The 57,032-nt window shown below is 61.6% G+C and carries 51 protein-coding genes and 1 tRNA gene (1 of these 52 running past the window's edge); 37 read left to right on the top strand and 15 right to left on the bottom strand.

What is annotated here, in order from left to right; all coding sequences use genetic code 11:
* The 5 genes from AAAX59_RS05590 to trxA all read right to left on the bottom strand — a co-directional run.
* Positions 1-128: the 5' end (the start) of a HypC/HybG/HupF family hydrogenase formation chaperone gene (locus AAAX59_RS05590; protein WP_089573632.1), read on the bottom strand. It extends 133 nt beyond the left edge of the window; only the first 128 of its 261 coding nucleotides appear in the window; it begins with the start codon at positions 126-128; the stop codon falls past the left edge of the window.
* 131 nt (positions 129-259) lie between these two features.
* A complete protein-coding gene (hypF, locus tag AAAX59_RS05585) occupies positions 260-2,716 on the bottom strand; it encodes a carbamoyltransferase HypF (RefSeq protein ID WP_349071047.1) in 2,457 nt (818 codons plus the stop codon).
* A gap of 42 nt (positions 2,717-2,758) precedes the next feature.
* The gene (nikR, locus tag AAAX59_RS05580; protein WP_118205863.1) at positions 2,759-3,271 is read right to left on the bottom strand and encodes a nickel-responsive transcriptional regulator NikR; all 513 of its coding nucleotides are present in this window, start codon (positions 3,269-3,271) and stop codon (positions 2,759-2,761) included.
* 1 nt (position 3,272) lies between these two features.
* A complete protein-coding gene (locus tag AAAX59_RS05575) occupies positions 3,273-3,521 on the bottom strand; it encodes a hypothetical protein (protein ID WP_006235225.1) in 249 nt (82 codons plus the stop codon).
* Between the two features lie 221 nt (positions 3,522-3,742).
* Positions 3,743-4,063, bottom strand: a complete 321-nt coding sequence (gene trxA / locus AAAX59_RS05570) for a thioredoxin (protein ID WP_349071046.1) — start codon at positions 4,061-4,063, stop codon at positions 3,743-3,745.
* A 136-nt stretch (positions 4,064-4,199) separates the two neighbouring features.
* Between trxA and AAAX59_RS05565 the strand changes: the two genes are divergently transcribed.
* On the top strand, positions 4,200-4,775 hold the full coding sequence (locus AAAX59_RS05565) for a hypothetical protein (RefSeq protein WP_349071045.1): 576 nt from the start codon (positions 4,200-4,202) through the stop codon (positions 4,773-4,775).
* A 64-nt stretch (positions 4,776-4,839) separates the two neighbouring features.
* Here the strand turns inward: AAAX59_RS05565 and AAAX59_RS05560 are convergent, their stop codons facing one another.
* Both AAAX59_RS05560 and AAAX59_RS05555 read right to left on the bottom strand, forming a co-directional pair.
* A complete protein-coding gene (locus tag AAAX59_RS05560) occupies positions 4,840-6,117 on the bottom strand; it encodes a GHKL domain-containing protein (protein ID WP_349071044.1) in 1,278 nt (425 codons plus the stop codon).
* Positions 6,117-6,839, bottom strand: coding sequence for a LytTR family DNA-binding domain-containing protein (locus AAAX59_RS05555; protein WP_349071043.1), 723 nt, complete (start codon positions 6,837-6,839; stop codon positions 6,117-6,119). The genes AAAX59_RS05560 and AAAX59_RS05555 overlap by 1 nt, the downstream gene beginning before the upstream one ends.
* 291 nt (positions 6,840-7,130) lie before the next feature.
* Between AAAX59_RS05555 and nadA the strand changes: the two genes are divergently transcribed.
* Genes nadA through AAAX59_RS05535 form a run of 4 tightly spaced genes read left to right on the top strand, consistent with a single transcriptional unit; the run spans position 7,131 to position 10,997 of the window.
* On the top strand, positions 7,131-8,156 hold the full coding sequence (gene nadA, locus AAAX59_RS05550; RefSeq protein ID WP_349071042.1) for a quinolinate synthase NadA: 1,026 nt from the start codon (positions 7,131-7,133) through the stop codon (positions 8,154-8,156).
* Positions 8,157-8,211: 55 nt separating this feature from the next.
* A complete protein-coding gene (locus tag AAAX59_RS05545; protein ID WP_349071041.1) occupies positions 8,212-9,588 on the top strand; it encodes an FAD-binding protein in 1,377 nt (458 codons plus the stop codon).
* Between the two features lie 3 nt (positions 9,589-9,591).
* The gene (gene nadC / locus AAAX59_RS05540) at positions 9,592-10,452 is read left to right on the top strand and encodes a carboxylating nicotinate-nucleotide diphosphorylase (RefSeq protein WP_349071040.1); all 861 of its coding nucleotides are present in this window, start codon (positions 9,592-9,594) and stop codon (positions 10,450-10,452) included.
* Positions 10,452-10,997, top strand: a complete 546-nt coding sequence (locus AAAX59_RS05535; RefSeq protein WP_161156909.1) for a transcription repressor NadR — start codon at positions 10,452-10,454, stop codon at positions 10,995-10,997. The genes nadC and AAAX59_RS05535 overlap by 1 nt, the downstream gene beginning before the upstream one ends.
* Positions 10,998-11,234: 237 nt before the next feature.
* On the opposite strand, the gene AAAX59_RS05530 is transcribed toward AAAX59_RS05535, so the two are convergent.
* Positions 11,235-11,420 carry a 4Fe-4S binding protein gene (locus AAAX59_RS05530; protein WP_006235216.1) on the bottom strand — a complete coding sequence of 62 codons (186 nt, stop codon included), beginning with the start codon at positions 11,418-11,420 and terminating at the stop codon, positions 11,235-11,237.
* 658 nt (positions 11,421-12,078) lie between these two features.
* On the opposite strand from AAAX59_RS05530, the gene dnaK reads away from it, so the two are divergent.
* The 6 genes from dnaK to AAAX59_RS05500 all read left to right on the top strand — a co-directional run bounded on the left by dnaK (position 12,079) and on the right by AAAX59_RS05500 (position 19,994).
* Positions 12,079-13,971, top strand: a complete 1,893-nt coding sequence (gene dnaK, locus AAAX59_RS05525; RefSeq protein ID WP_349071039.1) for a molecular chaperone DnaK — start codon at positions 12,079-12,081, stop codon at positions 13,969-13,971.
* A gap of 2 nt (positions 13,972-13,973) precedes the next feature.
* A complete protein-coding gene (locus AAAX59_RS05520) occupies positions 13,974-14,816 on the top strand; it encodes a nucleotide exchange factor GrpE (RefSeq protein ID WP_195544026.1) in 843 nt (280 codons plus the stop codon).
* Positions 14,817-14,923: 107 nt separating this feature from the next.
* On the top strand, positions 14,924-15,889 hold the full coding sequence (locus tag AAAX59_RS05515) for a DnaJ C-terminal domain-containing protein (protein ID WP_343006475.1): 966 nt from the start codon (positions 14,924-14,926) through the stop codon (positions 15,887-15,889).
* Between the two features lie 72 nt (positions 15,890-15,961).
* On the top strand, positions 15,962-16,378 hold the full coding sequence (locus tag AAAX59_RS05510; RefSeq protein ID WP_006235210.1) for a helix-turn-helix transcriptional regulator: 417 nt from the start codon (positions 15,962-15,964) through the stop codon (positions 16,376-16,378).
* 375 nt (positions 16,379-16,753) lie between these two features.
* On the top strand, positions 16,754-19,054 hold the full coding sequence (locus AAAX59_RS05505; protein ID WP_349071038.1) for a hydratase: 2,301 nt from the start codon (positions 16,754-16,756) through the stop codon (positions 19,052-19,054).
* A gap of 250 nt (positions 19,055-19,304) precedes the next feature.
* A complete protein-coding gene (locus tag AAAX59_RS05500; protein WP_195502996.1) occupies positions 19,305-19,994 on the top strand; it encodes a hypothetical protein in 690 nt (229 codons plus the stop codon).
* A gap of 375 nt (positions 19,995-20,369) precedes the next feature.
* Here the strand turns inward: AAAX59_RS05500 and AAAX59_RS05495 are convergent, their stop codons facing one another.
* A complete protein-coding gene (locus tag AAAX59_RS05495; RefSeq protein ID WP_349071037.1) occupies positions 20,370-20,675 on the bottom strand; it encodes a hypothetical protein in 306 nt (101 codons plus the stop codon).
* A 91-nt stretch (positions 20,676-20,766) separates the two neighbouring features.
* The gene (locus tag AAAX59_RS05490; protein WP_349071036.1) at positions 20,767-21,039 is read right to left on the bottom strand and encodes a hypothetical protein; all 273 of its coding nucleotides are present in this window, start codon (positions 21,037-21,039) and stop codon (positions 20,767-20,769) included.
* Positions 21,040-21,273: 234 nt separating this feature from the next.
* Here AAAX59_RS05490 and AAAX59_RS05485 point away from each other — a divergent pair, with 234 nt between their 5' ends.
* The 15 genes from AAAX59_RS05485 (at position 21,274) to AAAX59_RS05415 (ending at position 39,752) form a co-directional block, all read left to right on the top strand.
* The gene (locus AAAX59_RS05485) at positions 21,274-21,945 is read left to right on the top strand and encodes a hypothetical protein (protein ID WP_138375309.1); all 672 of its coding nucleotides are present in this window, start codon (positions 21,274-21,276) and stop codon (positions 21,943-21,945) included.
* Positions 21,946-22,387: 442 nt separating this feature from the next.
* The gene (gene clpB, locus AAAX59_RS05480) at positions 22,388-25,015 is read left to right on the top strand and encodes an ATP-dependent chaperone ClpB (RefSeq protein ID WP_349071035.1); all 2,628 of its coding nucleotides are present in this window, start codon (positions 22,388-22,390) and stop codon (positions 25,013-25,015) included.
* 399 nt (positions 25,016-25,414) lie between these two features.
* Entirely contained in the window at positions 25,415-26,083 is a 669-nt protein-coding gene (locus tag AAAX59_RS05475; RefSeq protein ID WP_349071034.1) for a Crp/Fnr family transcriptional regulator, read from the top strand.
* Between the two features lie 158 nt (positions 26,084-26,241).
* On the top strand, positions 26,242-26,820 hold the full coding sequence (locus tag AAAX59_RS05470; RefSeq protein ID WP_349071033.1) for a twin-arginine translocation signal domain-containing protein: 579 nt from the start codon (positions 26,242-26,244) through the stop codon (positions 26,818-26,820).
* 88 nt (positions 26,821-26,908) lie between these two features.
* On the top strand, positions 26,909-28,129 hold the full coding sequence (locus tag AAAX59_RS05465) for a hypothetical protein (protein WP_349071032.1): 1,221 nt from the start codon (positions 26,909-26,911) through the stop codon (positions 28,127-28,129).
* Entirely contained in the window at positions 28,120-30,843 is a 2,724-nt protein-coding gene (locus AAAX59_RS05460) for an MBG domain-containing protein (RefSeq protein WP_349071031.1), read from the top strand. Before AAAX59_RS05465 ends, AAAX59_RS05460 begins: the two co-directional genes overlap by 10 nt.
* Positions 30,844-30,922: 79 nt before the next feature.
* On the top strand, positions 30,923-32,110 hold the full coding sequence (locus AAAX59_RS05455) for an ABC transporter substrate-binding protein (RefSeq protein WP_347492065.1): 1,188 nt from the start codon (positions 30,923-30,925) through the stop codon (positions 32,108-32,110).
* Positions 32,111-32,145: 35 nt separating this feature from the next.
* Complete coding sequence (locus tag AAAX59_RS05450) at positions 32,146-33,345, top strand: ABC transporter permease (RefSeq protein ID WP_349071030.1); 1,200 nt, start codon at positions 32,146-32,148, stop codon at positions 33,343-33,345.
* A 10-nt stretch (positions 33,346-33,355) separates the two neighbouring features.
* Complete coding sequence (locus AAAX59_RS05445) at positions 33,356-33,946, top strand: ATP-binding cassette domain-containing protein (protein WP_349071029.1); 591 nt, start codon at positions 33,356-33,358, stop codon at positions 33,944-33,946.
* Between the two features lie 72 nt (positions 33,947-34,018).
* On the top strand, positions 34,019-34,222 hold the full coding sequence (locus AAAX59_RS05440; RefSeq protein WP_349071027.1) for a hypothetical protein: 204 nt from the start codon (positions 34,019-34,021) through the stop codon (positions 34,220-34,222).
* A gap of 48 nt (positions 34,223-34,270) precedes the next feature.
* On the top strand, positions 34,271-38,065 hold the full coding sequence (locus AAAX59_RS05435; protein ID WP_349071026.1) for an acyl-CoA dehydratase activase: 3,795 nt from the start codon (positions 34,271-34,273) through the stop codon (positions 38,063-38,065).
* A complete protein-coding gene (locus AAAX59_RS05430; protein WP_349071025.1) occupies positions 37,951-38,646 on the top strand; it encodes a hypothetical protein in 696 nt (231 codons plus the stop codon). Before AAAX59_RS05435 ends, AAAX59_RS05430 begins: the two co-directional genes overlap by 115 nt.
* A 24-nt stretch (positions 38,647-38,670) precedes the next feature.
* Positions 38,671-39,009 carry a cupin domain-containing protein gene (locus AAAX59_RS05425; RefSeq protein WP_152074178.1) on the top strand — a complete coding sequence of 113 codons (339 nt, stop codon included), beginning with the start codon at positions 38,671-38,673 and terminating at the stop codon, positions 39,007-39,009.
* 43 nt (positions 39,010-39,052) lie between these two features.
* Complete coding sequence (locus AAAX59_RS05420) at positions 39,053-39,391, top strand: cupin domain-containing protein (RefSeq protein WP_152074177.1); 339 nt, start codon at positions 39,053-39,055, stop codon at positions 39,389-39,391.
* Between the two features lie 166 nt (positions 39,392-39,557).
* Positions 39,558-39,752 carry a hypothetical protein gene (locus tag AAAX59_RS05415; protein ID WP_226798361.1) on the top strand — a complete coding sequence of 65 codons (195 nt, stop codon included), beginning with the start codon at positions 39,558-39,560 and terminating at the stop codon, positions 39,750-39,752.
* A 401-nt stretch (positions 39,753-40,153) separates the two neighbouring features.
* Here AAAX59_RS05415 and AAAX59_RS05410 read toward each other — a convergent pair whose 3' ends face one another.
* Positions 40,154-40,324, bottom strand: coding sequence for a hypothetical protein (locus AAAX59_RS05410; protein ID WP_222837963.1), 171 nt, complete (start codon positions 40,322-40,324; stop codon positions 40,154-40,156).
* 21 nt (positions 40,325-40,345) lie between these two features.
* Between AAAX59_RS05410 and AAAX59_RS05405 the strand changes: the two genes are divergently transcribed.
* From AAAX59_RS05405 to AAAX59_RS05395, 3 genes are all read left to right on the top strand, one after another.
* Positions 40,346-40,933 (top strand): transposase, encoded by a 588-nt coding sequence (locus AAAX59_RS05405; RefSeq protein ID WP_349071024.1) that lies wholly within the window; start codon positions 40,346-40,348, stop codon positions 40,931-40,933.
* Between the two features lie 567 nt (positions 40,934-41,500).
* Positions 41,501-42,196, top strand: a complete 696-nt coding sequence (locus AAAX59_RS05400) for a hypothetical protein (RefSeq protein WP_152074175.1) — start codon at positions 41,501-41,503, stop codon at positions 42,194-42,196.
* Positions 42,197-42,407: 211 nt separating this feature from the next.
* Positions 42,408-43,424 carry a hypothetical protein gene (locus tag AAAX59_RS05395; protein WP_349071023.1) on the top strand — a complete coding sequence of 339 codons (1,017 nt, stop codon included), beginning with the start codon at positions 42,408-42,410 and terminating at the stop codon, positions 43,422-43,424.
* Positions 43,425-43,645: 221 nt separating this feature from the next.
* Here the strand turns inward: AAAX59_RS05395 and AAAX59_RS05390 are convergent, their stop codons facing one another.
* On the bottom strand, positions 43,646-44,089 hold the full coding sequence (locus AAAX59_RS05390; protein WP_349071022.1) for a hypothetical protein: 444 nt from the start codon (positions 44,087-44,089) through the stop codon (positions 43,646-43,648).
* A 374-nt stretch (positions 44,090-44,463) separates the two neighbouring features.
* Between AAAX59_RS05390 and AAAX59_RS05385 the strand changes: the two genes are divergently transcribed.
* Entirely contained in the window at positions 44,464-45,816 is a 1,353-nt protein-coding gene (locus AAAX59_RS05385) for an ATP-binding protein (protein ID WP_349071021.1), read from the top strand.
* 73 nt (positions 45,817-45,889) lie between these two features.
* Here AAAX59_RS05385 and AAAX59_RS05380 read toward each other — a convergent pair whose 3' ends face one another.
* From AAAX59_RS05380 to AAAX59_RS05370, 3 genes are all read right to left on the bottom strand, one after another.
* Complete coding sequence (locus tag AAAX59_RS05380) at positions 45,890-47,392, bottom strand: hypothetical protein (RefSeq protein WP_349071020.1); 1,503 nt, start codon at positions 47,390-47,392, stop codon at positions 45,890-45,892.
* A gap of 233 nt (positions 47,393-47,625) precedes the next feature.
* A complete protein-coding gene (locus tag AAAX59_RS05375) occupies positions 47,626-48,633 on the bottom strand; it encodes a DUF5692 family protein (protein WP_349071019.1) in 1,008 nt (335 codons plus the stop codon).
* A gap of 63 nt (positions 48,634-48,696) precedes the next feature.
* Positions 48,697-49,359, bottom strand: coding sequence for a TetR/AcrR family transcriptional regulator (locus AAAX59_RS05370; protein ID WP_349071017.1), 663 nt, complete (start codon positions 49,357-49,359; stop codon positions 48,697-48,699).
* A gap of 189 nt (positions 49,360-49,548) precedes the next feature.
* Here AAAX59_RS05370 and AAAX59_RS05365 point away from each other — a divergent pair, with 189 nt between their 5' ends.
* From AAAX59_RS05365 to AAAX59_RS05335, 7 genes are all read left to right on the top strand, one after another.
* A complete protein-coding gene (locus AAAX59_RS05365; protein WP_349071016.1) occupies positions 49,549-52,326 on the top strand; it encodes an FAD-dependent oxidoreductase in 2,778 nt (925 codons plus the stop codon).
* 96 nt (positions 52,327-52,422) lie between these two features.
* Positions 52,423-52,851 (top strand): hydrogenase maturation nickel metallochaperone HypA, encoded by a 429-nt coding sequence (locus tag AAAX59_RS05360; protein WP_349071015.1) that lies wholly within the window; start codon positions 52,423-52,425, stop codon positions 52,849-52,851.
* A gap of 376 nt (positions 52,852-53,227) precedes the next feature.
* Positions 53,228-54,217 (top strand): PTS sugar transporter subunit IIB, encoded by a 990-nt coding sequence (locus AAAX59_RS05355; RefSeq protein WP_148332486.1) that lies wholly within the window; start codon positions 53,228-53,230, stop codon positions 54,215-54,217.
* 18 nt (positions 54,218-54,235) lie between these two features.
* Positions 54,236-55,054 (top strand): PTS mannose/fructose/sorbose transporter subunit IIC, encoded by an 819-nt coding sequence (locus AAAX59_RS05350; RefSeq protein WP_271739911.1) that lies wholly within the window; start codon positions 54,236-54,238, stop codon positions 55,052-55,054.
* Positions 55,055-55,070: 16 nt separating this feature from the next.
* A complete protein-coding gene (locus AAAX59_RS05345) occupies positions 55,071-55,991 on the top strand; it encodes a PTS system mannose/fructose/sorbose family transporter subunit IID (RefSeq protein ID WP_343006488.1) in 921 nt (306 codons plus the stop codon).
* A gap of 120 nt (positions 55,992-56,111) precedes the next feature.
* Positions 56,112-56,510, top strand: a complete 399-nt coding sequence (locus tag AAAX59_RS05340; RefSeq protein WP_349071014.1) for a DUF956 family protein — start codon at positions 56,112-56,114, stop codon at positions 56,508-56,510.
* A 135-nt stretch (positions 56,511-56,645) separates the two neighbouring features.
* Positions 56,646-56,721, top strand: a tRNA-Arg gene (locus AAAX59_RS05335).
* Positions 56,722-57,032: the final 311 nt, after the last annotated feature.

Below are 57,032 nucleotides of genomic sequence, written 5' to 3'. Positions count from 1 at the left end.
ATATAGTCGCCTACCTGTGCCGTCGGCACGAGGCGCAGCGAAACGGGGCGCTCGATGCCCATCATGTCGACGGTCGCCTTAAGGTCGTCGTCGCGTTTGACCACTTTACCGGGAACGGCAAGGCACATAATGTTCCCCTTTTATACGTTTTGCGCTGGATAGGCGCCTAATTACCCATCAGTTGATGGTAGCGCTCGCGGGAGTCACGAGCAAACGCGTTACACCTGTGAGACGGCGGCGCGCAGGCTGGCAAAACAGCCTATCGCGATGCTGTCTGCGCGAGGTGAGCGCGAGCGATGGCGGCCTGACCGTAGGCGATGCAGCCGTCGTTGACGGGCACGGCGTGGGGGACCAAGACGGCAAGACCGGCGTCTTTGAGTTCGTGGGTAAGGAGCTGAAGCAAAAGCCGGTTCATGAACACACCGCCCGAAAGCGCGACGGTATCGAGGCCTTCGCGCTCACAGATCTCGCACGCGACGTGGGTCGTAGCGTGCGTAATGGCGATGTGAAACCCGAGGGCGAGCCTGTCGGCCGGCGCGCCTGCCTCGATTCCATTCAGAAGAGCTTCGATGAGCGGTTGGGGGTCCAAGGTGGGGGAGTCGTCGGCAGACGTGAATACGCCTGTATGATTGCCGTCGAGACGAACGGGCTTACCGCCGAGCGCGCACCAGGCGGCGGCTTCGAGTTCTATGGCGGGTTCGCCCTCGTAGGTTGCCTGGCCGCAAATGCCCAGGATCGCGGCTGAGGCATCAAACAAGCGACCCATGCTGCTGGTACGCGGGCTGTTGATGCCGCGCTCGATCATGGTGGCTGTCACGCTGCGCGTTTGCTCGTCGAGGCTGTCCAAAAGCCGAGCGGCGCCTGGGTGCTCGAGTAGGCCGAGCTCACTGAGCAGGGCAAAGGCGTTGCGGCGGGCGTCGCGCACGGAGGCCGCCCCGCCGGGGAGCGCCCAGGTGCGCAAATGCGCGGCGCGCTCAAAGCCGCCAAGGCTGGCAACAAGAAACTCGCCGCCCCAAATGGTCCCATCGGTACCGGCGCCGGTGCCGTCAAAGGCGATGCCAAGGACGCGCGCGTCGGTTGTAAGCTGGTCCGCGGCGATAGCCTCGGCCATTACGCTCGCGATATGCGCATGATGGTGCTGCACCTCGACGAGCGGCAGATTGCATTTTCGCGCCTGCTCGCGCGCCCACTGGCTCGATAGATAGCTGGGATGTACATCGCAGGCTAAGGCGGCGGGCACCAAGTCAAAGAGATCTTCCAAGCGCGTGCACGCGGCGTTCCAGGCATCGAAGGTCCCGCCGTTTTCAACATCGCCGATATGCTGCGACACAAAACAGGTTGCCTCGCCGTTCGCCCCTTCACGCGTGAGCGCAATCGTGGCCTTTTGTTGTGGCCCACAGGCGAGCACGCAGGACGGAGCGCCGTCGAGCGCCGGCAACGGCAGCGGCTGGGGTGCATATCCGCGAGCGCGGCGCACGGGCATAACGGCGCCGTCGACCACGCGCACTACAGAGTCGTCGTAGCGCGAGAGGATCGCGCGGTCGTTGCCGAGCAACGCATCGGCGATGCCGGCGGCAACGAGGTGTTCCCAGGCAAGGTCGTCGTCGCTCTCGATGGGCTCTTCGCTCAGGTTTCCGCTGGTCATGACGAGCGCGTGCATACCGCAGGCTTCTGCCGCGGCAAGCAACAGATGCTGAAGCGGGGTGTAGGGGAGCATAACACCGAGCTCGGGCAGGTCGTGCGCGACGGACGGCGCGAGCGCGAGGGCGTCGGGGGAATCGCCGCTCTCGCAAACAGCACGTCGGCGCAGCAGCACAATGGGGCGAATGCTGCCGGCCAGCAAGCCGCGCTCAACGTCGCTGATATGGCACAGGCGTTCAACGTCGGCAAGGCTGCGCACCATAACGGCAAGTGGCTTGTTGCTGCGGCGTTTACGGCGGCGAAGCTCGGCTACCGCCTGCTCGTTGGAGGCGTCGCATGCCAAGTGAAATCCGCCCAGTCCCTTGATAGCGACGATACCGCCGTTGGCCAGCAGCTCAACACAGCGGTCGATAATGGCGTCGCTGGTCTCGCGCGTGGTGCCGACGGCCAGCGGCGCGGCGGCTTCGCCCGGCTCATCGCCCACGCTCGCTTCGCGCCACATGATATGCGGCCCGCAATCAAAGCAGGCATCGGGCTGCGCGTGAAAACGCCGGTCGAGTGGGTCGGCATACTCCGCGGCACACTCAGGACACATGGGAAAACAATTCATCGACGTGGCCGCTCGGTCATAAGGCAGCGACCGGATGATGGTAAAGCGTGGGCCGCAGTTAGTGCAGTTGATAAAGGGGTAGTGATAGCGCCGATCGGCGGGGTTGAACAACTCGCGCAGACAATCATCGCAGGTGGCGATATCGGGCGAGACGAGCGTCGTGTGCGCGGTCTGGTCCTGCGATGCCACAATACGAAAGCCCTGCTCATCGGCAGCGCTCCAGCCGCCAGGCTTCAAATCCGCAATATCGACTCGCTCAACGCGAGCCGCCGCGGGCGCATGCTCAGAAAGAGCAGCGACAAATCCGTCAACCGCCTCGGCACGGGCGTGCGCCTCGATATGCACGCCGTCGCCCGCGTTGAGCACCCATCCGCAAATGCCATGCGCCATGGCCTCGCGATACACAAACGGCCGCATGCCAACGCCCTGCACAATGCCCGTTACATGAATATGCACATGCCGCATGCGACACCCCTCATCAAAACCGACCAAATAGGGACAGGTGCGCTACAGCCCCAGGCTCTGCTTGGTGGCGGCGCACGTGAGCTCGCCGTGCTTAACGCCGCGCAGGCCCAGCAGACGGTCGGCTAGTTCGTAGACGCGCTCGCCGCGACCCTTGAGCGCCAGAATCTCCAAGCAGTTGTGGTGATCCAGATGCACGTGCATGGTCGATACGATCTCGTCGGTGTAGTCGTGCTGCACTTCGTCCAGACGGCGCGTCAGGTCGCCGGTATGGTGGTCGTAGATCATGGTGAGCGACCCGATAACATGCTCATCGGGCGTGCGCATCTGCTCCTTGGCGATCGAGGCGCGAATCAGGTCACGCACGGCCTCGGAGCGGTTGGCCACGTCGCCGCGGCGCGCGATCTGTTCGTCAAAACGGCGCAGCAGGTCGTCCGGTGCGGTAACCGAAAAACGGACCAGCTCGGAGCCGGAGCCACTACAGTGGCAGCCCGCGTCACCGTCCGCCCCGTGCGGATGCTCGTGCTCGTACCCGCAGCCGTGCTCGTGTTCGGCCACGTTACACCAGCTTCACGGAGCCGACGGAGTTGTGGTCGGCCTCGATGGCCTCTTCGTAGCCCTCGAGTGCGTCGTGGGCCTCGTGCAGCGCAGCCATGGCTGCCTCGAGCTTGGCGCCGATGCGCTCCATGTCAAAATTCTCGGTCGCATGCAGCAGCTGATGGCTCCACTCGTGAGCGAGCTCGATGGTGTCGTCGACCTGCTTGACGCTCATGGCAAGCTGGCTCATGTTCATTCCAACATCATGCATGGGAAATCTCCTTGTGTGGACGGTAATCCAGTGGTTCAGATTTTACTACGCCCGCTCTGCGCGCCGCTGCATAAGAAAACGGGTGCGAGTCTGTGCGACTCGCACCCGTTCACTGGGGGCTGTTTGTAACTACCATACTATCCGTGGTCGCACGCGCCGCACCCGGCAGTCCGGCGAGCGGTGCAAAACCGCTCATGGACGGCGGGTAAGTAACAAGCGTATTACAGATGCTTCTCCAGCAGCGCCTGCAGCCTCGCCTTGGGCAGAGCGCCAACCGAGCGGTCAATCTCTTCGCCGTCCTTAAACACAATCAGCGTGGGGATGCTCATGACGCCATACTTCATGGCCAGGTCCTGGTTGTCGTCGACGTTGCATTTGGCAACGGCAAGCTTGCCCGCCAGCTCATCGGCAACCTCGTCAACGATGGGCGAGAGCGATCGGCAGGGCCCGCACCACGGTGCCCAAAAATCGACCAGCACGGGCAGGCTGCCGTTAACGATGGAATCGAAGTTCTCGGGGGTAATCTGCTTAATGTCAGCCATGGTGACCTCCATAATGTGACGCGGCTCAGCCGCGTAAAACTCAGTACGACCGTGCTTATACCCAGCCGCCCGCAAAGCAACCACTCGCGGGCAGCTCTTTTATATAATGGTGGGCACGCAAACGATTGGAGAGCGCATGTCCACGTCACAAAGCCAGAAAAAAGAAGCCATCGCCCAGGCGGCCGAGCAGGAGCTCGCATCGCTTGCGGTCCGTGGCGTGCGCATCGTGGGCAACGCGTGCTCGCCGATCGTGCTGGTCAAAGGCGATTTGGACGAGGCCGAGCGTTCGGGTGGCGAGCTTGCCGCCGGCCCGGATGGCGCGGCGTTGCGCAAGGCGCTTGGGGCCATCGGCTACGCGCCCGAGGATTTTTGCGTGCTGGCAAGCGTCGCCGGCACAGGTGACGGAGCGGCCACGGTGGGCGAGACTCTGCCGTGCGAGCTGTTCCGCGAGGCGCTTGAGGCCTTGGACCCCGAGGCGGTGCTACTGCTCGACAACAACGCGGCTGACGCCATGCGCGAGGCCTACGCCGATATGCTCGTGGCGATCGATGACTTCGACACCGCCATGCTCAAGCCCGGCCTGGTCGCCCATGTGCAGGGCCGCCGCGTGCTCGCGCTCGATGGCTTTGAGGCGGCGCTGACCGACAAAGCGGCCAAGCAGCGCATGTGGGCCTACATCAAGCAGCTGACCCCGGCGGTCGCTCCACTGTAGCGGATCGGCACCGGCGAGCGATTGCCTGGCGGGCGAGGCGCGCCGCGAGATCGGCGCCGTACTTCTACATCACAGCGCGCAGCTCAAACCGATCGCCGTTAATGCGGAACTGGCAGTTGCCGTTCATGCGCTCCACGGCAAGTTTGATGCTCTTGGTTCCAAAGCCGTGGCCCGCATGCCGGGTCACGGGCATGCCGTCGACCATGCGCGGCGCGCGGTCAAACGTGTTGGAAACTAACAGCAACAGCTGGCCGTCCTCAAGTCGCAGGTCAAGGTCGACGAATCGCTTTCCTTGGGGTGCGGCGCTTGCGGCGGTGATAGCGTTTTCCAAGGCATTTGAGAGCACGCTAAACAGGTCGGCGTCACCTACGTGGATCGTTTCGGGTACGGCGGCGCGCAAGTTGGCGGTAATGCCGTTTCTATTGATATCCGAGTTGAATGACGAAAGCGCAATGTTTACGGTCTCGTTGGCGCAGAAGCGGCGTACGGCGGTGCGGTCGCCGGCTTCGCAGAGTTCGTCGATGCGTTTGAGCGCCTCGTTGGTGTGGCCCTCCTCAATTAAAGCGGCCAGGCCGCGTAGGAAGTGGCGCATATCGTGGCGAAGAATCGACAGCTCGCGCCCAGATTGACGCCAAGCCTCGAGCTCTTTGATGGCGGCGCTGTCGCGGGTTTCGAGCATCCAACGTTCTCGCTCGGCGGTTTCCTTTTCTTCGTATTCGCGCAGGTAAACGGCAAGAAACATAAGATAGAAGGCACAGAGCGCAAATGCCAAAAACTCAACCGTCACCACCGAGCCCGAGTGGAACAGCGTGGTGTAGACGTTGGTGGCGTAGTCAAAGACGTAATAGACGAGCGGCAGGATTAAAAGGATGCCCAGCTCGGTGGGGCTTTTAATCGCCAGGCGGGGTCCAATGTCGCCGGCCCAATGCAGCAGGACGGCAAAGACGCCGAGCGTGGTAGCGATGCGTGCCAGATAGTACGCGATCTGCGAATCGGTTGCGGCAAATGCGGCGATGCCCATCCAATTGCTGAACTGGCAGCTCAGATAGGCGCTGGTGACGCCCAACGCCGCGAGCAGCGGACTCAAGTGGTAGCGCGCGCATAGGTAGACGGTAAGCGGCAAGTGCACGACGAGCGGATAGACCTGACGGGCAAAAAGCTCTCCGCCAACGACATTGGCGATCGAAAAGGCAGCGCCGGTTGCGGCTCCGACCCCCACCAACTCGAGTGCATGGCGTCGATTGATTTCGATACCGCACAGCGTCGCCGAGGCAAAGACGCCAAAGAGTAGCGTCGTGGCGTGGTGGATTGCCCAAAGGACCATTTCGACCGAGGAGATCATCAGCGCCTCCCGCCTTCGAAGCGCACCGCAAAGTAGGCGTCTTGGAACCCCTGCTTGCTGCTGCGCGACAGCGGAATGCACACGCCGGAGCGCATGACGATGTCCGTGCGATCGAAGTGGTCGATGTTGCGCAAGTTGACCTGGTAGCTACGGTGGCATTTAAAGAAGGTGGCATTTTGCGCCAAACGGTCCTCGACGCTGCGGAACGACTCGAGTGCCTCGATATCGCGTCCGTCGCGCAGGTGGAAGACCACGTGCTTGTTGCGCGCCTCGGCATATTCGATGTCGGACAGGCGCAGGGCGTGGTAGCCAAAGGACGTTTTGATCACGAGCTCGTCGGTTGCCGCCGGGCGCATGCTCGAAAGTTCGTCGAGTAACTGCGCCAGGCGTTCGTAAGTCACGGGCTTGAGCAGATAGTCGAAGGCGCGGACCTCGTAGGACTCCAGTGCAAACTCGGGCGACGAGGTAAGGAACACCAGGCGCACGGCGGTGTCGGTCTGGCGCAATTCGCGTGCGGTGTCCATGCCGTTGACGAGCGGCATGATCATGTCGAGCAGGATGATGTCGGCGCGCGACGCGGCATGGCGCGCCAGCAGGTCCTCGCCGCGCGTAACGAGCGCAACATCGACCGCCGTGCCCTTCTCGGTCGACCAACGGTCGATCATCCGGTGCAGTCTATCTAGAAAAGCGACGTCATCGTCGCAGGCAATAATCTTGAGCATTCGGGCCCCCTTAGTAGTTCGATTTTGCCACATTGGGCGCGTGCCGCTCGCGGGGGAGCGCCCGTTCGTGCCTCACGGTGCGCAACTCGCGCCGAGCGGTATTGCGGTGGCGAAAGATGCCTCCTGCGCTATCGAGAGCTCGGCTATCCTCAGCTTGCCAGTTCGAAAATGGACCTGCCGCATGATTGAATCTTTATTTCAACTTTACACCTAGGTTTACAGCTGTCTTGTCAGCTGTAAACCTAGGTGTCATACTAAAGCCCCAAGATTCGCCAAAAGAGAGGGGCCTTGATGGCACAGAGCGCGAACATGGATGCATCGGAGCTTGCACGCGACATTGCGGCCGGCCTGGCATCGGCAACGACGGCAACGGAGCGCGCGGCATTGGTGCCCGCAGAGCTCGTCGAGGCCATTCAGCAACTTAAAACCCAACGTGACGCGGTGATCCTGGCACACTATTACGTGGCGCCCGAGGTCCAGGCTGTGGCCGATTACGTCGGTGACAGCTTCTATCTGGCAAAGCTTGCCAAGAGCCTGCCGCAGCAGACCATTGTGCTGTGCGGCGTGGAGTTTATGGGCGAGAGCGCCAAGCTGCTCAATCCCACCAAGACGGTGCTGCTGCCCGAGCCGGGCGCGGACTGCCCCATGGCTCATATGGTCAAGCGCGAGACAGTCGATGCGGCGCGCGCCGAGTACGGCGATGACCTTGCCGTGGTCTGCTACGTCAACTCCACAGTCGAGATCAAGAGCTGGAGCGACGTGTGCGTCACCAGCTCCAACGCCGTCAAGATCGTGTCCGAGCTGCCGCAGCAGCATATCCTGTTCATTCCCGACCAAAACCTCGGCCGCTTCGTAGCCGAGCAGGTGCCGCAAAAGCACGTCATTCTCAACAACGGCTACTGCCCGCGCCATCACATCATCACCGTCGAGCAGATCGTCGACGCGACGGAGGCCCACCCCGACGCGCTCGTGCTGGCGCATCCTGAGTGCAAGGCCGACGTCTTGGCCGAGGCCGACTACATCGGCTCCACCGCCGGCATCATCAAGTACGCCGAGGAGTCCGACGCGAGCGAGTTCATTATCGTGACGGTCCGTGGCGTGCTCTACGAGCTCGAGCGCCGCTGCCAGGGCACCGGCAAGAAGTTCTACTTCCCCGCGGTGCAGCCCACCTGCGTCAACATGGATCTCATCACGCTCGAAAAGCTCGTGCGCTGCCTGGAGACGGGCGAGGGCGAGGTGCAGATTGGCGTGTCGGACGAGGCCGCCGATCAGGCCAAGCTCACGCTCGACCGCATGCTCGAGTACGCAGCGCACTAGAACAATGCGGCATGAGGGACGGTCCCTTATGTCACATTCAAGGGAGAGGATTCCTGTGGAAACCAAGCAATACCCCGATATGGAGTGCGACGTCGTTATTGCCGGCTGCGGCGTAGCGGGCCTGTATGCGGCTCTCAACCTGCCGACGAGCATGCGCGTGCTCATGCTCTCCAAGGGCGCTGTCGACGAGTGCGATTCGATGCTCGCGCAGGGCGGCATTTGCGTGCTGCCCGAGGGCTCGGACTACGATGCCTTCTTTGAGGACACCATGCACGCCGGCCACTACGAGAACCGCCGCGAGAGCGTCGACATCATGATCCGCTCGAGCCGCTCGGTCATCAACGACCTGCTAGCGATGGGCGTGGATTTTGAGCGCAAGGCGGATGGCAGCCTCGACTTTACCCGCGAGGGCGCACACAGCCGTCCGCGCATTGCCTTCCATGCCGATATCACCGGCAAGGAGATTACGACCAAGCTGCTTCAGGCCGTTCGCAAGCTGGACAACGTGCAGATTTTGGAGCACGTGGCCATGACTGACATCCTGACGGGCGAGCGTGACGGCGCCACGGTGTGTGCCGGTGTCGTCGCCGTTCCCGTGGACGAGGACAACTCGGTTCGCCCCGCCGACGAGCTGGCAAATGCCGCCGAGGGCGTGCATGCCGGCGAGCCGTTTAAGATCCATGCCCGTCATACGTTGTGGGCAACGGGCGGCATCGGCGGCGTGTACGATCACTCGACCAACTACCCGCAGCTCACGGGCGATGCCTGCTACATCGCTCAGGAGCATGGCATTAAGATGGAGCATCTGGACTACGTGCAGATCCACCCCACGGGACTGTTCTCGCCGCAGCCAGGCCGCACCTTCCTGATCAGCGAGAGCTGCCGCGGCGAGGGCGCGATTTTGCTCAACGCCGCCGGTGAGCGCTTTACCGACGAGCTTCAGCCGCGCGATGTGGTCGCCGCCGCTATTCGCGAGCAGATGAAGCAGGACGGTACCGAGCACGAGTGGCTGAGCTTTGCCCCCGTCGAGCGCGATGTAGTGACCGGGCACTTTGCCAACATTCGCGCACGCTGCTTGGAGGACGGCCGCGACATCTTGGACGAGCCCATCCCCGTTACGCCTACGCAGCACTACTTTATGGGCGGCGTGTGGGTCGACAAGGACGGCCGCACCTCGATGCCCGAGCTCTACGCCGCCGGCGAGACGGCCTGCAACGGCGTGCACGGCAAGAATCGCCTGGCTTCCAACAGCCTGCTCGAGTCCCTGGTTTGGGGCCGCCGTGCCGCCTGGTGCATGCGCACCGGCGAGTCGCTCGCCGTGGAGCAGGCGGGCGAGCCCGCGCTCGATGGCTGCCATCGCGCTCTGAGCGCCGATACCTTGGCGATCGATGATTTGGCCCGTGCCGCCGGCACGCAGGCCGTGGAGGAGTAGACCATGAATCCCATTACCATGAAGCTCGTCGTCGATGATCTGATTCTGCAGGCCCTGCGCGAGGACATCACGTTTGAGGATGTGAGCACGGCGAGTGTGTGCCCCACGGCGCGCCCCGCCACGGTGGAGCTTATCGCCAAGGCCGATGGCATCATCGCGGGCCTGGATGTGTTCGCTCGCACCTTTGAGCTGCTGGATTCGCAGAGCTCGGTGCTGTTTGATGTTGCCGACGGTGACGAGGTGCACGCCGGCGACCACGTGGGCCAGGTGCGCGGCGATGCGCGCGTGCTGCTTTCGGGCGAGCGCGTGGCGCTCAACTACCTGCAGCGCATGAGCGGTATCGCTACCTATACGCACAGAATGGCAGCGGCGCTCGAGGGTACCAAGACCGTGCTCGTCGACACACGCAAGACCACGCCGGGCATGCGCGTGTTTGAGAAGGCGGCGGTTGAGATCGGCGGCGGCAGCAACCATCGCTACAACCTGTCGACAGCCGTCATGCTCAAGGACAACCACATCGATGCCGCCGGTGGCGTGACGCGCGCGATCGAGATGGCGCGCGCCCACGCGTCGTTTACCACGACGGTCGAGATTGAGTGCGAGAACCTGAATATGGTGCGCGAGGCAGTTGAGGCCGGTGCCGATATCATCATGTTCGACAACATGACCCACGACGATATGGCTGCCGCGATTGAGCTTATCGCCGGCCGCGCCAAGACCGAGTGTTCGGGCAACGTGGACGCCAGCAATATCCGCGCGCTCGCCGACCTGGGCGTTGACTTTATTAGCTCGGGGGCGCTGACGCACTCCGCGCCGATCCTCGACCTCTCGCTTAAGCACCTGCGTCTGCTGGACGGTAAATAATGAACGCCCGCGAGCGTCGCCGTGCCATCATGGGCGTGCTCGAGGGAGCCAAGGGGCCCGTATCGGGCAGCGCGCTTGCCCGCGAGGTGGGTGTGAGCCGCCAGGTCGTGGTGCAGGACATCGCCCTGCTGCGCGCCGATGGGCACGATATCGTGGCGACCAACCGCGGCTACGTGCTGCAGGAAGCCGCGAGTAGCCCCGCCGTGCCCACGCGTCTTGTTAAGGTGCGCCACAGTGTGGAGCAGGCGGGCGACGAGCTTACGAGTATCGTCGACGCGGGTGGCGCCGTGCTCAATGTGATCGTCAACCATCGTGTGTACGGCAAGATCACGGCCGACCTGGACATCCGCAACCGCCGCGATGTCGAGCGCTACCTAGAGGGCATCGCCAGCGGCAAGAGCTTCCCGCTGCTGACGGTGACCAGCGGCTACCACTTTCACCGCATTGCGGCAGAAGACGAGCAGACCCTCGACGAGATCGAGGCCATACTCAAGGAGAAGGGCTACCTTGCCGATTTAATGCCCTACGAGGACGATCTATCGTAGCCGATGCTGCAAACGTCCCTAAGCGGCAATCTGACGTTCAATCGTCGGTCGCGTACCAAAGTACGCTTCCCTCCTCTTTCACGTCACCTTGCTCGCCTAGGGACGTTTTCGCTGACGTGAGCTCAACCTGCGATGGTGCCTAATTGGTTATCCGCACAAAAAAGGAGGCCTCCGCGGCGATGCGGAGGCCTCCTTTTTGTGCACGGTGTACTTTTGAGTGTGCAAGTGCGGGAGTTGTTACTCCTCGACGATCTCGGTGATCGCGCCAGCGGGGCAAGCGTCCTGGCAAGCGCCACAGGCGACGCAGGAGTCCTCGTCAGCGACGGTAGCGACGTCCTGGAGCTCCAGAACGCCAGCGGGGCAGGAGTCGACGCAAACGCCACAAGCGATGCACTCGTCGGCATCAATTACGGGATGAGCCATGGTAGTTTCCTCTCTGTTGACCGACGCTACAGGCGATGCGCGCCGGTTTGATTCGGGCAAAAACATACCACGGGAGCGACCGTTTGCAATACCCTCTGACCGGCATCTTCATACCGTTCGCCGAGTATGCCAAGGTTTACTAAAAAACGCGCAGGTGGGGCCGTTGAGCTGCATAAATGTTAGCTAAAGGTGACTTGAAATATAGGACGATTGAGCGTGCTTGCGGAAACCGCATCCCATTATTTTGTCGAAAAACGGGTTGCAGTTTCCGGTTAGGCCCGCTAGCGGAAAATGCGAGCCGGTATCAGCTCTCAAAACGGGATACGGTTTCCGGTTGAGCCTTCAGACGGAAACTGCGACCCGGAATCCACGCTCAAACCGGGATGAGCTTTCCGCAAGACGGCCCCCAGGCACCCCCGGACGCAAACCTCAGCCATCTCTACATAGATCTCGATAGATTTGCCGAGAACTCAAACAGTGCGTCTACCTGCGCATTTAAGAACCTAAACTCTCAGCAATAAGAAATCTTATATGAATTGACTTAGATTTTGTATATTCCGGCCCATAAGGGGATACACTACATCCTGAAAGACAAGCCGAAGCGCCGCGCGACAGATCGTCGAGGCGGCGCGAACGCAAAAGAGAGAGGGAATTTCTAATGAGTAAGATTCTTGGTATCGACCTTGGTACTACTAACTCCGCTATGGCCGTCCTCGAGGGCGGTTCTCCGACCATTATCGTGAACGCCGAGGGCGACCGCACCACCCCGTCCGTCGTGGGCTTCCGTGCCGACGGCGACCGCGTCGTGGGTAAGGCCGCTAAGAACCAGGCTGTCACCAACCCCAAGAACACCGTGTTCTCCATCAAGCGCTTCATGGGCCGCAAGTACTCCGAGTGCACCTCCGAGATCAAGGCCGTGCCGTATGAGGTCAAGGAGGGCCAGGGTGGCCGTGCCGTCGTCGACATCGAGGGCAAGGATTACACCGCCGAGCAGGTGAGCGCCATGACGCTCGCGAAGATGAAGGCCGACGCCGAGAAGTATCTGGGCGAGACCGTCACCGACGCCGTCATCACCGTCCCGGCCTACTTCAACGACGCCCAGCGTCAGGCCACCAAGGACGCCGGCAAGATCGCTGGCCTCAACGTCAAGCGTATCGTCAACGAGCCGACCGCTGCTGCTCTTGCCTATGGCCTGGACAAGCAGGGCACCGACCAGCGCATCCTGGTCTTCGACCTGGGCGGCGGCACCTTCGACGTCTCCATCCTCGACCTCGCCGACGGCGTGTTTGAGGTTCTGTCCACCTCGGGCGATAACCACCTGGGCGGCGACGACTGGGATCAGCGCGTCATCGACTGGATGGCCGATAAGTTCCAGCAGGAGAACGGTGTCGACCTGCGTCAGGACCCCATGGCCCTGCAGCGTCTGAAGGAGGCCGCCGAGAACGCCAAGAAGGAGCTCTCCGCCGCCCAGCAGACCACCATCAACCTGCCGTTCATTACCATGAACCAGTCCGGCCCGCTGCACCTCAACTACACGCTGACCCGCGCCGAGTTCGAGAAGATCACCCGCGACCTGCTCGAGCGCTGCAAGCAGCCTGTCACCAACGCCCTGCGCGACGCTAAGCTCAAGCTCTCCGATTTGACCGAGGTCATCCTCGTCGGCGGCTCCACCCGTATGCCCGCTGTCCAGGAGCTCGTCAAGACCATGACCGGCAAGCAGCCCAACATGTCCGTGAACCCCGACGAGGTCGTTGCCGACGGTGCTGCCGTCCAGGGCGGCGTGCTCACCGGCGACGTCGAGGGCATCCTGCTGCTCGACGTTACCCCGCTGTCGCTGGGCGTCGAGACCATGGGCGGCATCATGACCAAGATGATCGACCGCAACACCACGATCCCGACCTCCAAGACCGAGGTCTACTCCACCGCTGCCGACAACCAGACCAGCGTCGAGATCAACGTGCTCCAGGGCGAGCGCGAGCTTGCCCGCGACAACAAGTCGCTCGGTAAGTTCCAGCTGACCGGCATCCCGGCTGCTCGCCGCGGCGTGCCGCAGATCGAGGTCACCTTCGACATTGACGCCAACGGCATCGTCAAGGTCTCCGCTAAGGACAAGGGCACCGGCAAGGAGCAGCAGATCACCATTTCCGGCTCCACCGCGCTTTCCGACGACGAAGTCGATCGTATGGTCAAGGACGCCGAAGCTCATGCCGAGGAGGACAAGAAGCAGAAGGAAGAGGTCGAGGTCCGCAACCAGACCGACAGCCTGTGCTACTCCACTGAGCAGACCCTCAACGAGCTGGGCGACAAGGTTTCCGCCGACGTGAAGTCCAAGGCCGAGGCCGCTATCGCCGACGCCAAGAAGGCGCTCGAGGGCTCTGACGTCGAAGCCATCAAGGCCGCCGGCGAGTCCCTGCAGTCCGTGGCCTACGAGCTGGCCCAGGTTGTCTACGCCGACGCTCAGCAGCAGACCGACGGTGCCGCCGGTGCCCAGCCTGCCGACGATGACGTTGTCGACGCCGACTACGAGGTTGTGGACGACGAGGACAAGTAATCATGTCCGCCCGTAAAGCTCGCACGGAGGCGGCTGCCGCTGGCGCCGCCCCCGTTGACTCTGAGGAGAAGGACGTGAAGATTCCCGTAGAGGCCGTCGACGATACCGAGGCCAACGAGGCCGAGGCCGCCGAGGCTGCCGAGAACCAGGTAGAGGATTCCAACAAGGAGGCGACGATGACCGAGGACGAGATGGTGGAAGCCGCTATCCGCGCCGGTGAGGAAGCCGCCGACAACGACTTTAAGCTCAAGTTCGAGCAGGCCCAAAAGGAGCTCGCCGACGTGCGCAATGAGCTCGATGCTGCGGCAGAGGCTCAGAAGGTCGCCGAGGACAAGGCAAAGGACGCCACTGAGCGTACCGCCCGTCTTCAGGCCGACTGGGAGAACTTCCGTCGCCGCACCGCCAATGAGCGTATCGCCGAGCGCGAGCGCGCGACCGAGAAGCTCGTCACCGCGCTGCTGCCGGTGGTCGACGATATCGAGCGTGCGATCGACCATGCCCGCAGCCAGGAGCTTGCCGACGACTTTAAGCAGTTCGTCGACGGCGTCGACGCGGTGCATGCCAAGCTGCTCGATGTGTTTGCGCACGAGGGCGTTGAGCCCATCGACCCCAAGGGCGAGGCGTTCGATCCGCTCGAGCACCAGGCCGTGGGTCGCGTCGAGGACGCGTCGCAGTACGACGAGACCGTCAACGACGTGTACCAGAAGGGCTACCGCATGGCGGATCGCATCCTGCGTTCCGCGATGGTGACGGTGACCTACGGCGGCGAGAAACGCCCCGCACCGGAGCCCGAAGCGGCGCCCGAGGATGCTGCGGCCGATACGGCCGAGAGCACCGAGGAGTAATTGAGAAGGGCCCCGGGGCAACACCCGGGGCCCTTTCTGGCCTAGTGCCATATGAAAGCATGAGCCGCCGCCCGCTGGGCGGCGGATGAAACAGGAGAGGAGCTACGATGGCTGCAGGCAAAACCTTCTATGACATCCTGGGCGTATCCAAGAGCGCCTCCGACAAAGAGATCAAGAGCGCGTTTCGCAAGCTCGCGCAAAAATATCACCCCGATGCCGGCGGCGACGAGGCCAAGTTCAAGGAGATCAGCGAGGCCTACGAGACGCTTTCGGACGAGAAGAAGCGCAAAGAGTACGACCAGATGCTCATGTTTGGCGGCATGCCGGGCGCGGGCGGCGCGTATGGCGGCGGCTACGGTGCCGGCGCGGGTGCCAGCGGCTGGGGCGACATCTTCGACAGCATCTTTAGCGGCAACGGCGCCTGGGGCAGCGATTGGGGCTCGGGCTTTGCCGGGGCTGCGGGCGCTGCCGGTGCCGGCGCGGGCCGCAGCCGTGCTCGCAAGGGCGGCGACCTGTCGCTGACTGTTGATGTGACGGCCGAGGACGCGTTTCGCGGTGTGACGCACAAGGTCACCTATCGCATTCCCTCGACAGGCGAGCAGCAGACCATTACGGTCTCGGTGCCCGCGGGCGCGGTCGACGGCGGCAAGCTACGCTACAAGCGTCGCGGCGAGTATGGCGTTGCCGGCGGCGAGCGCGGCGACCTGGTCGTGACCACGCATGTGGAGGAGCACCCGCTGTTTAAGCGCAAGGGTGCCGATGTGACCATGGAGGTGCCGATCTCGGTCTACGAGGCGGCGCTCGGCTGCACGGTTGATGTGCCCACGCCCGGCGGCGCGACGGTTCGTCTGAAGGTGCCCGCTGGCACCCAGACGGGCAAGAAGTTCCGCTTTAAGGAGATGGGTGCGCCCGACGTTAAGCACCGTGGCCGCACAGGCGCGCTGCTCGTCGAAATCAAGGTGCAGGTTCCCACGAACCTGTCCGACGATGAGCGCGATGCCATGACCAGGCTGCGCGAGGCCGACACGCGCGATTATCGCGAGAAGGTCAACCGTTACAAGGCGACGTACTAGGGCGGTCGTGGCGCACGCCCGCGCCCGCGGGCTTATGATGGACGATAACGAGACGGAAAGGGGTCAGGTAGCATGGCCGAGGACAATAGGAACAAACCGCTGTACATGATCAGCGTGGCGGCCGAGCTGACCGGCATGCATCCGCAGACTCTGCGCGTCTACGAGTCTAAGGGCCTGGTGAACCCCCAGCGCTCGGGCGGTAACACACGCCTGTATTCGCGTGCCGATATCGAGCGTCTGGAGCTCATCAACCAGCTGACTGACGAGGGTATCAACCTTGCCGGCGTGGTGCGCATTCTCGATATGAAGGAGCGTGCCGAGGAGCGCGAGCGCGAGAACGAGAAGCTCCGCGCTCGCGTGCGCCAGCTCGAGGATGAGCTGCACGAGTACAAGATGCAGAAGAAGATCACCGCCCTGGCCCCGCGCGATGGCTCGGTTAACCCCGAACAGGTCATGCGCAAGCTGCTGGGTGCCGGCGGGGATTTGTAGTTACGCGGTTCTACGAACCGCGTAACGGGCCGACGCTGCGCGCCGCCCAGAGCGACAATCTGCCTTTCAACTTCGGCGGCATGATCAGAAGATCAATGCCGCCTTGTTTCAAGGCACCTTGCTCGCTCTGGCGGGCTTTCGCTGTCCGCGCCAAAACATCGGCATTGCCTGGGTAGTCATTGGGGGCGTTCTTAAACGACTAGTCGAAAGGGACACTCTTGCACCAAATCTGCCGCCTGACACCAGGCTCGTCCTTTACTTTACTGAGATAAAGTGAACGTGTAGATTCGTAACCCACTCGCAACCGTTCTATGGCACGATATTGAACGAATGTATGCTATGCGCCCAAATCTTTTGGGCAGAGTGGGAGACAGTATGGTCAAGCTGTACGAGGACGGCATCTACCTGCGCGGCGGCAGCGAGGTCGTGCCTGCGGCCGAGGCTGCCGAGCGCGGCATTACGCAGACGCCTGAGGACGCCAAGCGCGGCACCATCGCGTATTCGATCCTCCAGGCACACAATACGTCTGGAGATCCCGAGGCGCTCAAGATTCGTTTCGACGCCATGGCGAGCCATGACATCACCTTTGTCGGCATCATCCAGACGGCGCGCGCCTCGGGCATGGAGCAGTTCCCGCTGCCCTACGTGCTCACCAACTGCCACAACTCGCTGTGCGCCGTGGGCGGCACCATCAACGAGGACGACCACGTCTTTGGTCTCTCGGCTGCCAAGAAGTACGGCGGCATTTTCGTCCCGCCGCACATCGCCGTCATCCACTCCTTTATGCGTGAGAACTTCGCCGGTTGCGGCAAGATGATCCTGGGCTCCGACTCGCACACCCGCTACGGCGCCCTGGGCACCATGGCCGTGGGCGAGGGCGGCGGCGAGCTGGCAAAACAGCTGCTGCGTGACACCTACGATGTCGCCTATCCCGGCGTTGTCGCCATCTACCTCACGGGCGCCCCGCGCCCCGGCGTCGGCCCGCACGACGTGGCGCTCGCCATCATCCGTGCCGTCTTTGCCAAGGGCTACGTTAAGAATAAGGTTATGGAGTTTGTGGGCCCCGGCATCGCGAGCATGACGACCGACTACCGCAACGGCGTCGACGTTATGACCACCGAGACCACCTGCCTGTCGAGCATCTGGGCCACCGATGAGGACACGCGCGCGTTTTTGACCATGCACGGCCGCGGCGACGACTACCGCGAGCTCAAGCCCGCCGATGTTGCCTACTATGACGGCTGCGTCGAGGTCGATCTGTCGAGCATCAAGCCCATGATCGCGCTGCCGTTCCATCCTTCCAACGGCTTTGAGATCGACGAGCTCAACGAGAGCCTCGAGGACATCCTGCACGAGGTGGAGCTCGAGGCTGCCAAGATCGGCGAGGGCAAGACGCACTTTAGCCTGCTCGACAAGATCGTCGACGGCAAGCTGCACGTGCAGCAGGGCGTTATCGCCGGCTGCTCGGGCGGCAACTACGACTCCGTGGTCCAGGCTGCCCGCGTGCTCAAGGGCGCCAACACCGGCTGCGGCGAGTTCTCGCTGTCGGTCTATCCCACGAGCCAGCCCGTGACACTCGAGCTTACACGCCGCGGCTACATCTACGACCTTATGGAGGCCGGTGCGATCGTTCGCACGGCGTTCTGCGGTCCGTGCTTTGGCGCCGGCGACACGCCTGCCAACAACGGCCTGTCCATCCGCCACACCACGCGCAATTTCCCCAACCGCGAGGGCTCCAAGCCGGGTAATGGCCAGCTGAGCGCCGTGGCCCTGATGGACGCCCGCTCCATTGCGGCGACGGCTGCCAACGGCGGCGTCCTGACGCCGGCGACCGACCTGCCCGAGGAGACTTGGGACGAGGCCTGCGAGTACACCTTTGACGACGCGCCGTACAAAAAGCGCGTGTACTGGGGCTTTGGCAAGGCGGAGCCGGCCGACGAGCTGGTCGAAGGCCCCAACATTAAGCCGTGGCCCGCGATGGAGCCCCTCGGCGACGACATCCTGCTCAAGGTGTGCTCCAAGATCATGGACCCGGTCACCACGACCGACGAGCTCATTCCCTCGGGCGAGACGAGCTCCTTTCGCTCCAACCCGTTGGGCCTGGCCGAGTTTACGCTGAGCCGTCGCGATCCGGCCTACGTGGGCCGCTCCAAGGAGGTCGACGCCGTGGAGAAGCGTCGCGTGGCCGGCGAGGCCGCGGGCGACCTGGCGGCACTCGATGCCGAGCTTGCCGGTGTGTTTGAGGCACTGGCCGGCGTGGGTGTCGCGGCCGATGCCAAGGCGACCGAGTATGGCTCCATGCTCTATGCCAAGAAGCCCGGTGACGGTTCCGCCCGCGAGCAGGCTGCGAGCTGCCAGCGCGTGATCGGCGGTCTGGCCAATATCGTCCACGAGTACGCCACCAAGCGCTATCGCTCCAACGTGATGAACTGGGGCATGGTGCCCTTCCAGATGGAGGCCGAGCCCAACTTTGAGGTGGGCGACTACGTCTTCGTGCCGGGTATCCGCGCCGCGCTCGATGGCGACCTCAAGAACATCGCTGCCTACGTGGTGCGTGCCGATGGTGCGGTTGAGCAGATTGAGCTCTACATCGCCGATATGACGGCCGAGGAGCGCGCCATCGTCAAGGCCGGCTGCCTGATCAACTACAACAAGTTCAAGGCCGCTGCCGAGTAACGCACTTAATTGTCCGCCCAGGGCTTACCCTTTCCCGCCCGCTCACGCGCTTCGCGAGGGTCGCGTCAGAGAAAGGTATAACCGGGGCTACTTGTTAAGTGCTGCTCGTTGGGTCTTGAGGGCGCTAAAATCGAGGTTGCAACTCTCCTCTATGGGGGAGTGCGCCTTTGTTCATATGCTATCTAGAATTGACAGTATGAAGTTGGCGCTTTAAAGTGAGCTCAAAACACTCTCGTTTGTGGAGTTGAAGATGAAGCGTTGCACTTCTGTTTTGTTGCTGTTGGTGGCTTGCGTCGTCGCTGCTGCGGGCGTGGTCCTATTTGGCTCGCTTATCTTCTATGGGCCGAGTGGGGTTGAGCAGACGGTTGAGATGGCGTCCCTTGTTGCATCGATGCCCGGGCAAATGATTTCGGACGTTACAAAGCCCGACGAGATAACGCTCGATATCGAGGAAACGCCGGGCATTCTAAGCATAAGCAACTACCCCATGATTGAACTTGGCTCGTCTCGCTATACCAAGGACGAGAAGTTGTCCCGACAGGCGCTGGACTTGCTAAACGGGCGTTCGTTCAAACGCTGGGACGGTTGGGATGCCTATGAGCGCCGACGTGGTTCTGTGAACGGTGGCTACTATACAACGCTGAAGTTGTATTCATCTGATGGCAAACTGATGCGCACCGTTAACTACAATCCGGAATACGCAAAAGCCGGAGGTGGGGACGGCGTCTATATCCAAGATGGCGGCGTGACCTACATTCTTGAAGGCGACCAGCAGCAGGTGATCGATTTTTTGGATCGTTGCGTGATGGACGCGTACGACCAGACCTGCCTGCCCGACCCGCAGACTGCACGCGATGGTGGATCTGCTCGTACATGGCTATTCGAGGATGAGATGCCCTGGACCGCCGAATCGGGAAGCACGGGCTCGGCAAAAGAGTAGAGAACGCGACCACCACAAAGGTGCCCCTTTGCGGTGGTTTTCAGTCTGTCTCGATCTGTAACATCTGGGCCGTTAAAAGTGGGCTTGGTGTTGCAGATTTAGATTATCGATTCGGGTGTCTTCTGTTTATCTCGATCTGTAACAGGTGGACCCTTATTTGCCGAGTAGTTGTTACAGATTTAGACAAACGGGCGCCGCTGAGCATTTCATCTCAATCTGTAACATCTGGGGTCAAAAACGGCCGCTAGATGTTACAGATCGAGACAGATGAGCGCCGGAGTCGAAAATCACCACAAAGGTGCCTGTCCCCTTTGTGGTGGTGGGGGGCGGGCTCGATGTTATTGTGATCGCTGGGCAGCATTTTAATGAATGTCTCTACAGGATTTCATCTGGGGTGGCGGGTTTGGTTGTTTTGGGGATGCCGAGTTTGGACGACGCGAAATCGTCAACATTGTCCTTAATTCCGTCTTTGGTGTAGACGGTGACCATATAGGTGCTGTGTCCGAATTCGCTCTTGTCGCGTGTTGCCCAGGCCTGCCAGTAGGCGGCCCCACTTCGCCCTTCGATTTTTCCGACACGGCGGAGTTCTGTTCGCTTTAATTTCTGGTTGCTATAGATGGTTCGACCGTCCTCCTCGGTGAGCCCGCACTGTCCAAGCATCTTGTCGAGGACTTGGTTCATGTGGCGCTCATCGGTGTTTGGTGCGTAGTCGTAGGCGAGGGTGATGGAGTCGAGTGGCTGGTCGTCGATCAGATAGTTTAGCGCCTGAGGTTCAAGGCAGAAATGGGGGGGAGCATCCGTCGATCTGACCGAGCAGTGGCAACTTTGACTGCCAAAATCCGGTGGGAATTCTATCTTCGTAAAACACGCCGCGGCAGATAAAGGAGAGCGAGGTGGCACGCGAGCCGGCGTCGACCATCCCGCACAAATCGAAGGGCGAGGCGATACCGAGAGAAAAGGGCGTGATGACGATAAGGAAGAGCATCACGATGGGTACGGCGAGAATGGCGATGACGTTGCGACCGGTGGAATGAGACGGCTTCATATGATCTCCCCGAAACAAAAAGCTGTTGAGGATAGATAGAAATAGATAAATTCAGATAACAAATTAAGTTTAATCTCATGGCGTGAGATGGTCGACCGTTAGCGTCGAAACCCACCACAAAGGTGCCTGTCTCCTTTGTGGTGGTGGGGAGCGAGCGGCTTCTTTTGGTGATAGTGTTAGCTGACGGTATCATTAGGGCAAATGACGCAGATCTGCATTGCGAGGTGTTTTGCTGTGAGTCGCTCTGCCCGTATTGGATTGATTGCTCTGGCGCTTGCGATCGCCGTGGTTGGTGTGGGCGTTGTCGGTATGGCATTTCTGCCTGCTGCGGTGACGGAGCCGGTGGTTAAGCCTGTGACTCAATCAGTCGAACTTCTGACCGGCGACGAAAAACCCGAGACCATTACTGTTGATTTTGATGAGAAACCGGCAGCGCTGGGCATTAGCAATTATCCGCGCATTCAGCTTGGGGCCATGCGCTACACCATGGACGCGAGCCTAATCAGCAAAGCAACCGAGCTGCTCAAAGGCAAAACCTTTAAGCGTTGGTACGGATATGCGTCCTATCGGGCAAAAGCGAACGACATGGTTGGCGGATGCCACTCTTCCATCGAGCTGGATACCGCGAACGGCGCAAAGCTATGTGATGTCTCGTACGATCCGGGTTACGAGGGCAATGAGGGTCCGGGCATCTACATCATGGACGGCGATGTGGCCTATGTCATGGAGGGCGACCAGACCGAGCTCAACGAGTTTATGGGTCAGTGCATTCAGGATGCCTATGAACAGACCTGCTTGCCCGACCTGCAGGCTGCACGCGATAGTGGGTCTGCTCGTACATGGCTATTCGAGGATGAGATGCCCTGGAACGCCGAATCGGGAAGCACGGGCTCGTCAAAAGAGTAGAGAACGCGACCACCACAAAGGTGCCCCTTTGCGGTGGTTTTCAGTCTGTCTCGATCTGTAACATCTGGGCCGTTAAAAGTGGGCTTGGTGTTACAGATTTAGATTATCGATTCGGGTGTCTTCTGTTTATCTCGATCTGTAACAGATGGACCCTTATTTGCCGAGTAGTTGTTACAGATTTAGACAAACGGGCGCTGCCGATCATTTCATCTCGATCTGTAACATCTGGACCCAAAAACGGCTGCTAGATGTTACAGATCGAGACGGTTGGTCGTCGGGGATGCAGTGGGTCGGCGTCTCAGTACCCTATCCTTCAATCACTCAGAAAATCTTATATATAGAGACTTAGATTTGTGTATAAGATCGCGCAAAGCTGGCAACAATACTTCTCGAACAACGTGAAGCCGCCCCGTAGGGCGGCCGCCCCAAGAGAGGTGATTCCATGAGAATCGATAAGCTAGCAATGACGTCGCGCGAGGCGCTGCAGACCGCCATGAGCACGGCTGCCGACGCGCAGGCCGGCGCGGTAGAGCCGATTCACCTGCTGTCCGCCCTGCTCGGTGCCGGCGAGCGCAATATCTCCGTGATTATCGAGCGCATCGGTGCCGACCCGGCCCAGCTCGCACGCTCCACACAGGATGCCATCGACCGCGCGCCCAAGGTTTCGGGCGAGGGTCAGCAGATGGGCCTGTCCAACGAGCTCGTTCGCGTCATCGAGAAGGCTGAGAAGAAGGCCACCAAGATGGGCGACAGCTTTGTGGTGACCGAGCATCTGCTCATGGCGCTTGCCGAGGACAAGGGCGAGGCTGGCCGCGTGCTGCGCGACGCTGGCGTTACCAAGGAGCGCATCGAGCAGGTCTACGAGGAGCTACGTGGCGATGACCGCGTGACGTCTGCCGAGGACAAGACCCAGTTTGAGGCACTGGAGCAGTACGGTCGCAACATCTGCGACCTGGCCCGCGCCGGCAAGCTCGACCCGGTCATCGGCCGTACCGATGAGATTCGCCGTACCATCCAGGTCCTGTCCCGCCGCACCAAGAACAACCCCGTGCTCATCGGCGAGCCGGGCGTCGGCAAGACGGCCATCGTCGAGGGCATCGCCCAGCGTATCGTGGCCGGCGACGTGCCGAGCACCCTGCGCGACCGCGACCTCATCGAGCTCGACATGAGCGCGCTGGTCGCTGGCGCCAAGTATCGCGGCGAGTTCGAGGACCGCTTGAAGGCCGTGCTCAAGGAAGTGCAAAAATCGGAAGGTAAGGTCATCCTGTTCATCGATGAGCTCCACACCATCGTGGGCGCGGGTGCCACCGAGGGCTCCATGGACGCCGGCAACATCCTCAAGCCTGCGCTCGCCCGTGGCGACCTGCATGCGATCGGCGCGACCACGCTTGACGAATACCGTAAGTACATCGAGAAGGACGCGGCGCTCGCCCGTCGTTTCCAGACCGTTATGGTGAGCGAGCCTACCGTCGAGGACACCATCTCGATCCTGCGTGGCCTCAAGGAGAAGTACGAGATCTTCCACGGCGTGCATATCACCGATAGCGCGCTCGTGGCCGCCGCCGACCTCTCCGATCGCTACATCGCTGACCGTTTCCTGCCCGACAAGGCCATCGACCTGGTCGATGAGGCCGCAAGCCGCCTGCGCATGGAGCTCGACAGCATGCCGGTCGAGATCGACGCCACCACGCGTCAACTCACCCAGCTGCAGATCGAGGAACAAGCGCTCATGAAGGAGACCGATGACGCCTCCAAGGAGCGTCTGGAGGCCCTGCGTCAGGAGATCGCCGAGGTCCAGGAAAAGCTCAACGTGCAAAAGGCCGGCTGGCTCAACCAGAAGAACGCCATCGACCACGTGCAGGAGCTCAAGGGCCGGCTCGACGAGGCCAGAAGCGAAGAGGAGCGCGCGACGCGCAACGGCGACCTGGGCCGTGCGTCCGAGCTGCGCTTCTCCGTGATTCCGGGCCTGCAGCAGCAGATTCAGGATTCCGAGGCCGCGCTCGAGGCGCAAAAGCAGCAGGACGGCGAGGGCCTCAACGAACAGGTGACCTCCGATGAGATCGCCGAGGTCGTGAGCGCCTGGACAGGCGTGCCTGTGTCCAAGATGATGCAGGGCGAGCTCGACAAGTTGAAGGGCCTGGAGGGCGAGCTGCATAAGCGCGTCATCGGTCAGGACGAGGCCGTCTCCGCCGTTGCCGCGGCCGTGCGCCGCAGCCGTGCGGGCCTCTCCGACCCGGACAAGCCCATCGGCAGCTTCTTCTTCCTGGGCCCCACCGGCGTGGGCAAGACCGAGCTCGCCAAGGCGCTTGCCGAGTGCCTGTTCGACGACGAGCGCGCACTCGTTCGTATCGACATGTCCGAGTACATGGAGAAGTTCAGCGTCCAGCGTCTGATCGGTGCGCCCCCGGGATACGTGGGTTACGACGAGGGCGGCCAGCTCACCGAGGCCGTGCGCCGTCGTCCCTACTCCGTGATCTTGCTCGACGAGATGGAGAAGGCCCATCCGGATGTCTTTAACGTGCTGTTGCAGGTGCTCGACGACGGCCGTCTGACCGATGGCCAGGGTCGCCAGGTGTCCTTCAAGAACACGATTATCATCATGACGAGCAACGTGGGCTCCAAGGCCATCGCCGATCTGTCCGGTAAGGACGAGGAGGAGATGCGCCATCAGGTCGACGCGGCCATGGCTCAGACCTTCCGCCCCGAGTTCCTCAACCGTATCGATGACATCGTGGTGTTCCATCCGCTCGGTATGGCGCAGATCGAGAAGATCGTCGACATCCAGCTCGCCGACGTCCGCGCACGTCTGGCCAAGGAGCGCATGACGCTTGCCATCACCCCGGCGGCCAAGCAGCTGCTCGCCGTGGGCGGCTTGGACCCGGTCTTTGGCGCCCGTCCGCTCAAGCGTCTGGTTCAGCGCGAGGTCGTGGATGCCATCGCCGCCGCTATCATCGACGGCAGGGTGCGCGAGGGAGATCAGGTGACGGTCGATGCCGACAAGGACGGCGGCTTTACCGTCGTGTGCGACAACACGCCGTCTGCCACCTACGAGGTGCCTGAGGACAAGTAATCGGCGCGGGCGAGAATAATCGCTACGCAGCGAGAGGCGGCGAGTCGCGCCAAGCGGCCCGCCGCCTTTGTTTTGCGCGCCGTTTTCGACGTCGGATGCATTGTCGCTGCATGCCCCGAGTGCTTTTCGACGTTTGGGCGCGCGAAGACCCCTGAAATGGAGAAAAGTTGTGCTGTTCGACGACGCCGCGTGCGCCCCGATCTTCGACGGATTGACCGCTGCGCTAAAAGCCTCACCGCCCCTCACTCACTGGAATAATTCCAAAAAGTAGCCATGGCAACCCGCATGAAGTTAACCTTGTGTAACAATTAGCCATTACAGCTGGATGCTATGCCGCCGTTCCATCCAGCTGCCTTTCCGCGTGCAGGGAGAGCGGCTGAAAAGGAGTCATCGAGTACCATGGATGTCGATGAGGCAACGCTGGCTGTTCTCAAGAAGTCCCCGGTCTTTGCGGGCATAGATCCCGCCGAGCTGCCCGGCCTGCTGCGCGCCCTCGGCGCGTACACGCGTTCCTTCTCCAAGGGTGAGGCGGTCTTTCACAGCGGCGATAAGCTCAAGGCTGTGCCTGTGGTGCTCAAGGGTCGCACCGAGGCGCGTATGCTGGGCAAGGACGGCTCGCGTCAGATCATCTCGCGCTTCGAGGTGGGGGATTCCTTTGCCGAGGCGGTCCCCATGGCGGTGGGGACGGCGCCCGTTGAGGCGATCGCCCTTCAGGACTCCGTCATCCTCTTTCTTCCCGCCGAGGGGGTCAAGGGCAACGGTGACGGTGCACTGCTGCGGCTGTACGCCAACGTGATGGGCGAGATGTCCAAGAAGGTCAAGACGCTCACGGCCAAGCTCGCGCTGCTCTCCGAACCGCGCCTTCGCAAGCGCATCGCACTGTACCTGCGGCGCCTGCCGGAGGACAAGGACGGTTACGTGATTATTCCCTATAGCCGCAAGGCCTTGGCGGAGTACCTGGCGGTGAACGATAAGGCTCTGCTGCGCGAGCTCCGCCGCATGATCGAGGAGGGCGTGCTCGAGGGCGAGGGTCGGCGCCTCAAGCTGACGAGGCGCGGAGACCTCTAGAAAGCAATCCGAAAAATCTCAAAAAAGTTAGCCAATGGTAACCTTGGCAACCTTTTTTAAGTTTCTCTTATGAAACAATGCACGCCAAGAGATGAACAGAAGCATGCAGCGTTCAACTCCAAGCTTTACCGCAGTTCCCGATGAAGGGGGAGAGTACTATGGAGAAGGATTATTCGCGTCGAGATTTTCTGAAAGTGACGGGTGCTGCTGCGCTGGTCGTGGCGACGGCAGGTTGTGGCCTGGCGACGGTGCCCACGAGTGCGTTTGCCGATGCGAGCACAGATGGCACGTACACGGTCACTGCGAACGTGTACGTTGATAAGGCAGACACGCCTATCGGGCAGAACGCCTATGTCACTAACAATGGCAACCCTCCGCTCAATAAGCCTACGAGTCCCGTGTATAACAACGCGACACTTGTAATAAAAGACGGGAAAAAGCTGCTGACGGTCCCCATCGTTAACAATACGTTTGGCATTTTATCTATCGCTGATGCCTCGACGGATGGTGCGGTCTCGGTGGTCGGCACAACTGAAACGGCATGGAAGGCCCCGTTCCCATGGACCACACCTTATGCGAACCGGATCGCAACCATCACCTTTGATGTGACGAACTTTGCAGCGGGTACCTCGGTCGCAACGTTTTCCCCGTCGAAGGAGTTCGCGACGTTCCCGCTGTACAGGGGCGATAAAGCTTGGAACCTGCATCTTGTCGCAGATTTGAGTGCGGCACAGTAAGAGCTTTTGCACGAATCTTGGGGCGCAAAGCTAAAGGCCTCGGCTCAGCTTCGTTAGAGCCGGGGTCTTTTGGAGTAAGGGAGAAGAAATGGATAACAGGGCTACGCGATTGCTCCGCTATGGTTTGAGGCAGGCGGTGATACTCGTTGCCGCCCTCTCGATGGTGGGCTCCCAGCTGCCGATGACGGCGTTTGCCGAGGTGGCCCAGGAGGCCCAGGTTGCCTCTGAGCGGGCAAATTCCGACCAAGGCGTCACGGTCACGGATTCTGAGGCTGCGGCTACCACCGATAATACCGATACTGATTTGTCGGAGAATCATCCGGATGCCGATGCGGCGCAGCAAGTTCAGACGGACAAGCAAGAGGCCGATGAGAAAGCTGCTGCGGCAGAAGACGTTCCCTCGGCGGCGAAGGGGGAGCAGGAGAAGCAGGGTGCTTCGAGCGATGCGGAGAAAATGCAGGATTCCCAGTCTGCTGAGGAGGAGTCTGCAGCCGCCTCCCTCCTTGCCGCGTCTGATGAGGCTGACCCCGAGTCCTCGCGCATCTACTCGTCCGTGGACAAGCTCGTGCCGGGAACGTATAGCGTTCTGGCGAACATCTCCATGCGTGACCCCATTCCCGGCATGAATCTGCGAGCCTATGCCACAAATCCTCTTAATCCGGAAAGCATTAACGGTGCCGGCGGTATCCCCAATGTTCCCGTAAAAACTCGTAATGCCACGCTTGTCGTTGCTGCGGACGGCACGGTAACCGTTGTCGTCACCCTGCCCAACCCGGTTTTCACCTTTCAGAAGCTTGGTACGAGCGATGGGGCGAAGATTACGAATGTAACCACGAAGCCAATCGAGAAGAAGGACAACGACGACGACTACAACAAGAAGGTTGCCGATGCAGGCATTACAACGCGCATCGAACACATCACCTTCCAATTGGACAATCTGAGCGGTACCTACCATTTGACCGGAAATACCGAGTACGCAACTACGCTCAATAAATTCCTCAACAAGGATCTCGATTTGGACCTTGATCTCGCGAACGCCAAGAAGGAAGTCTCGGATGATTTTGCGAAGACGTTCAGCGATCAAGCGACTGGCGTGAAGCTCGATGTAAAGGCCAATGCAAGCTCGTCGGCGATAAATGAGCTGTCCGAGGCAACCCTTTCCGTCGCGTCGGTTACCAGCGGTCACGCATATGAAGCACTGAAGGTCTCTCTCGGTCAGAAGTATAAGACGGTTCCCGATTATGCGCTCTATACCATCGATTTGATGGCACAGGGGCCGCCATCGTACCAGATGACGCAATGGCCTTGACGTTGAAGCTGTCCAAGCAGCCTGCCGGATCCAAGGTGTTCCGTTTCGCCGGAAACAAATTGGAGGAAGTTGGCTCCGTTGCCGCTGACGGCACCCTGAGCGCCCCGGTTTCCGGTCTGGGTTCCTTTGTGATTGCGACTCCCAAGGACGAGGCAAATACGGGTGAGTGGGCCTGGACTTGGGATAGCCTGGACGCGGTCTCAGGTATCGGCATCTCGTACGAGACCGATGGAACGCTTGATGGTCCTTTTACGCAGCTGGGTACGCCCGAGCAGAGCGTTGAGATTATGAAGTGGTACTCAGGATATTTCAAGTTGAACACAAAGATATTGAACGACAGGGGATATACCGATCAGGTGCAATCTCTGGTGTCGAGTGAGTCTTCGTTTTCCTCGCCACAGGTGAAGGGTCTGTATAGTGCAGGGATAACGGTGCCCGAGTATGTTCCTGATGTTAATCCCTTCGATCCCGTGAGCGGATTCACCTTCTCTGATGAGCACATTGTGTTTGCCATGACGGTGCCTGCCTCCCAGGGAAGCGAGTTCTACCTGATAACGGGCACCAAAGGCTCGGGTGCCACCAAAGCAATCAAGCTCAAGGCATCGGTGGCGGACGGCAAGGCGTACGTTCGCCTGACAAAGGAGAATACCGGCACTGGCAACGTAACGAACTACCTGTTCAACTCCGCGTTGGATCTTGACGGAGGGACGATGCAGCCTGCCAGTGACGATACCCCCTGGGGCTACATTGCCGTGGTCAACGACGCTCCCAAACAGGTTGTCCAGCCGACGGCGGTGAAGGATCTCGTCTACACCGGAAAGGCCCAGATCGGCGTGACCGCGGGCGAGGGCTATACCGTTGGTGGCGTGGCTTCGTCAACCAACGCGGGAAGCTACAAAGCTATCGTTACCCTCAAGGACGGCTACGTCTGGAAGGATGGCACGAACAACCCCGTGATTATCGACTGGTCCATTGCTAAAGCCCCGCTTACGGCAGCCTTCAAGAACACGACGCTCAATGTGGGTGATGAGCTCAGTACCGGCCTTATGGATATTACGGGGTTTGTGAACGGCGAATCAATTATCTCGGTGAAACTGGCAGATACAACGTTCACCTTGCCAACGATGTCGGGTGGCGATACGTCGCAGGTGGGTACGTATACCGTGACCCCGACGGGCGGTACTGCTAAGAACTATGAGTTTGTGGGCGTACCGGGAGTGTTGACGGTCAAGAAGCCCGCAGCTTCCAAGGAACTCGCCCCCGGTACTTACCGGATTACCGCCAACCTCTCCATGCCGGGCAAGTACAATCCGTTGTTGCCGGGCACCACGGTGTATCCGACGAATCCGAATAACCCATTTGGACCCGTGATCGATTACAACGATCAAGCCGAGGTGTCGAACGATATTCCAATGACCCCTGTTTCCATGAATGCGACGCTCGTGGTGGCGAAAGATGGGACGCGCACGCTTGTCCTACCTGTTAAGAATCCCGTGTTCACGCTGCAGGAACTTGGTACGTCAAGCGAGCTCAAGGATATTTCGGTCACGCGCGTGCCGCCCAAGGATCCAGCAAACTGGAAATACGGGAAGTACGAAACACGGATCAGTCAGCTGACGATTAAGCTGACTGACGACTTGACAAGTGGGACGAAGGCATACTTCTTCAAGGGCTCAAAGATGTACGCAGTGCCCCTAGACCAGGATATTCAGCCGGCGGGTGATGTCGCCCTGCAGCTTGATGTTGCCTATAGCTCCGCCAAGAAGGTTTCTGACAGCACGACGGTTCCCGGCGGTAACGGCGGTTCCACGAACCCCGGAGGCAACGGGGGAGGGTCGGATCATAACAACTCCGGCAACGCCGGTGGTAACCAGAACAACAATCAAGGCAACCAGGGCACCTCGAACAACGGGGGCTCCACGGGCGGTAGCGGCACGGCGACCGGGCACCTTAAGGAGGGCACCTACACCGTGACGGCGAACATCTACGTGAGCCGTGCGAGCTCGGGCCTGCCGCTCTCACCGCACATCACGAGCGGCGTGTTCCCGCCCAAGGACCCGGTCACCAATAACGCCACGCTCAAGGTGGATGCCAACGGCCGCGCCGTGCTCTACCTGCCCATCAAGATCCAGTCGCGCATCATGACGGTGCAGAGCGTGAACGGGTTGAACGTCATCTCGAGCACAGGTGGCAACGCGCTCACCAGCGTGACCATCGACCTCGGCGTGCTTGAGAACCCCGGCTCCACCATCAAGAAGGGCTGCTCGGTGACCATCACCATGGGCTCACTCGCCTCGACCATCTCGGGCATCACCGGCCAGCACACCTGGGACGCCACCTTCGAGCTGAACCTCTCGGGGCTGCCGAGCTCCGGTGGCGGCTCGGTCCCGGCCGGCCTGCTCTCCAAGCTGCAGAACGCCGATTCCAACGTGACGGGCGTCACGACCAAGGAGGCCGAGCAGGCCGCCCTCGAGGCGCTCGAAGCCGAGGCGGCGGCTGCCGGCGAGGACGGCAAGAACAGTCCCGTGCAGAAACTTGCGGGCAAGAGCAGTGGCGAGAAGGCGCTCGAGACCAACCCGGTTGCCTTTGCGGCCGGCGTGGTGTTTGCCGGTGCGCTGGTTGGCGGCGGCTGCGTGTGCGGCGTGAACGCCTATCGCCGCCGCAAGCGCGAGGCAGAGCAGAGCAGTCGCACGGCCGAGAAGACCGAGGCTTAGTCACCGCACGGCATACAGGCAGGGCGGACGGGATGCTGGTCCCGTTCGCCCCTTTCAAACGTATTGGGGAGACGCATCCATGAACATCACTACCGATCTTTCGCGCCGTAGCTTTCTGGCGCTTGGCGGTTCTGCCCTCACGGTTCTGGCTGGCCTGGGCCTCGCCGGCTGCTCGGGCGGCTCGTCTACCGGCTCCGGTTCCGCTGCTGCCGGCTCGTCGCCCGCAGGCGTGACCTTCAAGTCTAAGACCGAGGATCGCGAGCTCAAGGGCTCGGCCGACGCCACCAAGGTGCGCGTGGGCCTCATCATGGGCCCGCCCTCCATGGGACTCTCGCAGTTCCTGCTGGCGGCTAAGAACAACAAGACCTTCAACGACTTCTCCTTCGAGCTGAACGGCGTGGACTACGTGGGCCTCTCGGCCAAGTTCAACCAAGGGGACTACGACATCTGCACCCTGCCCAGCAACATCGGCCCCATCCTCTTCAACAACGACGAGCTCAAGAACGACTACCAAGTCATTTCCATTGACAACCTGGGCGTGCTCTACGTGATGACCACCGATTCCTCCATCAAGACGCTCGACGACCTCAAGGGCAAGCAGGTGCTCGCCTACGGCCAGGGCGGCACGCCGGAGTACACCATCGAGGCGCTGCTCAAGAAGACAGGGCATGCTGGCGACTTCAACATCGTGTTCAAGAGCACGCCATTCGAGATCCTGAACCTCATTCAAGATCAGCCGAACGCCATCGCCATTCTGCCGCAGCCCTTCGTGGCGCTCGCCGAGACCATGGTGGACAAGCTCTACGTGCCCATCTCCATCACGGACGAGTGGAACAAGGCGTTCAAGAAGGAGGGATCGATGGCTGTTACCACCACGACCATCGTGAACAAGAAGTTCGCCGAGGAGCACGAGCAGGCCGTGGTGGAGTACCTGCAGATGGCGGGCAAGAGCGTGGAGTGGTCGCTCAAGAACATGAAGGCCGCCTCGCAGCTGCAGGAGGAGTTGGGGACCTTCCTCAACAACCAGGTTTCGCTTGCGGCTATGCCGCACATCGAGATGGTGAGCCTCACGGGCGAGCGTATGCGCACGGCGCTCTCCGGGTTCGTGAAGTGCCTCTACGACGCCAACCCCGATAGCGTGGGCGGCAAGATTCCCGGTGACGGCTTCTACTACCTGCCGCCCCAGGGGTATCTGGACGATTCGAACACGAGCGTCTCGGGCGAGGACGTGCCCACCGACGGCAGCGCGAGCGGGGACCTGCAGTGAGTGCCCAGGAGAGGGGTGCCGGCAAGGCAGGTGCCGTGGACGCGGGCATACCGGCGTCTGCGGCGGACGATGCCGCGCGCGGCGAGGCTTGGGCCGAGGCGGCGGGCGCTCCCGGGCGCGTTCTCACCCCGGCGCAGATCCACGACATGATGGGCGTGGACGAGGCGCGCGCCGCGCAGATGATCCAGATGGTGCGTCAGAACGGCTTGCCCGACGACCAGATGGCGTTCATGGTGCGCACCGCCGCGGGCAAGGGCGCCACGCCGGACAGAATCCTCGCGGTGATGCGGACCTTCGGGGCCGCGGACGAACGGGCTATCGGCGTGATGCGCACCTCCGGCGTGCTGGGTGACGAGGAGGCCAACGCCTTCCTCACGGGTGTGCGTGCGCTCGCCGTGGCGGCCACGGGCGCCGCGGATGACGAGGGCGCCGCTGCCGTCGCGCGGCGCGAGAAGTGCCTCGGCCTCCTCAAGCGGGCGGGCATCATCCTGTTCTGGTTCGCGGTGTGGGAGGTCGCCGACCGCCTCATTGGCAACCGCCTGGTGCTCGCCGGGCCCATCCGCACGCTCGAGGCGCTGGCCGCCCAAGTGGCGAAGCCCAACTTCTGGGTGATCAGCCTAGCGTCCACGGCGCGCATCGCCGTCGGCTTCCTCATGAGCTTCACGGCGGGCGTGCTGCTGGCGCTCGTGGCGTACCGCATGCGCATCGTGCGCGACTTCGTGGACCCCATTATCTCGCTGCTGCGGACGCTGCCCATCGTGAGCTTTATCATCATGCTGCTCATCTGGGTGGGGCCGCAGAACCTCACCATGTTCCTGGCGTTCTTCATCGTGCTGCCGCTCATCTACACCAACGTGCTCTCGGGCTTTGAGAGCGTGGATCCCCAGATGCTCGAGATGGCGCGGGTGTTCCGCCTCTCGCCGTGGCGCACGTTCATGTACGTGTACCGGCCCGCGGTGATGCCGTTTCTGGCTTCGAGCTGCAAGATCAGCCTGGGCATGAGCTGGAAGAGCGGCATCATGGCCGAGGTACTCGCCATGCCCGATCCGTCGATCGGCAAGCAGATGAACACGGCGCGCACCTTCTTGAACACGCCGGACCTCTTTGCCTGGACCGTGGTGGTGATGATCCTCTCGCTCGCGTTCGAGAAGCTGTTCATGCAGCTGGTGAAGCTTGCGGCGCGGCCGTGGGGCGGACCGTTGGGACGCGTCGGCACCGCGAAGGGCGGTGAGTGACGTGGAGTCGGTGGAAGACGTTCGCATCGAGGGGCTCCGTAAGAGCTTCGGCGACCTGGACGTACTGCACGGCGTGACCTTCACCCTAAGCGCGGGTGGCGTCTACTGCCTCATGGCGCCCTCGGGCAGCGGTAAGACAACGCTCTTTAAGGTGCTGCTGGGGCTCGACGCGGCGGATGCCGGCGTCGTGACGGGTATCGCGCCCGGGCAGATCGCGGCGATGTTTCAGGAGGAGCGCCTCTGCGAGGCGTTGACGCCCGTGGAGAACGTGCTGCTCGTGTGCCCGCGCGGGACGCGTCGGGCGCGGGTGCGTTCGCTGCTCTCGCGGATCCTGCCCAAGGACTCGCTCGACCGGCCCGTCTCGCAGCTCTCGGGTGGCATGCGGCGACGCGTGTCGCTCGCCCGCGCGGTGGCGTATCCCTCGCGGATGCTGCTGCTCGACGAGCCCTTCACCGGCCTCGACGCCGTGACCAAGGGGCGCGTCATCGAGTTTTTGCTGTCGGGGCGGCGCGGGCGCACGATGCTCGTCTCGACCCATGCCGAGGGCGATGTGGCGATGCTGGGCGGGGAGAAGATCGAGCTCGACCGCGTGCAGGACTAGAGGATTGACCACGGCGCCGCTGCGGGACCACTCCCGCTTGCGCCGAACCGATACCGAGATGAGGAGACAACTATGTTTGATAGCACCAAGACCATGCGTGAAATCGCGACCGAGGACCCCCTGTTCGCCGAATTCCTGGTGAGCAAGGGCTTCCCCTTCACCGTGGACAACCCCATCACCGAGCTCGTCACCTTTGACGACGTGGTGAACGTGCGGCAGCTCGACCGTGACGCCTTTCTGGCCGAATACGAGGGGTATCGCGCGGCGCGCGCGTAGGGCTTTGTGCACGGGAGAGGCGCCGAGAGGGGGCGGAGGGGTCTTCGTATGGCTATGACGCAGCACTACACGCTGGGAATCGATATGGGCGCGAGCTCGGTCAAGGTGGTCGCGCTCGGGACGGGCGCAGCCGCGGTGGAGGGCGCGGGTGCGGGGGGCGCGCCGGCCGTGCTTTGGAGCACGCGGCGGCCGCACTACGGTGATCCCGTCGCCTGCCTGCGCGACCTGCTCGCGGGCATGCCCGCGGCGCTGGCGCCCGAGGGCTGCGGAGGCATCGCGGCGACGGGCTCGGGGGCAGGTGCGCTCGCCGAGGCGGGTGCCGCGCTGCCCGTGCTCGAGGACGTGCCGGCCATTGCCTCCGGCGCACAGATCCTGGCGCCGGAGGCCCGCTCGGTCATCGAGATCGGCGGTCAGAACGCCTACTTCGTCTGCCGGCTCGCGGCGGCGGTGCCCGAGTTCGCCATGAACGAGAGCTGCGCCTCGGGTACCGGCTCGTTCTTCGAGGACCAGATGACCCGCCTGGGGCTCAGGATCGAGGACTTCTCTGCACTTGTGGGGCGCGCCGAGGGACATGAGGTTCCACGCATCTCGGGACGCTGCGCCGTCTTTGCCAAGACGGACATCATCCACCGCCAGCAGGAGGGCGTCCCCGTGGAGGACATTCTGCTCGGCCTCTGCTACGCCATGGTGAAGAGCTACAAGGCGCTCATCGTGCGCGGCCTGCCCGTGGAGGCGCCCGTGGCGCTCTCGGGCGGGGTGCTGCTGAACGCCGGCGTGGTGCGAGCCGTGCGCGAGGTCTTCAAGCTGGGCGAAGATGGGCTCATTGCACGCGAGGGGAACCTCTTCTTCCAGGCAGCGGGCGCGGCGCTCCATGCCTCGAAGCTCGCGGCGGCGGGCGGCGGGGCGGCGACCCTCGATGCCCTGCGCGGTGTGCTCGACCACCCGCGCTTCCAGGCGAGCGAGCTGCCCCGTTTGGCACCGTTGCCGGACGGCGGGTGCCGTCCCGGCGAGGGCTTCGCCGTGCTGTCGCGCGAGGATTGGGAGCGCGACCCCCTGACCGGCCGCATCCCGGTGTTTTTGGGAATCGACGTAGGGTCGACCTCGACGGACCTGGTCCTCCTCGACCCCCGTGGCCGCGTGCTCAATGCCCAGTACCTGCGCACTGGCGGCGACGCGCGCCGTGCCGTGCGCGAGGGGTTGGCAACGCTGGCCGCCCGCCTGGGTTCCGAGGTGCAGGTCCGCGCCGTGGCCACGACGGGCTCCGGCCGCAGCCTCATCGGCAAGCTCGTGGGCGCCGACGCCGTGGTGGACGAGATCACCTGCCAGGCTGCCGGCGCGGCACATGCCGACCCGCAGGTCGACACCGTCTTCGAGATCGGCGGACAGGATTCCAAGTTCATCGCGCTCACCGGCGGGCAGGTCTCCGACTTTCAGATGAACAAGGTTTGCGCTGCCGGAACGGGCAGCTTTATCGAGGAGCAGGCCGCTCGTCTCGCCATACCGCTCGCCGAGTACGGACCGCTCGCGCTTTCGAGCGAAGCACCGGTCGATCTGGGCGAGCGTTGCACGGTCTTCGTGGAGAGCGCCATTAGTGCGGCCCTCTCCGCCGGTGCCGCCAAGCGCGACGTAGCCGCCGGCCTTGCCCTCTCCATCGTGCGCAACTACCTGCACCGCGTGGTGGGCGGCAAGCGCGTGGGGTCGCATATCGTGCTGCAGGGCGGCGTCGCCTACAACCCCGCGATCGTGGAGGCGTTCCGGTCGTTCTACCCTGACGCGCTCACGGTGTCGCCCAACTTCGCCATCTCGGGTGCGGTGGGGGCGGCCCTCATGGCCGCCGATGCCGCCGCGAAGCCGGGTTTCGAGCTCACGGCGTTCAAGGGGTTCGATCTTTCCGGCACGACAGCCGCGGGGCGCGGCGTGGACGAGCACGCAGTCGCACTCAACCGTGCGTTCTACAAAAAGACCGAGGAGCTCTTTCTCGAGGGCTACACGGGCAAGATCGACCCGGCCAAGAAGACCGTGGGCATCCCGCGCTGCCTCATGTTGCACCGCCTGTTCCCGCTCGCCAACGCCTACTTCTCCCGCTTGGGCTACAACGTGCTGCTCTCGCCCGATACCACCGAGGAGCAGGTCCGCCTGGCACAGGAGAACGCGCGCGGTGAGACCTGCTATCCCGTGAAGCTCATCTACGGGCACATGGCGTGGCTCGCGGAGCGCGAACCCGACTACATCTTCATGCCGAGCCTGCACACTATCCGGCACGCGAGCTCGCGTGTGGCGCACAACTACGCATGCCCTTATATGCAGACGGCGCCGCGCTTGGTGGCGGACGCCCTCTGCCTGGAGCGGCGCGGCATCGAGCTACTGAACCCCCTGCTCGACATGGATTTTGGCCAGGAGGCCATGGCGCAGGCGCTGCTGGGGTTGGGCGAGCGGCTGGGCCATGCGCGCCAGGAGGCGGCCGTGGCCATGATGGCGGGCGGCTTTGCCGTCACGTCCTTTGGTGAGAAGACCGAGGCGCTGGGCGACGAGCTCTTGGGTTCGCTCGCGCCGGGGGAGCGCGTGCTCGTGCTCATCACGCGCAACTACGGTATCTCCGATGGTGCCCTCAACATGGGAATCCCCGAGATTCTGCTGGACCGTGGACAGAAGGTCATCACGCTCGGGCACCTGCACGCGCATGATATCGATGTCTCGGCTGACCACCCCGGCATCTGCTGGCCGTTTGGGCAGCACATCCTCTCGGGCGCCAAGATGGTGCGGCGCGATTCGCGGCTCTTCGCGGTGTACCTCACCAACCACGGCTGCGGTCCCGACACCATGCTCGACAAGCTCTTCGCCGAGGAGATGGGTGAGAAGCCCTACCTCACGATCGAGTGCGATGAGCACTTCAGCCGCGTGGGCGTGATCACGCGCGTGGAGGCGTTCCTGAACGCGCTGGCGCATCTCTCTGAGGAGGACGCGGTGCGGGTGAGCTCGCCTGCGGGTGTTGGCGCGGCCGCGGCCGTGGCCGATGCTGTGTCTAGGCCGTCGTGCGTGCACCGGGATGCGGCTGGCGGGGTCGCGTGCGCGGCGGGCGCCGCCGGTGCCGACTGCGCCGCCCCCTCGATGGCGCTCTCCGTCATACCCGAGGGTGGCGAGGCGCTCGATCCCGCGGTACCCGTGGCGGTGCCCAGGGTGGGCGCGTACGGCGACCTCGCGGCCGCATGGCTGCGCGCGCGGGGCTTCGACGCCCGTGCGATCCCGCTCGACGCCGTGGCACTCGAGGCCGGGCGTACGGCGACGTCCACCAAGGAGTATGGCTCGTTCACGGCGTTCCTGGGCGCGGCGCTCGTGGCGGAGCAGGTCGCCGGCCCGGGGCCGCTCTCGCTGGCATTGCCTGCCACCTGCGGCGCCGAGGCCGATAACCAATATGACCGCGTGGTCCGCGCGGTGCTGCGCCAGCGCGGCCACGGTGACGTGGCAATCGCCGCACCGCGTTTCGAGGTCCTTCCCTGGGAGCTTAACCGCCGGCTGGGCGCGGGGCGGCTTCCGAGCTCTTCGGCGTGCTACTTGCGGGCGATGCCGCCAATGCGCTGCCGGTGTCGAGGCGGGCTGGTTTCGTGCGCGCCTGCGTGGAGCAGCTTGTCGCCGGGGGCGCTTCCTCGCTGGACGTGCCGCGGATCGCGCGGCTCGTCGCGGAGTTCGCAGGGGGCGATGCCCCCGATGCTGTCAGGCGGCTCGCCTTGGTGGGGGAGTGGCCCTGGGTCTATGTCGACGAGCTTACGGGTGAGCTGTGGGACGAGGTCGCGCAGCGCGGCTATCGGCTCGCGCGCATGCCGCTCTCGGAGTTCTTCTGGATGATGTGGCAAGACGAGTGGGAGCAGGACTCTTCGCAGGGGTCTCGCAGCGGGGTGAAGGGCATGCCCTGGGAGCCGGGGACGCGGGCGGGTGTCGCCGCGGCCCCTGCCTCTATACCTTCCGATGCCGTGTCCGCCGTCGAAGTGCCGGCCGATCCCTTTGCTGTCCCGGCGGACGAGTTGGCGGACCGCGCGTCTTTGCTCGATGCCTTTCGCTGCCAGATGGCTGCGCTCTCGGCCGCCCTTGAGAATGTGCTCGGCGCGGGTTCGAGCTCGTTCGCCGTGAATCCGGGCGAGCTCATTGCCGCGGCGGATGCAGGCATCCCGCGCTTCCGCGGAGCCGGTGCGCGGTATCGCTTCGCTAAGGTCGCGCTTGAACGTCTGCGTTCGGCGGGCGTGGTGACGGTGGCGTCGATGTACGAGAACGTCGACACCATCCTGCGGCTCAAGGCCGATAACGACGAGGCGCGGGAGGACATCGAGCGCGGTGGGGCCGCCAGCGCGCCGGTGCTGCGCCTCGCGTTCGACGGCACGCTCGACACTTCGAACATCGAGAAACTTCGTTCGTACCTTTACTATATATAGGTGCCATCTTAGAAAGGAGGCCCCATGGGGCTACGAAACCTGCCGACCGACGTCGCGCGCCCGCTGACGTCACTCATCGACGACGCCGAGCCCGGTCGTGTCTCGAGCCGCTCGCTCACGCGGCTCTCAGACGTATGCCAGATCATGCTGCTGTCCTTTGCGGCGGGGGAGAGCGTCTCGGACGAGGAGTACCCGGCGGACACCATGTACTACCTGCTTGAAGGCTGCGCGGGCATCACTTTCGCGCAGGAGGGGCGCGCGCCCGTGCCACTTGCCGCCGGCGAGGTGCTCCTCGTGCCCGCAGGTGTGCGGCATGCCGTGGAGCCTGCGGGTGCCATCAAGCTGCTGCAGCTATCCTTATAAGGGGACGTCTATCAAAAGAAAGCCATCGCAGAAAGGAACAACCATGGCAGAGCTCATCAAGAACATCGAGAAGGAGACTGTCTTCAAGCTGGCCGAGCAGGTGAAGCTCGAAGGCGGCAAGGTCAACAGCCTCACCCTCGCGCAGGCGCCGGCCACCAAAATCACCGTTTTCGCCATCGACGCCGACGAGGGCATGTCCAGCCATGCGGCGCCCGGCGACGCGCTCATCACGGTACTCGAGGGTACTGGCGAAATTACGGTCAACAGCGTCCCGCATCAGCTGGGGGCGGGCGAGAGCATCGTCATGCCCGCCGGCGCGCCGCACGCGGTGCGTGGCATCACCCCGTTCAAAATGCTGCTCGTGGTGGTATTGGCTGCGTAGGACGGCCGACGGGGAACGAAAAGGCGGCGCGACCACGCTCGACGAGATGGAGAAGGCTCACTTTGAGCCGAACGCCAAGGGCGGCGGATCCAAATTGGGTCCGCCGCCCTTTTTCGTGCGACAATCGATGAAGTTGAACGTGACCACATGGCAAGGAGCTATTCAGATGAAAGACGAGAACGAGACGAATGCACCGGTAGCCGACGCCGCGCCTGCCGCACCCAAGCCTGCGCCTAAGCCCGCGTCCAAGCCGCGCGACCCTTACATTCGCGCCGAGAACGAGGACGATGACGGCTACGATCCCTACAGTGATCGCCGTCCCGAGCGCGAGCCGATGTTCGAGGCCGACCCCTGGCGTTAGACTTTAGGCATTAATTCAGACGGCATATTCTAGGCGGACTCCCCGTCCCGTGAGAGGTGGTTGCGGCCGCAGAGGCGGACTGTCAAGATCTGGAACGGAGCTGGGTCCGGAGTTGGGTCTGTACGGCATGTGGTGGGCAGGGCGGTGTGGGGCAAAGGAATGGAGTGCAACAAGACGTTGAAGGGCGCGTCATGCAAAGAAGCTGAATCGTCTGTACGGTAACGGGATGTGGTCTCTGCCTTTGCATGTACGACCCAACCGTCGGGAGAGCGCCCGTGATCCCGAGGGATCAGACTAAAAGCCAGAGAAACTTATGGTCAACAAAGCCATAGACGAGGATCGTGTCCCCAAAGTTGGTGTAAGCGTCACTTCGTCTGACCGCTGGAAAAAGCGGCCATCTCCTAGAATCTTTTATTGCGAAGTAAAGGATTCGAAGAAAGGACGATGGCCACCATGGAAAGTTTAGAGTAGCAGGCGGGCATCACGGGCGAGATACCCAGATTCGACGACGGCATGGTGAACATGGCCGAGCTCATAAGGGCGATGGCCGAGTCGCTCGTCAACGAGATCATGGGCGCCCGGGCCGACGAGGCATGCGAGGCCGGCAACCAGAGGAACAGCTACCGCGAGCGTCGCTCGCCGCTAGCGTCGGCGCCATCAACCTCAGGATCCCGAAGCTGCGCGCGGCGATCGCCGCCGTGCCCGGCATCCTGAAGGCCGTCTTCGCCGAGCGCGACCCCGAACTCGTGCGCGAGCCGTACCAGCTGGCCACCGGGCGGATAGAGGGCTTCTGCCCCAAGGCGGCCGAGGTGCTCGAGGAGGCGGAGGCCGGCGCGCCGGCCTACCTCGACTTCCCCTACGGGCACCGCGTGAGGCTTCGCGCCGACAACGTGCAGGGGCGCACCGACCGCGAGCTCAGGCGCCGCGGCCGCGTGGTGCAGGTGTTCCCCAGCAGGAAGTCGCCCATCAGGATGATGGGGGCGGTGTTCGCCGAGATGGACGAGGACTGGGCCGGCCGCCGCCGGCTCGACGACGACTCCATCGGCAGGGCCGTGGAGGGCGCCGAGGTCAACGCGCCCGCGCCCGCCTACGGGGGGCACCGCCGCGGAGCACGCTGCCGGGATCATCGCGCTCGTCGCGGCCGACAGCCCCGTTCCCGGCGGGAAGGCGGCCTGACATGAGCTAGAATGGCGGCATTCTAGGCGATTCTCGGCTCCTCGGGCAGCCTGCGGCTACCCTCGAGAACCGAGTTTTACACCAACACTGATAACCATATGCATCCGATTGGCGTCGGCCGGTGGAGAACGACGTGGCGCGGAACGCGTGGAAGCAGGGCGTCGATGGTTCCGGCATCAAGATTGCCGTGCTCGACGATTAACCGATCGGAGACTATCCGGGGCTAGTGGATGCCGATATCACGCATCAGGTGGGCAGCTTCCGGGAATGGGATTCCGAGTAGAGGGCGAAGACCCGGTGCATCATCAACGGGAAGCCGATGATTGCTACTCTCCGGAGAAGCGAGGATAGTTGGCAGTATCCACCGGCACCAGTCTCGTATACGAGGCCACCTATGCCGCAGCAGCCCGCGCAGAGGTATCCGCCGGTTCCCGCACCCCTCGCATGGTCGTCATTCACGGTAGGAAGAACACGGAAAGGGAATAAACAATGGCCGAGGCCTGATCCGATGAGAATGGTGATTTGGATACAATTGGGTTCTTACCATTGTCTATGGAACCGGAGGTCGTGCGATGGGCTATCTGGCATATATGCGGGCGAACCGTCCGGGCTGGAGTAGGATGCATTGGAGGAGCCGCAGCCGGGATGCGAGCATCGATCATTTCGGCGCCAAACACGAGGCATTCGACCTGCCGATTCCATTGCTGCACACATGCGCGTCCAGTTATGCGTTCAATAATCATTCGGCAAGTACTGTGTCTTGCCGGTATTGCGCTCCGGTGCGGCCATTCCCCAGACAGATCGGCGACAAGGGGGACAGCAGCAGGCGTATGGACGTCAGCGTTTTGCGCGCCCCGTTCCCCATCACCGAAGACACCGGCCTCACATCGTTCTCCACATGCTCGCTTGGTCATATCGACGACCCATCGTTCATGCCGCCCTACAACGGCAATCCGTCGCAGGCGATGGTGCGGCTGATGAACTCTTTCCGCATGAAGCCGGGTTGGATCGTATGGAACGGGTGTCTGCATGTGTGGGTGAACTCCCTGTGCTGGAAACAACTGCCGGATGCGAACGATGATTTCCGTTACGCCATAGGCGGCGTGCCTGCGACGTTGGAGCTTGAACTGTTCAAGGCATATCGCGTGTATTACGAGCAGTTGCGGTGTGAGCTGCCGTATCCGTATGCGGGACCCGTCTCGTGGCCGGATCAGTGCGATCCGCGGTTCCCTTTGCCGTCCGATCCGCGCTATGGTGCATATACGTAGCGGGAGCGCATATAAGCAATATCCATGGCGAGAACTTGCTGAGAAAAATATGATGACCAATCCGATGATGAATTCCCGGTCTGTATGGGCAGTATCCGAGCAAAACATACGGGCCACAACCGAAATGGAACATGATGGCGATCATCGGCTTCGTCGCCTCGTTCCTCATCGGCCCGGTCGGTCTCATCCTCTGGCTCGTATGGAAAGACCAATGAGTTGGGCGGGTAGACGACGGCTGGCGGCATGCGCCGCGGCGATGGCGACGCTCGTCGCCATCGCCGCGGGACTCACCGGATGCACTCAACCCGTATGGTTCACGCATCACGCCGATGCGGATACGAACGGGCCGAGCGCCGGCGGTACCGGAAATGGGACGTTTTCGGACTGGCCGCCATACGCGAAGAAAAGATACGACATGGATGTCACACCCACAGCGAGGCAGATCTCGATAGCGAAGGCGCTGCTGAACGATCGACAGGAGCGGGACGCGAACGTCGCCGGTATGAAGGATGGTTGGCCCGACTCGCAACTGTTCCGTCTGGTCACGCTGGCGGAGACGCTGCTTGACCGGATGTCGGAGCGGTATGGTGTGGAATTCCGTGCATCAGAAGGATTCCACCGTCCGGAACTACTTGACCCGACATGGTGGATCAACGTGACGCCCGCATCGGGGCCGTTGCAAGGCGACGTGTTCGAAGTGGATTATATGGAAGGCGATGGTGCCGACGGGAACGATCTCGGTCCGTATGTCGCGGACACGTATTTCACGGCGCTGCGCCGGGACGAATACAACGGTCATCTCACGGAACGGATCGACCGGTTCCTTGCGGCGCATCCCGATCTCGACTGCGTTTACCGGATTAGCAGCCCCACCGGTCCGAAGAATGAGACCCAATGGCGGTTGTCGCCGTCCGCCGCCGTCGACGATCTCGCCTCGTATTTCGTTGGCAGCATGGAGATCTACATCTCCCCGGAAACCGTGACGGACCGTGAGCGATTTGCCGCATTCGCATCGGCGTTCATCACCGCCATGCGGAAAGACGGGCTGGACGTTCACTACGAGATCGTGCAGATCACACGCATCGACGGCGCCGAATTTACCATCGGGGCCGCACGGGACGCTATGCGCCATTCGACGGAGACGCCCGCGTGGGACTCCTGGTATACGGGAGGATTCACCGCCAGCGCGGACGCCTCAGCCCCCGAGATCATCAAGGATGGTGAATAATCATGGCCGTGGACGCGCGTGACCTCGCCGTACTGACGCATCTGACCTATCTCGATCCCGGCAACTCGTTCATCAACGACAAGGACCTCGGTTCCGAATCACCATAGTCGTCGAAGAACATCGACAACGACATCGCCAAACCGTTGTCGAAGATCCTCATCGGATACGATTCGAGTCTCAAACGCAAAGGCGACGACTCCGATACCGACAGGACCACGGGATCAGAATGGGCGCGTTCGGTCAGCAACGCCCGCACCGATTTGGATCCGAAACGGCTGATACTGGTGGACGCGATGGGCAACGGGTCGTCCCACCATCATCGTGACCATGGCGTTCCGTCGTCTCCTGCATGAGTAGAACAACGCGTTCTTCACGTCGAAGTACGGGGCGGGCGATGAGGTTCCTCCGTAATGAATCACTCCGATGGGAACGAAGTCACGCCAACGCCCAGCGTCCACGCGGGAATCGCTGCGGCGGTTCCCGTCACTGGCATCCGAATTCCATCCGAGCGTTCGGCCAACGATCTCGTATATGGTCTTGACGTCGCCGCTGTCGGGTCCGTCCACGGCGATCACGCGATGGCCGTTCATGTCCTGCGACGTGAGATTACCTGATGTGATCTGGGTGGCGAGTCCTTCGCGGATCACCGCCGCTATGCGCTTCACCGTCTCCGCCGGCCAATCATTGCAATCATCGTCTATTCCCTCCCCTGTTCAATGCACCGTGACGCTCTCGATGATCGCATGGATCCGCTTGAGGCCATCCATCGCGGTCGGACCGGTCTCCGTCCAACAATGAGCCGATGTCGTGAGTCTGGCGGCGAGTCGACGGCATGCACGTGCTCGGGGTCATTCCAGTCGACCTTGGTGGGTGCGTCGGACGGGGGCTGTGGTTTTGTCAACCAGTGGCTCTGCTTATTTTCAGTGTATTCTCTCTTGATGCTTTGTGGTTCTATTAATCAAGTTGCGCGCAATCTTGCTCTCTCGTTAATCAAGAATCAATATAATCTTGATTAGTAAAAGAGCAAGATTGGAGAATCATGGCATTCAACGACTTGGTGGCCCAAAAAATAAAGGACTTTGAGCAACAGGGAGTTCCGCAGGTCTTTGAGCGAGACCTTGATCTGGGAAACCCACAGGAGCCAAAGCGCGACAATATCGTACATGTGATTGTGGGAACCCGTCGTTGTGGAAAGACGTATCGCCTGTACCAGGAGATGCGGCGGCTTCAGGATCAAGGCATCGAGCTTGACCGGATGCTATATTTCAATTTTGAGGACGAGCGCTTGCGGCCGTATGAGCCATCGCTGCTCGCGGATGTACTCGATACGTTCCATGCGCTATATCCTGCTGCTCGAGGCGAGGGCGCTTACATTTTCTTTGACGAGATCCAGGAAATTCCCGAATGGGGTGCGTTTCTGCGGCGTGTAGTCGATACGGAGAAAGCGACCGTTTATGTGACGGGATCCTCTTCTAAGATGCTGTCCTCAGAACTTAAGAGCGAGTTCAGGGGTCGTTCTCTTATACGAGAGCTTTTTCCGTTGAGTTTTTCGGAATACGTTCGATATAAGACGGGGAGCGTTTTCGAGCCAGATGCGACCTTTTCCCCAAGCGATGCGGCGCTGCTTCGACATCATCTGATCGGATATCTTGAACGAGGGGGATTCATCGCGACACTTGAGCAGACGCCCGCAGACGCGATTCAGCTGCTACAGGAATATGCTTCGCGAACGGTCGCCATGGACGTCGTTGAACGTTACGACGTCAAGAACCCTCGCCTGGCATCTCTGTTCCTGACGCGGTGTATGGCATCTTCGGGACGAGAGCTGTCGGTGAACAAAGTGTACAACGAGTTCAAGAGCAGACAGATACCCGTCAGCCGTAATTCGCTCAGCGATTTACTCGAGTATTACGAGGATGCCTACCTGTTGTTTTCGGTGCCGGAGTTCACACGTTCACTTGCAAATAATACGCGGTCTGCGTCTAAAGTCTACGCTGTCGATCCCGCGATGTTCGGAGCGTTCTCTCCCGCATCGGCATTGGACCAAGGCCAGAGACTCGAGACCGCAGTGTTCAACGCGCTAAGAAGAAGGACTCCCGCGGTGAGGATCGGATCGGTCTGCCGCCTGCTGATCAAAGAGAAGAGCAAAAGCCATGAGGTGGACTTTGTGGCTGGGGACGCACTTCTCATGCGGGCTTATAGCCTGATTCAGGTGAGTGTGGATATGGCAAGTGAGAAAACGCGCGAGCGCGAAATTGCCGCGCTTGATGCCTCGATGGCCCAGTTCGATCTTGGCGAGTCGGCAATCGTTACCATGGATGAGCAGGCCGATATTCCATGCGAGCACGGTGTGGTACACGTTGTTCCCGCATGGAAGTGGCTCCTTGCCTAATCATCTACGGATCTGTGGGGCCAGGACCTCCTGGCCCCTTTATCACGGTTGGGGAGCACCATGATGCGCCCGGCTAGTCTTGGGCTTTGATGCTCGGCATCAGAATCTGGGCGAGGTAGTCGCATTCGAGCTTGGTGGCGGCGTCGGCCTTGCCGTCTTTGCCGACCAGCACGTTCTTGATCTGGCTATAGGTGTAGCGGTTGCCGGTCGTGAGCTCGACAAGCTCAATCGCCGTATCCATGGGGTAGGTCGACACGGGGCTCTGCGTGCGCCCGTTGATGGTTTGCGGGATCACATACGGATAGACAGGACCGCTCGCATAGACGGTGTAGCCGTTGCCTAGGCTGACCGTGCCCAAAACCGTATCGCCGTCGTCGGGGGTAAAGGTCTCGCCGTCGCGCACCGCGACGAGCGTCACAATCGGCGTATCGCTGTCGCCGGCAAGATAGATGCACAGCGTGCTGCCGTTTTGCCAAGTCGCGACTTTGCCGTACCACTCAACGGGAATATCGAGCTGATACAGGTCCGTTGCTTTATGTCGAGCATCGGCGTCGCGGGCCGCCTGCGCCTTGCGGGAGCTCACGGCGTTGGTTGCGGCGTCGCGTCGCGCGGTTGCCGCCTGCTGGAGTACCTTTGCGACCGCGGCGGAATTCACCCCGCCTTCCTCGGCATACTTGGCGGCGGTATCGATCTGGTCGTCAGTTACCGTGTCGGCCGAAGGCACCTTGAGCTTAAAGGTGGCCTGGGCACTCAAATCCTGCCCATCGCTCTTAATGGTGACCTGCGCCTTGGTAGTCGGGACAGTGTAGATGGTGCCGTCTTCCGCGATGGGGGATCCAGCAATGGAGAGCGTGTAATCGCCGGGCAGCAGCTTAATGCCGCGACCATGCTCGTCAACGTAGAGCGTTTCGCTCACGGAAGAACCGTCGGAATCCTGCCCGCTCACCTGTACGGGAATCTTGGAGCCGGTTGAGCAGTCGAGCCCTGCGGCATGCACGCCAATCTGCACCGACATCATCGTGTGTGCACTGGCGGCGACAGCGGCAGCCTGCTCTTGCTGATATCCGTTCCAGGCAGCATAGCCTGCGCCGCCGGCGACGAGCGCGACGGCCACAACGCCGGCAACCATCAGGTTGCGGCGCTTGGGCGGCATCTTACGATGACGAACCTCGGCTTCGCGTGCCGAAGGAACGGACGGTAGGGGAATATCGCCCATGGCGATGGTCTCGTCCACGGCAGGCGCGGAGCCCAGGCCGGGAAGCTCGCGGGTCAGCGAATCTTCGGCCGGCAAGCTGTCGAGCAAGATGGTTTCCTCGCTCGTGTCGGATTCGGGCTGGTCGTCGGCCTCGCATTCGGATTCCTCGTGCCCCGCCTCGTCCTCGGTGGGCGCAGCGCCATCGTCTTTTGCATCCTGATCATCGGGCTGCGCCTCGATTTCCGGCTCATCCCGCACATCAACGCTCGAATCGTCAAACGCAATCTCGGCCAGTGCGATCTGGTCTAGGCTCTCCAGGGCCTCGGCACACGCTTCTGCATCTTGGGCCGCATCCTCTTGGCCCATCGTCTCATCTTTCATATATCCCCCAAGCTCAATATCGGCTCAACACTGTACCCAAAAATGGAGCCATATAAAGCGCGTATGAAATATAAGATTTGATTTAACCTGAGCGCATCGTTCGGCCGCATCCTCGCGGCAGCAAAAGGCCCCCGGAACGCGAACGAATCACATTCCGGGGGCTCTGCAATGCGTTGAGTTGCGCGGAGCCGGCTATGCTGCTTCGCGCTCAAGCGATGTCTGCGCCAGGCACGTTACTCGGCGTGCGCGTAATCAACCTTGGCGCGGCGGGCAGTGGCCTTCTCCCAATCGCTGGTGCCCTCAAAGACATCCTGCTTGTAGGGATTGCGGCCGAGCTTCTTGGCACGGTAGGCGACGTAGATGATCGCGGCGACGTTGGCGACCAGCGCGGCGACCGAGACCGCGGTGGCGGCGCCGGGATCGAGCGTGGAGTGCGTCACAAAGATGGACTCCTCCTGGAAGTACGGGAACACCTGGGCAAACATGCACCAAATGGCCAGCGTAAAGGCGCGGTTCTGAATCCAGCCGCCCTTGTTCCAGATAAAGGCGGCGACGGTGGGCGCCAGCAGCAGCGCAAAGCCGCAGAACCAGGAGTGGGTGGGCAGGCAGTTGTAGGTGTAGCAGAAGTTCCAGATATCGTAGGCGATGATGTAGACCCAGGTCATGTCGGGCCACAGCATGTCGGTCTTGTCCTCGGAGGCGTAGACGCTCCACCAACCGGTCATGCAGAAGATGTTGATGAGACCGGCGATGCCGTTGAACACGTTGTTCCAGCCGGCCAGCTGCGTAGCACCTTCGGAGGTGACCCAAGTGGACTGGCCCAGGACAAAGAAGTGATAGGCGCTCTCGAAGTCGGACACGACGGCGATCAAGATGTTGATGGCGACGATCACAAACGGCCACGCGCGGAACCAATGCGCCTTGCCGATCTTTCCCCACTGGTACTTAATGGCGATGAAGCCCCAGCAACCGGCCAGCGCCGCGTATACCTTGGCGTAGTGGAACCAGCTGTTCTGGTACACATGGGTGGGGTTGGTGAGTGCCCACTCGGCACCCTGCGAAACGCCGATGGCGATGGCGACGCAGTAGATGGTCATGGCCAGCGGAGCCACGCCAAAGATGATGGCCGCGCCGAGCTTGGTGCGGCGGCCGACCTCGTTGAGCACGATCAGGCCAATAAAGACCATGGCCCAGCCGGCCCAGTGGATAAGGGTATCGCTACCCCAAACATCGAACAGCATGCTGCTCTCCTTTCACACGGCCGCGGCCCCTCTTCTGATCGCGGACAGTTTGGCCAAATGTCGTCAGTTCTGGGGCTTGCGCTCCGGATACTTGGCGGTATAGCCCTCGATGTGGAGCGTCGAGGCGATGATTTCCTTGACCGTCTCGTCGGGCGCATCGGGGTGCGTGCGGATATACATCAAAAGACCCATGATGAGGGTGTAGAACGTTTCGTAGACATGGTCGATGCGCAGCTCGTGATGGGCGACAAAATCAACCACGGTGGTGTCGCAGATGTACTGAGCCACGCGCTGAACCACGTTGTGCAAAAAGCCGCCGTAGAGTGCGCCGCTGCTTGAGGTAAGCGTACTCGGCAGCTCGTGGCCGCTGGCGACCAGGCGCTTAAAGAGCGGGGCGACGGTGTCGAGTGCGCCCTCGATATCACCGACGGTGCGGCCGGCGTTCCACTGCTCGAGTTCGGAGATAAAACCGTCGATCGCCTCGTCCATAACAGCGGTGACAGCGGCGTCCATGTCGGCAAAGTAGTGGTAGAACAGCGATCGCGTGCAGCCGGCTCGCTTGGTCACGGCCGATACCGATAGGTGGGACACGCCCAGCTCGGAACTTACGGCGCGCACGGCGGCGAGGATCTCGCGACGGCGTTCGTCGCCCGTCAGGCGCTTTGCCGCGCTATCGGATGCGGGGACGGCATCGACCACAGAGGTATCTGCTGTGTTGTTGCTCATGTTTTGCCGCCTTTCATCCTCTTTTGCCTGACCGTTCGCCTAACAGTCTTGAATATTGTTGACGGTTCGTCAATACTATTTTTGACACAATGTCAACAATGGCGGGTGAACGGCATGGGGGTATGCCCGGCCTGCAAAAAAAGAGGGGCGCTGCGGCCTCGTCGGCCTGCGGCAAGAGAAGGGACAACCATGATTCTCAGCGGACCGGGAATTAGCTACACCGAGCCCGATATCGGTTCGGAGTTCGTGCCGCCGCTGCCGGAGCATCCGCGCGAGGCAATCGTCAAGCTGTGCGAGCACTGCACCAACCGCCTGCTGCATCGCGACGAGCTGCTGGGCTACGAGTACTGGTCGTTTGCCGAGGCCGCGACCGACGAACAGGCCGAAGTGCTCTGCAAGATGAAGATGCGCCGTCCCTATACGCTGCCCGAGATGGTCAAGCTCACCGGCATGCCCGAGACCGATATCGAAAAGATGCTCGACGATATGAGCTACACGGGTCTGCTCGAGTACAACTGGGAAAATCCCGAGCGCGCCAAGCAGTGGGTGCTGCCCATGCTGGTACCGGGTTCCGCCGAGTTCCTCAACATGCGCGTGAGCCAGCTCGAAGAGCACCCGGTCTACGCCAAGTTCTTTGAGCAGGCGTCCAAGGGACCGCTGTCCAAGGCCACACCGATGGTGCCGCCCGGAGGCGCCGGTATCGGCATGCACGTCATTCCGGTCGAGAAGGCCATTGACGCCGCGAGCACCTCGGTGCCGATCGAGCATATCGAGCATTGGCTCGACAAATACGAGGGTAAGTATGCCGCCAGCACCTGCAGCTGCCGCGCGAGCCGTCGCGTGATGGGCGAGGGTTGCGCCGACGACCCCGCCGACTGGTGCATTGCCGTGGGCGATATGGCCGACTACGTGGTCGAGACCGACCGCGGCCACTATGTGACGCGCGAGGAGGTCTACGACATTTTGCGCCAGGCCGAGGACAACGGCTTTGTGCACCAGATCACCAATATCGACGGCGAGAACAAGATCTTCGCCATCTGCAACTGCAACGTCAACGTGTGCTACGCCCTGCGCACCTCGCAGCTGTTCAACACGCCCAATCTTTCGCGCTCGGCCTATGTCGCCAAGGTCGAGAAGGACAAGTGTGTGGCCTGCGGTCGCTGCGTTGAAGTGTGCCCGGCCGGCGCTGCCAAGCTCGGCCAGAAGCTCTGCAGCAAAAAGGCCGGCGGACAGGTGCCCGAGTATCCGCGCCAGGAGCTGCCCGATGCCACCAAGTGGGACCACACCAAGTGGTCGCCCAACTACCGCAACGATAACCGTATCGAGACGCACGAGTCCGGCACCGCGCCCTGCAAGACGGCTTGCCCCGCGCACGTTGCCGTTCAGGGCTATCTGAAGCTTGCGGCACAGGGCCGCTATGACGAGGCGCTGGCGCTCATCAAGCGCGAGAACCCGCTGCCCGCTATCTGCGGCCGCGTGTGCAACCGCCGCTGCGAGGATGCTTGCACCCGCGGCCGTGTGGACGCCGCCGTGGCTATCGACGAGGTCAAGAAGTTTATCGCCCAGCGCGATCTTGATGCCGCGACTCGCTATGTCCCGCCCGTGGTGACGCCGACGCGTGCTGGCGGCTTCGATCAGAAGATCGCCATCATCGGTGCCGGTCCGGCCGGTCTGTCCTGTGCCTTCTATCTGGCCGAGAAGGGCTACAAGCCCGTCGTGTTCGAGAAGAACGAGCGCCCGGGCGGCATGCTCACCTATGGCATTCCCAGCTTTAAGCTGGAGAAGGACGTTATCGAGGCAGAGGTCGAGATCATTCGCCTGATGGGCGCCGAGTTCCGCTATGGCGTGGAGGTCGGTCGCGATGTGACGCTCGACGAGCTGCGCGAGCAGGGCTTTAAGGCCTTTTATGTTGCCATTGGCTGCCAGGGCGGCCACCTCGCCGGTATTCCGGGTGAGGATGCCGAGGACGTGACCGTGGCCGTCGACTTCTTGCGCGAGGTCAACAGTGGCAAGATCGACGCGCTGCCCGGCCGCACCATCGTGGTGGGCGGCGGCAACGTGGCTATCGACGTCGCGCGCAACGCCTGCCGTCTGGGCTCCGAGCACGTTGAGATGTTCTGCCTGGAGAGCGAGGCCCAGATGCCCGCCAGCGAGGAGGAGCGTCGCGAGGCCGTTGAGGACGGCGCCCACATCAGCTGCGGCTGGGGTCCCAAGGAGGTTCACCTGGACGAGACCGGTCGTGTGTGCGGTATCACCTTCAAGCGCTGCACGCGTGTCTTTGACGACGAGGGCCGTTTTGCGCCCGAGTACGACGAGAACGATCTGCGCCGTGTCGATGCCGACCGTGTCGTCATGTCGATTGGCCAGTCCATTGTGTGGGGCGATCTGCTGGCTGGCTCCAAGGTGGAGCTTGGCCGCGGCCAGGGCGCCCTTGCCGATCCTCAGACCTATCAGACCGCCGAGCCCGACATCTTTGTAGGCGGCGACGTCTACACCGGTCCGAGCTTTGCCATCGATGCCATCGCCGCCGGTCACGAGGCCGCCGTGTCCATCCATCGCTTTGTGCAGCCGGGCTCCACGCTCACCATCGGCCGCAATCAACGCCGCTACATCGCGCTCGACCGCGACGATGTCGTGGTCGAGAGCTACGACAGCGCGAGCCGCGAGGTGGCGCATGTCGACCGCGAGCGCGAGAAGGCCGCGCCGTTTAGCGAGTACGTCGAGACCTTTACCGAAGAGCAGGTGCGCGCCGAGACCGCCCGCTGCCTGGGTTGCGGTGCCTCGATCGTCGACCCCAACAAGTGCATCGGCTGCGGTCTGTGCACTACCAAGTGCGCGTTCGATGCCATCCACCTGGATCGCGATCGCCCCGAGTGCTCCACGATGGTCAAATACGAGCAAAAGCTCCCAAGCCTGGGCAAGTATGCTTTGAAACGCGCCATCAAGATTAAGTTCGGTCGTAAATAGGTAACCATGGCGGGTAGGGGGACGGCGCAGACTAGATTTCGCCGTCCCCTTGCTTTGAGTTTGCATCGCATCAACCGTTGTTGAAAGGTTTCTACCTTGCACGAATTGGGAATCGTTTATCACATCATTCGCGATGTTGAGAACGTGGCGCGCGCCAATGGCGTGAGTCGCGTTTCGAGCGTCACGCTGCTGCTGGGCGAGGTCTCGGGCGTCGTTCCCGACTTGCTGCTCGACGCTTGGCGCTGGGCGGCAGATAAAAAGTCCATCACCGAGGATGCGGAGCTTATTGTGGAGCCCGTCGAGGCCGTGACACATTGCGAGGCGTGCGGCCGCGACTATTCGACAGTCGAGCACGGCAAGACCTGCCCCCATTGCGGCAGCGGCGAAACATACCTGCTGCAGGGCCAGGAGGTCATGATCAAGCAGATCGAGACCCCCGACGAGGACCCGGCAGGCGCTGCCCCCGATGGCCCTTCCGACGCTCCCGACGCCGTCGACGCCGCCAACCCCCTCCACATCGCCTAACTTGGTTGTTGGGGACGTTCTTAAACGACTAGTCGTTTAAGAACGTCCTCAATGACTACTTGCGCTAGAGCATAAGTCACGCTAATAGTCAAGTTATGTCTGTTTAAACAAAATAGCGGCAGTACAAGCGCATTCACGCTTGCCTAAAATCGATATTAATGAACAGCCTGTTTGTATCTGTAAAATGCATGGCTTGATGTGCGACGCCTTGACGTGTAATGAGTCAAAAAGCAATAAAGTAATCAACTTGTAACAAACCTAGACGTTTAAACAAATAAACCAACCTTTTGCGAATTTAGCTATAATTCCACAAACCAAACAGGTATACTTCCTTAATGTCGTGTAGGAAATACGTAGACAAAAAGGAGGTTATGTGATGGTAAGTATTGTTCTTGCTAGCCACGGGGACTTGGCTGCTGGAATCAAGCAGACGGGCTCGATGGTCTTTGGCGATCAGCCGTCTGTAGCCGTGGTCTCGCTCGAGCCGAGCATGGGCCCCGACGACTTCCGTGCCAAGGTCGAGGAAGCAGTCGCTTCCTTCGAGGACCAGGAGCAGGTGCTCTTCCTCGTTGATCTGTGGGGCGGCACGCCGTTCAACCAGATCAGCGGGCTCATCGAGGGCCACGATTCCTGGGCTATCGTCACCGGTGTCAACCTGCCTATGCTCATCGAGGCATATTCGCAGCGCTTTGACGCAAAGAACACTGCACATGCGATCGCAAAACATCTCGTGACTGAGGCCAAGGCTGGCGTGCGCGTCAAGCCCGAGTCTCTGGAGCCCGAGGAGAAGAAGCCGGCTGCGGCCGCTGCTGCTCCTGCAGGCGCCATCCCTCCGGGAACGGTCATCGGCGACGGGCACATCAAGATTGCCCACGTCCGTATCGACACCCGTCTGCTGCATGGTCAGGTGGCCACCACGTGGACCAAGCAGATCAACCCCAACCGCATCATTGTGGTTTCCGACGGCGTTGCTCACGACGAGCTCCGCAAGACCATGATCGAGCAGGCTGCCCCTCCGGGAGTCCATGCCAACGTCGTGCCCATCAAGAAGATGGCCGAGGTCGTCAAGGACACGCGCTTTGGTGACACCAAGGCCATGCTGCTCTTTGAGAACCCGCAGGATCTGCTCAAGGCCATCGAGGCCGGCGTCGACATCAAGGAAGTCAACATCGGCTCCATGGCTCACTCCAAGGGCAAGGTCGTCGTCACCAACGCCGTCGCTATGGGCGATGACGATGTCAAGACTCTCGAGGCCCTCAAGGCCAAGGGCGTCAAGTTCGAGGTCCGCAAGGTTCCTTCGGATTCCTCCGAGGATCTCGACGCCATGTTGAAGAAAGCTAAGGCCGAACTGGCCGCTCAAGCATAGTAAAGGAGGGTCCGATACATGTCTGCAATCACTATTCTGCTTGTTGCGATTGTCGCGTTGCTTGCCGGTATGGAAGGCATTCTGGATGAGTTCCAGTTCCATCAGCCGCTCGTGGCATGCACGCTTATCGGTCTCGTAACCGGTCATCTTCAGGAGGGCATCCTCCTGGGCGGTTCGCTCCAGATGATGGCCCTTGGCTGGGCTAACGTCGGCGCCGCCGTCGCGCCTGACGCCGCTCTGGCCTCGGTCGCCTCTTCGATCATCATGGTGCTCGCCCTCAACGGCGGCGCTACCGATCCGTCGAAGGCCGTTACCGCCGCTATCGCCGTCGCTGTCCCGCTGTCGGTCGCTGGTCTGTTCCTGACCATGATCTGCCGTACCCTGGCTACCGCTATCGCTCACGCCATGGACGGTTGCGCCGAGAAGGGCGACTTCGCCGGCATCGAGCGTTGGCAGTACATTGCCATCCTTATGCAGGGCCTTCGTATCGCCATCCCGGCAGTGCTTCTGTGCATCATCCCGGCCGAGGCAGTTACCAACGCGCTTAACGCTATGCCCGACTGGCTGTCCGGCGGCATGGCTGTCGGCGGCGGCATGGTCGCTTCCGTCGGTTACGCCATGGTCATCAACATGATGGCCACCAAGGAGACCTGGCCGTTCTTCATCCTCGGCTTTGTCCTTGCTGCCATCCCTCAGCTCACGCTGATCGCCCTTGGTCTCATCGGCATCTCCCTTGCCCTCATCTACCTTGGCCTTAAGGATCTGGCCAAGCAGGGTGGCGGCATGGGCGGTGGCTCCGGCGACCCGCTCGGCGATATTCTGAACGATTACGAGTAGGAGGGGAGTGATACATATGGCAGAGAACAAGATTCAGCTCACCAAGGCTGACCGCAAGAAGGTTTGCTTCCGTCATCAGTTCCTTCAGGGCTCGTGGAACTACGAGCGTATGCAGAATGGCGGCTGGTGCTTCGCAATGATCCCTGCGATCAAGAAGCTCTACACCAGCAAGGATGACCAGATTGCCGCTCTTAAGCGCCACCTGGAGTTCTATAACACCCACCCCTATGTTTCCGCCCCCGTCATTGGCGTTACCCTCGCTCTCGAGGAGGAGCGCGCCAACGGTGCACCGATTGACGACGTCGCCATCCAGGGCGTCAAGGTCGGTATGATGGGCCCGCTCGCCGGCGTCGGCGACCCCGCCTTCTGGTTCACCCTTCGCCCGATTCTGGGCGCTCTGGGCGCTTCCATGGCCCTGTCCGGTAGCATCGCCGGTCCGCTGCTGTTCTTCTTCGCGTGGAACATCATCCGTTACGCTTTCCTATGGTACACGCAGGAGTTTGGCTACAAGGTCGGCTCCTCCATCGCCAAGGACCTCTCCGGCGGTCTGATGGGCAAGGTCACCGAGGGTGCTTCCATCCTGGGTATGTTCATCATCGGCGCCCTGGTCGAGCGCTGGGTGTCCATCTCCTTCACCCCGGTCGTCTCCAAGGTCACGCAGTCTGCTGGCGCCTTTATCGACTGGGCTAACCTGCCCTCCGGTTCTGAGGGTGTCAAGGAAGCACTGACGATGTATAACTCCATCGGTGCTAACGCCCTTGATCAGGTGAAGGTCACCACGCTTCAGGCTAACCTCGATCAGCTCATCCCCGGCCTTGCCGCCGTGTGCCTGACCCTGCTGGTCTGCAAGCTCCTCAAGAAGAAGGTCAGCCCGATCGTCATCATCCTGGCTCTCTTCGCCGTCGGCATCATCGGTCGCGTCTGCGGCTTCATGTAAGCACGCTTCGGCTTAAGACCGAGAGTTGCTAGGCAAGGGCTTTTGAGCCATTGAAACGGACCGCACCCGGTGGGTACACTGGATGCGGTCCGATTGTTTTATTTGGAGGGCGAGGCGCGCATGGCGCAATCTCAGAACAGCACGGTCGATCTGGCAACGCCGGCAACCTGCCTGATGGGGCTTACCAGTCACGGTAACGTAATGGTGGGCAATAAGGCGTTTGAGTACTATAACGAGCGCAATCCCGAGGATTATATTCAAATCCCGTGGGACGAGGTCGACTATATTGCCGCCGAGGTTTTACGCGGCACCAAGAAGATCACGCGTTTTGCCATCTTCACCAAGGACAACGGTCACTTTACGTTTTCGACGCGCGACGACAAAGAGACGCTTCGTGCGGTCCGCAAGTACGTCGACGAGGACAAGCTCGTGCGCTCGCCCGACTTTATCGATGTGACCGCCAAGGGCGCCAAGAGCATCCCCGGTGTCATCAAGAACCTCTTTCACAAAGGCAACTAGCTCCTCATAAGTTGCGGTGGAATAGTTCCTAAATGCGGCTTTAGATGCTTTAGGCAGGAACTATTCCACCGCAACTTCGAAGTCTGGTCATACGACGTATTGCGATGCAGCAAATCTGCTACACTAGTACAACATGCCTCCGTAGCTCAGGGGATAGAGCACCGCTCTCCTAAAGCGGGTGTCGACGGTTCGAATCCGCCCGGGGGCACCAGAGATTTGCCGAGCCCGGTACCACCACGGTGCCGGGCTCTTCTGGTCTAAGGGCCGGATTCGGGCCGTCGACACCCGCGTCACCAATTTCCCCGCGGGGGGAGTTTTCGAATCCGCCCGGGGGCACCAGGGAATATGACGGCGTCGCGAGAGCGGCGCCGTTTCTGGTTTGTGGGGGCCGCCGGCGGATTCGGGCCGTCGACACCCGCGTCACCAATTTCCCCGCGGGGGGAGTTTTCGAATCCGCCCGGGGGCACCAGGGAATATGACGGCGTCGCGAGAGCGGCGCCGTTTCTGGTTTGTGGGGGCCGC

This window comes from Collinsella sp. CLA-ER-H2 (assembly GCF_040092405.1).
GTDB lineage: Bacteria > Actinomycetota > Coriobacteriia > Coriobacteriales > Coriobacteriaceae > Collinsella.
This window is presented reverse-complemented; position numbering and strand designations above follow the sequence as displayed.

Excerpts from the sequence above, each read along its gene's own strand:
- hypF (WP_349071047.1), bottom strand. The coding sequence starts at position 2,716 with ATGCGGCATGTGCATATTCATGTAACGGGCATTGTGCAGGGCGTTGGC.
- AAAX59_RS05575 (WP_006235225.1), bottom strand. The coding sequence starts at position 3,521 with ATGCATGATGTTGGAATGAACATGAGCCAGCTTGCCATGAGCGTCAAG.
- trxA (WP_349071046.1), bottom strand. The coding sequence starts at position 4,063 with ATGGCTGACATTAAGCAGATTACCCCCGAGAACTTCGATTCCATCGTT.
- AAAX59_RS05565 (WP_349071045.1), top strand. The coding sequence starts at position 4,200 with ATGTCCACGTCACAAAGCCAGAAAAAAGAAGCCATCGCCCAGGCGGCC.
- AAAX59_RS05560 (WP_349071044.1), bottom strand. The coding sequence starts at position 6,117 with ATGATCTCCTCGGTCGAAATGGTCCTTTGGGCAATCCACCACGCCACG.
- AAAX59_RS05555 (WP_349071043.1), bottom strand. The coding sequence starts at position 6,839 with ATGCTCAAGATTATTGCCTGCGACGATGACGTCGCTTTTCTAGATAGA.
- nadA (WP_349071042.1), top strand. The coding sequence starts at position 7,131 with ATGGCACAGAGCGCGAACATGGATGCATCGGAGCTTGCACGCGACATT.
- nadC (WP_349071040.1), top strand. The coding sequence starts at position 9,592 with ATGAATCCCATTACCATGAAGCTCGTCGTCGATGATCTGATTCTGCAG.
- AAAX59_RS05535 (WP_161156909.1), top strand. The coding sequence starts at position 10,452 with ATGAACGCCCGCGAGCGTCGCCGTGCCATCATGGGCGTGCTCGAGGGA.
- AAAX59_RS05530 (WP_006235216.1), bottom strand. The coding sequence starts at position 11,420 with ATGGCTCATCCCGTAATTGATGCCGACGAGTGCATCGCTTGTGGCGTT.
- dnaK (WP_349071039.1), top strand. The coding sequence starts at position 12,079 with ATGAGTAAGATTCTTGGTATCGACCTTGGTACTACTAACTCCGCTATG.
- AAAX59_RS05520 (WP_195544026.1), top strand. The coding sequence starts at position 13,974 with ATGTCCGCCCGTAAAGCTCGCACGGAGGCGGCTGCCGCTGGCGCCGCC.
- AAAX59_RS05515 (WP_343006475.1), top strand. The coding sequence starts at position 14,924 with ATGGCTGCAGGCAAAACCTTCTATGACATCCTGGGCGTATCCAAGAGC.
- AAAX59_RS05510 (WP_006235210.1), top strand. The coding sequence starts at position 15,962 with ATGGCCGAGGACAATAGGAACAAACCGCTGTACATGATCAGCGTGGCG.
- AAAX59_RS05505 (WP_349071038.1), top strand. The coding sequence starts at position 16,754 with ATGGTCAAGCTGTACGAGGACGGCATCTACCTGCGCGGCGGCAGCGAG.
- AAAX59_RS05500 (WP_195502996.1), top strand. The coding sequence starts at position 19,305 with ATGAAGCGTTGCACTTCTGTTTTGTTGCTGTTGGTGGCTTGCGTCGTC.
- AAAX59_RS05495 (WP_349071037.1), bottom strand. The coding sequence starts at position 20,675 with ATGAACCAAGTCCTCGACAAGATGCTTGGACAGTGCGGGCTCACCGAG.
- AAAX59_RS05490 (WP_349071036.1), bottom strand. The coding sequence starts at position 21,039 with ATGAAGCCGTCTCATTCCACCGGTCGCAACGTCATCGCCATTCTCGCC.
- clpB (WP_349071035.1), top strand. The coding sequence starts at position 22,388 with ATGAGAATCGATAAGCTAGCAATGACGTCGCGCGAGGCGCTGCAGACC.
- AAAX59_RS05475 (WP_349071034.1), top strand. The coding sequence starts at position 25,415 with ATGGATGTCGATGAGGCAACGCTGGCTGTTCTCAAGAAGTCCCCGGTC.
- AAAX59_RS05470 (WP_349071033.1), top strand. The coding sequence starts at position 26,242 with ATGGAGAAGGATTATTCGCGTCGAGATTTTCTGAAAGTGACGGGTGCT.
- AAAX59_RS05465 (WP_349071032.1), top strand. The coding sequence starts at position 26,909 with ATGGATAACAGGGCTACGCGATTGCTCCGCTATGGTTTGAGGCAGGCG.
- AAAX59_RS05460 (WP_349071031.1), top strand. The coding sequence starts at position 28,120 with ATGGCCTTGACGTTGAAGCTGTCCAAGCAGCCTGCCGGATCCAAGGTG.
- AAAX59_RS05455 (WP_347492065.1), top strand. The coding sequence starts at position 30,923 with ATGAACATCACTACCGATCTTTCGCGCCGTAGCTTTCTGGCGCTTGGC.
- AAAX59_RS05440 (WP_349071027.1), top strand. The coding sequence starts at position 34,019 with ATGTTTGATAGCACCAAGACCATGCGTGAAATCGCGACCGAGGACCCC.
- AAAX59_RS05435 (WP_349071026.1), top strand. The coding sequence starts at position 34,271 with ATGGCTATGACGCAGCACTACACGCTGGGAATCGATATGGGCGCGAGC.
- AAAX59_RS05425 (WP_152074178.1), top strand. The coding sequence starts at position 38,671 with ATGGGGCTACGAAACCTGCCGACCGACGTCGCGCGCCCGCTGACGTCA.
- AAAX59_RS05420 (WP_152074177.1), top strand. The coding sequence starts at position 39,053 with ATGGCAGAGCTCATCAAGAACATCGAGAAGGAGACTGTCTTCAAGCTG.
- AAAX59_RS05415 (WP_226798361.1), top strand. The coding sequence starts at position 39,558 with ATGAAAGACGAGAACGAGACGAATGCACCGGTAGCCGACGCCGCGCCT.
- AAAX59_RS05410 (WP_222837963.1), bottom strand. The coding sequence starts at position 40,324 with ATGATCTCGTTGACGAGCGACTCGGCCATCGCCCTTATGAGCTCGGCC.
- AAAX59_RS05405 (WP_349071024.1), top strand. The coding sequence starts at position 40,346 with ATGCGAGGCCGGCAACCAGAGGAACAGCTACCGCGAGCGTCGCTCGCC.
- AAAX59_RS05400 (WP_152074175.1), top strand. The coding sequence starts at position 41,501 with ATGGGCTATCTGGCATATATGCGGGCGAACCGTCCGGGCTGGAGTAGG.
- AAAX59_RS05395 (WP_349071023.1), top strand. The coding sequence starts at position 42,408 with ATGAGTTGGGCGGGTAGACGACGGCTGGCGGCATGCGCCGCGGCGATG.
- AAAX59_RS05385 (WP_349071021.1), top strand. The coding sequence starts at position 44,464 with ATGGCATTCAACGACTTGGTGGCCCAAAAAATAAAGGACTTTGAGCAA.
- AAAX59_RS05380 (WP_349071020.1), bottom strand. The coding sequence starts at position 47,392 with ATGAAAGATGAGACGATGGGCCAAGAGGATGCGGCCCAAGATGCAGAA.
- AAAX59_RS05375 (WP_349071019.1), bottom strand. The coding sequence starts at position 48,633 with ATGCTGTTCGATGTTTGGGGTAGCGATACCCTTATCCACTGGGCCGGC.
- AAAX59_RS05370 (WP_349071017.1), bottom strand. The coding sequence starts at position 49,359 with ATGAGCAACAACACAGCAGATACCTCTGTGGTCGATGCCGTCCCCGCA.
- AAAX59_RS05365 (WP_349071016.1), top strand. The coding sequence starts at position 49,549 with ATGATTCTCAGCGGACCGGGAATTAGCTACACCGAGCCCGATATCGGT.
- AAAX59_RS05355 (WP_148332486.1), top strand. The coding sequence starts at position 53,228 with ATGGTAAGTATTGTTCTTGCTAGCCACGGGGACTTGGCTGCTGGAATC.
- AAAX59_RS05350 (WP_271739911.1), top strand. The coding sequence starts at position 54,236 with ATGTCTGCAATCACTATTCTGCTTGTTGCGATTGTCGCGTTGCTTGCC.
- AAAX59_RS05345 (WP_343006488.1), top strand. The coding sequence starts at position 55,071 with ATGGCAGAGAACAAGATTCAGCTCACCAAGGCTGACCGCAAGAAGGTT.
- AAAX59_RS05340 (WP_349071014.1), top strand. The coding sequence starts at position 56,112 with ATGGCGCAATCTCAGAACAGCACGGTCGATCTGGCAACGCCGGCAACC.